The sequence below is a fragment of the Xenorhabdus aichiensis genome (assembly GCF_028598775.1).
In the GTDB taxonomy this organism is placed as follows: Bacteria; Pseudomonadota; Gammaproteobacteria; order Enterobacterales; family Enterobacteriaceae; genus Xenorhabdus; species Xenorhabdus bovienii.
This window is the reverse complement of record NZ_JAQRFO010000020.1, coordinates 1-57,671: the sequence shown is the minus strand read 5'-3', so window position 1 is coordinate 57,671 and position 57,671 is coordinate 1. Positions and strand designations below refer to the sequence as shown.

The following is a 57,671-nucleotide window of genomic DNA, read 5'->3' as shown; positions in this document are numbered from 1 at the left end:
GGTGACTTTTTCCTGATTCCACGGTTTAAAAAACCAATCGCCCTTTTCGTTGAAATCGCGATGCAAGCGAGCCAATGCCTGACGAAAGTCTACCGCTTCCTCAATCACTTCTTGCGTCAAAGAATAACCGCTATTGCCGTCCATCATGGAAACCGCGATATCGTTTGAAGCGCAAATCGCATAGAGCGGTGAAGTCGTCGCATGCATCATATAGGCTTGATTAAATCTTGAAAAATCAATGGGATTGCGACCATTCCGCACATGAATGAAAGAGGCTTGTGATAAGGCATTCAGCAACTTATGGGATGAATGGGTGGCAAAAACAGTCGGCCCCGTATGACTCTTCGGATCACCGCGCATCGCGTAATGATCATGATAAATCGGGTTAAAGCGCGCATAACCGTACCATGCTTCATCAAAATGTATTCTATCAACACTTTTATCCAGTAATTCCTGTACATGCCTGGCGTTATAACAGACCCCATCATAGGTACAGTTTGTCACGACGCTATAGGCGGGTTTACGGCCAGCCATGCCTTGAGTCAGTGGGTTCTGTTTCAGTTTTTTCTGGAGTGTTTTTGTCTGCATTTCCTGCGGATAGATAGGACCAATGATGCCATAACGATTACGGCTCGGTAGCAGATAGACGGGCTTTGCGCCTGTCAGGATAAGCCCCTGTTCGATAGATTTATGGCAGTTACGGTCAATGACGACGACATCGTCTTCGGTCATGCAGGCTTGCATAATCGTACGGTTAGAGCCTGATGTTCCTACCACAACGGAATAAGAGTAATCAGCGCCAAAGACTCTGGCCGCATTTTTTTCACTTTCGCCAAATGCGCCGGAGTGATCTAATAGCGATCCCAACGAAGCGCGCTCAATTCCCATATCGGTACGAAAGAGATTTTCGCCATAATAATCATGATAAAGACGACCGACAGGAGTTTTATTGAACCCAACACCGCCCTGATGCCCCGGCGCTGCCCAAGAATACTCATAGATTTGGCTGTATTTCATGAGCGCGGCCATCAAAGGTGGTAATAATTGTTGACGATAACGCCGCATTGCCGCCATTGCCCTGCCTGCAATGAAATCGGCAGAGTCTTCAAGTATCCATGCAAATTCGGCCAACTGTTCCAACAATTCATGATTTAGCAGAAATACGGTTTTTTCCCGATCACTTAATAAAAATACCGGCACATTTTCTTGGCGTTCAAACAATTTATTTAATAATCGCTGTATTTCTCGATATAAATCATCATCCATCAATGCGCAACTGACCATTAAGCAATCGAACGGCTCATTGGATGCAATTATCGTATAACTATCATCAAATGAGTCGGCAATAACCACCTCAACATCTCGGTCGGTTAATTTATCCGCCAACCGGTGTACGGCATTTTCAATATAATGACTGTGATATCGTGTACCCACTTCGTTCTTTGCTATCAATACCTTCATGACCTTCTCCTTACTCTATCCCTACTCAAACTGACAAAATAAACTCAGTGTGACTTGGCAATTGCCATTAAATGATTGATACAATCAAGAAAATTTAAGTCTCAATCACGTAATGACATAAGTTAACTATTCGTGTACACATAAATTTTTGTGTTTAAAATCACATTAATAAAATATAGTGGCTATTTTTGATTATGCAATTCAGGTGTCTGAAGGAAAATTCTGCTTGTTGTATTTCGCGGGGTCTGATGCCATACATATTTGAATAATAATAATGAATAACACTTACTTTAATCTTTATTTGTGATTGGTTTTTTTGACTATTTTCATATGATTTAATTTATTTCTTACATGATTTTATAATCATATATTATTTTTTCCTTGTTAATTTTTTATTGAGCCAATAAAATTTCCGAAATCATTAGAAAAGAATAACTAAATGAAGACCTATAATATCGAAATATCTCACCGTTCTATCGGTGATAATGACAATCGTAGACACAGGTGTGAATACTTTAGTGGTTATAATTTTGCCGGAGGTGGAGCCTATATCGATTTTAAAAACATGACGTTACTGGTTATCGATATCTGCTTGTTATTATCGATAACCCACTAACTTTCAGCAGGAAACAATCATGCGTATCATTGCCGTAAGACATGCAGAGACACAATGGAATCTTGACAGAATCATTCAAGGTCATCTGGATAGCCCCGTGACTGAAAAAGGATTTCGTCAAATCGCTTCATTACTGAAGGAAATAAAAAACTTTCCCATCACCAGAGTTATTTCGTCTCCTGCTGGCAGAGCTTGTACTACCGCTCAAATTTTGGCAACGCATTTTGGTTGTCAGCTTGAGACAGATGAAAACTTACATGAGCAAAATTTTGGCCTATTGGAAGGACTTTCTTTTGAACAAGCCCAAAATTGTTATCCTGCTATCACCTCCCGTCTTTTTACTGGAGAGCCAACGATAGCTGCGCCTGAAGGAGAATCAGCCATTCAGGTGGTTCAGAGGATAATGGCTTATTTACAACGTTTGGCAGTAAATAATCACGATAAAACCCTCTGTCTGGTTACTCACGGACTTACATTACAGGCGCTGATTTGGATATTGAAAGGAGGTAAATTACAGGAAGAAACGAGGCAATACGCCCATCAAAACTGTAGCTATTCCGTCATTGATATTACAGAAGAATATATCGAAGTTGTTAACTGGGGCATTGCAACTCATTTATTTTTGCGGTAATTGATATATTGACACAATATTATTTCTTTTTAAAACAATCACTCCATTAAAATAAAAACACGTAGTTTCGCATAGTAAATGCAACATCGTTACTCTGGAAATAAACATGTTCGTATCCCTTTAAATAATTCATTAGGTATTTTACCACCCCGAATTTTTCGGGGTGATTATTTAATTGGTTTACCACAAAATTTATTTCCTGATCAGAGACTTTATTAAAATCGGTCACAGTTTCACATAATAAATGCAACACTATTGCTCTCGAAGTAAACAAATACTTAGGTCAGATTGGCTCTGAGCGACTATATTTAAGTCTATGACCTAACAATCAATACCATCTAAATAAGAGAACAAACCAATGTTATTCCTTTTCATTCCGCAGCTTCCCGATCAAGTAATAAGCGTTTACGTTCAATCCCCCAGCGATATCCTGAAATGTCGCCATCCAATTTAACGACTCGGTGACAAGGAATGGCAACAGCAATTGAGTTCTGGCCACACGCATTCGCAACAGCACGCACAGCCCCCGGATTACCGATCATTTCGGCTAATTGGGTATAGCTAATCGTCGTTCCAGTCGGAATAGTAAGAAGCATTTTCCATACACGTTGTTGAAAAACTGTGCCTTGAATATCCAGTGGAAGGTTAAATGGAGTGCCTGGTTTTTCAATAAGCTCAATAACCTTTGCAACTACATTCTCAAAATCTAAGTCGCCGCCAATAAATTCAGCTTTAGAAAATTTATCTTGGAGACTATTAAGAAGTTCTGTTGGATTATCACCAAATGAAATAGCGCAAATCCCTTTCAATGAACGGGCGACTAAAATACTTCCTAGTGAGCACTCGGTAATAGCAAATTGAATTAAAGTATCCTTGCCACCTTTCCGATAGGTGCTGGGTGTCATACCTAATGAATCATCAGTTGCCGCATAAAATCGGCTACAAGAATTAAAACCGGAATTATATATAGCATTTGTTATACTTTCATTTTTGTTAATCAATTCGTTATGCATATTTTTAATACGAATAGCGGTACTATATTGTTTTGGTGTTACACCAATGATCTTCTTAAACAGACGGTGGAAAAAATAGGCACTTATTTCTACCTGCATTGAGAGTTCCTCAAGTTTTATATCTCCCCTTCTGTTCTCTATAATCCTACACGCCTTTGTCACTAAGCGCTCATTTTTTGTTGAAATTGATTCACCGTTGGGATTACATCGTTTACAGGCGCGATAGTTTTTATTTTCAGCAAGTTCACAATTATCAAAAATCTCGATGTGGTGAAGCTTAGGAATTCTCGCCGGACAGGATGGACGACAATAAATTCCTGTCGTTTTAACGGCGTAGACAAAGTGGCCGTCAGCTTTGATGTTTTTAGCCTTTATATCCAACCAACGGGGATCTAATTCAGTTAATAGAGTATTATCTTTGCTCCAAGACATAATTAAGTTCCTTAATTATTTAATAGGATACCTCAGAACTTTCTACTACCCTTTTATTTTACTCCATTGGCCTAATATCGTTAGATTAAATATCTAAATAAAGATCCCTCTCACCAAGATTTGCCTGCTTTTTAACATCCTAAAGATAAACTCGATAGACACACACTCTATTTCTTGCTTTCAAATTCAAAAATTTGAACTTTCTAAAAGCTAGAGAGCAAAAAACAGGGTGTTTTAGGTGTCTTTCGGATTTATAACAATATTGTTACATTTAACCAAAAGGATTAACAAATGAGAGCCAAACTGACACAATCTATGAAAGACTACGAGTACACATGTTCAAACGTAATGGATGCCGATTTTTACTTTAAGGGTCTTGATTATGTTAGATCTTCTTATAAGGCACTATTTTCACGGTTCCCCCCAAAGCCTCGAGATGGAACTGTTTCTGAAGATTTGCAATTCAACAGTTCAGTAACAGACAAAATACTTGATATGCGAATTCATTCGCCTAATGAACAGCTTGAATCAAAGCAAATTTTACCCTGTATTATCTATGCTCACGGTGGTGGTTTTGTAAGTGGTGATCTGAGTGTTGTTGATGCTATGGGTAGAGATTTAGCACTTGATCTTAATGTCAGAGTCGTGGCTTTTAATTACCGGCTCGCCCCTGAGCATCCGTATCCTGCTGCTCTTGAAGATTGTTGTGATGTTTATCTTTTCATACGTCAGATAGCAAAACAAAAAGGCATCAATATTGACCAAATTTATTTTGCTGGTGAGAGCTGCGGTGGAAACTGGGCGATAGCATTACCCCTTTGGCTACGAGATAATAATCTGCCACAACTGGCTGGCTCCATTGCAATCAACCCTGTATTGGATGTTCACCGATGGGCTCAAAAGAAAGTCAGCGATGTATCTAAAGCATTCTGTGATGAAATGCATTTTTTTACCACGTCATATCTTGGCCAGAATGAAAAGAAACTCATCCAATACGCATCTCCGTTACTCGCTGATAATCTTTCCGGATTACCTCCTGCTGTATTTTGGTCTGCTGCCATTGACCCGTTGTCTGATGATGTCAGAGCACTATCAGATCGTATGAAACAAAACGGGATTAATGTTTATGTCAATATTGAAGATGAAGCGATACATGGTTGTTTACGCGCAAGATATCATTATTTATTTGCAAAAAAAGGATATGAAAATTTATTACTACTCATAACAAATTTAATTAATCTTCAAGTGAAAAATAAAAATTAGATATTTATAAAAAAATACATTAGTTAATATATAAGGAGTATTATCATGCTTAATAGTAGCGTGAGGTCATTTGATACTTGGCATTACTCCATGTTAAATGATAATGCGAGGACAATAGCTTTAGAAAGCGCCATTAAGGAATTGAATCTAAATGGTAAAAATGTTTTTGAAATTGGTACTGGCGCAGGGTTAATATCAATGATGTTTGCAAAATATGGTGCTAAAAAAGTATTAACTTGCGAAATAAATGAGCAACTATCGAAAGAAGCAATCTCAATATTTAAATTAAATAACCTCGATAAATGTATTACTTTAATAAACAAACCAAGTTCCAAAGTGATAGATGATGGAGATCTTGATTTTACGCCAGATATTATATTCACTGAAACCATTGATTGTGGTGTCATAGGTGAAGGTTTCTATAGTATTTCAGAAGATATTAAAAAAATAGCACAACCACAAACAATAATCATGCCCTATAAGATAGAACAATATGGCTATCTTGTAGAGAGCAAAGAAATATATAGCCTCAATCATGTTGCCATTGTTAAAGGCCTGGATCTATCGCCACTTAATCGTTATAGCACAAAAAATTTCTTCCCTGTCAGATCCCATCTTTACGAAAATAAATTGCTAACCCCTCTCACAAATATAAAAAACTATGACTATTTAACCGAGATTTCAACAACAGAAACTTCGACATTTTCAATAAATGAAGAAGGTATTTGCTATGGCATGTTGTCCTTCTTTGTCGCCAAATTTGGATCATTCTATGTTTCAAATAAAGCCGGTTTACAAAGCCATTGGCATCAGGCATTTCATCCCTTAAATACGCCCAAGAAAGTTTTAAAATATAAGCAATATCATGGGTCGCTGGAACGTGACGGAAAATTCACACTTGAGGAGTTTTAAAATGAATAAAAAATCTATACGTGATTATAAAAAAAATGAAAATTTCAACGACATTAACATAGGTAGAGATGCTATTCTTGCATTTGCTGATTCAGAACAATGTATTGATAACGGAAATCGCTACGAAGAACAATTTTATGGTCGAAGAATAAGACCACACGTCCTTAAATATATTGATTTTTCGAGTCCTTTAACCAGAGATAATATCTTAACATATAGTGCATTCGCTGCAAATAGAACTCTTTTTACCATGAATGAAATGGATTTTTTAATGCTTCCTGAAATGGATAAATTCATCTGGGATGACTATCAAAAATTTTATTCTGATGAGCGTTTTATTACTTCTAATGCAGGCATTCGGCTTTTGGAAAAATATCTTTTCTCATTCCTTGATGATGAAATAGGTATTACTGAAAACTGGAATAAAGAAAGAGTCAAAGAATATTTTTTCTCATTCGCAGATGAATCATTAAAATGCTCATCTCTCCCATCCGCCAATGCCATTTTAACTTCAATAGATCCTATTACTACATCAAAAGATTGGCTAATTCAATTGGCCACAGATTTCTTAATTGAATCAAGCCCTATGGCTAGATATGCAAGTGGAAGCTATGGGGAAATTGCCAGTTCCTTATTCAAGATAATTATTGATGAACTCGGTTATGGTGATTTTTCTAAACATCACGCAACGTTATACCGAGACACGCTTAATTCTGTTAACTTAAATTCTACACCTCATTACTACTGGCAATATTATCTTAATGGCAGCTTACTATTAGCAAATTATTATAATATGGTAACAAAAGACAAAAGAAAATTTTTCCGTTATATTGGCGCAATTTATCAAGCAGAAACGTCTTTCATTACGAGTTGTAAAATTTGGAGAAACGCATTAAAAGAGGCATTGCCAAATATTAATGTCAAATATTTTAATGAGCATTGTCACATAGACATTGACCATTCAAGAATGGTATTTGAAGGATTAGTCTCACCGGCTATAGATAAATATGGTCAAATTGCAGCAACAGAGATCATTAGAGGGTTCGAAGAAGCATGTTTAATCAGTGATATCAGCGAACAAGATTTTGTACGTCAGATAAAATGGAAGGATAATGCGGAGAAATATAAACATCTCCATGACAGAATCATCATAAAGGTAAAGGAAGCCGCAAATAAAGGTATTATCCCTTGTGTTAAAATTACCGAGCCATACAATGAGTTGTCAATAACTCACTCTCATGATAGTAATGAGTTATGTCATGTTAAGTCAGGAACGATGGAGTTTTTAAATGGTTTTGAAAAATCCACAATTTTAAATGCTGGAGAAGGAATTATTATCGAACATAATCGGTTACATGGTGCTTTAATTAAATCAGAATCTTGTGATTATGAAATATATACCATAGGAGACTTAACTAAATGGGAATAAAACAAATCAATGATAGTGTCCTCATAGAGGTGAACCGATACATCTTTGCCAGAAACATTCTGACGGAAAACTGGAACATCCCTAGCATGGGAATATAATAAAAAAATCTTCAATATCAGAAGATGTATCAGCAAGTTATCATCGAGCTACGGGAAAAATTTGAAAAAAAAGAGGGTTACCAACTTTGATTAAAAGAGGAAAACATCATTCAAAAACAAAGAGGTAACTCTCAGGTTTCATACTCAGCAAACAAACCATAAAGCACAAAGTCAGCTTACTGAGCCTTGCTCAAGTCTTAAGTGACTTATTTTTGCTATAAGCGATATATTGATACAACACCATATCGCTTGAAAAACAACCTCCTCATTAAAATAAAAACATGAATAAATAAAGACATGATTGAATTTATTTTGTTATTTATAATTATTTACTTATAGACACCATTTAAAATAAATTAATCACTTTCGTTATTAATAACATAAATACCCATTTATAGTAATAAACACTCCTAATTTCAATCCATTAAATATAATGCTCATAATAAAAATTAATAATAGGCTATTTTAATATGTATGAGTGAATCAAAAAAGGAAACCATTGATTTTTATTTCAATGTGCTAATATCACACCGCTCTAACTTTTCAGAATTAATTATTATTTTCATTTGTTATCACTCGTTATTTTTAACTGACAGACACATCGTTGTTTAAATGTTGGGGGAATACCCAAGGGCGGTAGCATACCGTAAATAAAAAGCAGAAGTTATCAGAATAGTTAATTTCAATACGTAACTTTATAGCAAACGATAACGGAGCCCGATTGTGATAGAAAAATATTCTTCATGTTTTATTAAACTTAATACTGTTTCTAATCCTGAGATGCGAATATTTTGTTTCCCTTATGCCGGAGGAAGCAGTGCAACTTTTGTTCCCTTTGCCAAAAAAATCAAATCAAACGCTGAGTTTTTAGTCATACAACCCCCCGGTAAAGGCAGCAGGATCAGAGAAAAACCTCATGATGACATGAGTCGCCTTGTTGAAGACATCTATGTCAATATCAAAAGCTTACTTGATAAACCTTATCTATTTTTTGGTCACAGTTTAGGTAGCCGAGTCGCTTTTGAGCTAATCAGAAAAATTAACGCCGCATCATTACCTCTCCCTATAGAATTTATTGCCTCAGGCAGTAAAGGGCCTCAGGTTCCTGCTATCAGAGAACCATTAAGTGGGTTACCGGATAAAGATTTTATCAATGGATTACAGACGTTTGGCCGGGTTGATAAACAAGTCATCGACAATGCCGAATTATTGTCCCTGATTTTACCCGCAGTAAAGGCAGATTTTAAAATTTCGGAAGAATATCATTATGTTGGAACAGAATCTTTCTCCTGTCCTTTAACCGTGTTTGGTGGAAAAAATGATGCCATAGTCACAGAGCAAGAACTCTATTCTTGGTTAGATTTATTTGAACAAGAGAAAAAGGTCATCATTTTTGAAGGTACTCACTTTTTCATCGATGATAATAATGAACCTGTTATTGATGCGGTTCAAAATATTATCAAATCAAAAAGTTCCCAACAATATCACCGATATCCACCAACGATATAACCGTATTGAGCCACCACAGGGTAGCTTGATGCTTATTACGATTCACGGTTTATTCCTATAAACAGTAAATCAGCAGTTTATTGTGAACTTTAAACACTTTACTACCCTGTATTTTTTAATACGGGATAAGGAAACATTTTTTAAAAACTTGGGGTGTTTTAATGAGGTGGTTTTTAAATTCCTATAGTAACGATATCGAAAAAGAAATAATGAGCCATTTTGATGCACGTATCCCGCTGGCTAAACAACCGCGATATATTGTGCATACGAAATGTCGGGATGGAAAGTTATTGAAGCAAATCTATCAAATGCTTTGCAACAATACAGAAAGAGGAAAACATCTCCAGGAATATCCATTAACACTTATCGCTGTTGATACCGATAACTCATCGCTCAGTGAAACTGAAAATAACCTCAAGGGACTACCACATATCACGTTACTCAGTGCTCTCACTGAGCCATTAACGATGGTTGAGGAGATGAAAAAAGCCGGGATCAACGATCTTGAGGCCGCACTGTATATCCAGACGCTTGTTAACCATGCTGACCAACCTGATGAAGAGCCATTATCCATACAAAACTGGCGGCAGGTTCTGAATAACAATCCTCATGGTTTACTTATTTTACAAGAGCATTCTCTTCCCTCAGCGGACGCAGAGGCTTTTTTATTGTCTGCGGCTAAAGCCGGGCTTTTTACGCCCAATGCAGCCATCCGTTTTCCGAAATCAGGCAGGCTCAGTAAAGTCACTTTAAACCATTTTGAAACGCGTGATTATCAAGTCCGGCTTGCTGAAATAACCGATCTGGATGCACTCGATAAACTTGAAAAACTCTGCTGGAAAGCGGGGATTCAAACGCCCAGAGAAGTGTTAGCTAAACGGCTCAACGCTTACCCGCAAGGGCAATTTGTCATGGAATATGCCGGAAAAGTTATCGGGGTGATTTATTCACAACGCATTAACAGTGAGGCGGCGCTGAAGAAACGCACGGCGGAAGATGTTCTGGAGCTCCACCGCGATAATGGCACCATTATCCAATTACTTGCCGTTAATATCGATCCCCAATATCAGGAACGGCAGTGGGGCAACCAATTGTTGGAATTCATGTTGCAACGCTGTGCCCTTCTTCCCAATCTCAAATCCGTGGTGGCCGTTACCCTTTGCAAGGGGTTTCACAAACAAACCGCGTTGCCGATAAAACACTATATCAATAGCCGCAACGAATATGGCCGATTGGTTGACCCTGTACTGGGTTTTCACGAACGCCACGGTGCGCGTATCATGGGCCTGATACCCGACTATCGCGCCAATGATCGGGATAACAAAGGCTATGGTGTGTTGGTGCACTACGATATTTATCACCGCGTCCCTCTCTCAATCGAAACTCAACTGCCATCCGATGGTACCGATGCGGGTGACGATATGTCATTGCATGCCTCAGCGCTGAATTCAGCGCCAATAGATGTGGCGGACTCAATGACAGAGTTGTTCACCCATCTGCTGGGGAAAGATAACGAAAACGCCTTTGCGCCAAACTCTCCGATTATGGAGATGGGGTTGGATTCAGCCGATGTGCTCAGTCTCAGCGACCAAATTTCAGCCAGATTCAATCTCCAACTGCCTTCGGCTTTTTTCTTCGAGTTCAATACGCCGGCGCGGATTATCGATTACATCAAAGCGCATGCCCCGAAAGAACATGACCGTAAAGCACCTTTGATGCAAAGCAGCCCGGTTGCTGAACATTCCCACGAAACGGCTACGGTAGCAACGACGGAACCGCGTAGTGCTGAAACCCGCCACGCAGACACCAGCCTGAATACTAAAGATATTGCCATTATCGGGATGTCCTGCCGCCTTCCCGGTAACATTGAAACCCCCGATGAACTTTGGCAATTACTGCAAGCCGAAAAAAGTGCGATCGGAGAATTACCGGAAAATCGCTGGCATTGGCCATCTTCAATCAATCCCAAAGCTCAACATAAGGGTATTGATCGTGGCGGATTTCTGCCGGATATCGCCCGCTTTGACGCCCCGTTTTTCCGGCTGTCACGTAAAGAAGCGGAATTAATCGATCCCCAGCAACGGCTATTACTGGAATTGACCTGGGCTGCATTGGAAGATTGTGGTTACACCGCAAATTCATCGACATGGCGTGAAACTGGGGTGTTTATCGGTGCCAGTGGTTCTGATTATCGTCTGATGTTGGAACAGCAAGATGTACAGGTTCAGGCACAGATGGCGACGGGAAATTCAATGGCGATCCTCGCTAACCGAATTTCCTATTTTTACGATTGGCAAGGCCCCAGCCTGGTTATCGATACCGCCTGCTCCAGTTCTCTGGTGGCTGTACATGAAGCCCTGCGCGCTTTGCATGCTGGCGAATGCAGTCAGGCGCTGGTAGGTGGCATCAATATTATCTGCCACCCCGGAAATACCCTCGCCTATTACAAATCAGGGATGCTTTCAACAGAAGGTCGTTGCCATGCGTTTGATGCAGGGGCGAACGGTTATGTTCGTTCGGAAGGCGCGGTTGTTCTGATGTTTAAGCCCTTGGCGCAGGCACTGGCGGATCATGACCAGATTCATGCGGTTATCAAAGGCTCCGCCGTCAATCATGGCGGGAAAGCCAGTGGCTTGACAGCACCGAACCCCGCTCGACAAACTCAGTTAATCCAAAAGGCCTGGCGCAATGCAGGAATCGACCCAGGCAATATCAGTTATATAGAAGCCCACGGCACCGGCACGGCTCTTGGCGATCCCATCGAAATACGGGGATTGACTGAAGCGTTCTCAACTTATGCCAAAAATAATTCTGCTGCCAAGTGTGGCGTAGGTTCGTTAAAAACGAATCTGGGGCATCTGGAAGCCGCCGCAGGTATTGCGGGCCTGCTGAAAGTCATACTCAGTTTCAAGCACCAGTCACTTGCCGCGTCGATCAACTTCAAGAAACTGAATCCTGAAATTAACCTCAAAAACACGCCGCTTTATGTTGTCGATAAATATCAACCGTGGGCATCACCAGAAGAAGCGCCCAGAATGGCCGGCGTCAGTAGTTTCGGCTCAGGGGGAACCAATGCCCATGTGGTTTTGGCAGAATTTATCTCTGCTGATCCTGCTGAGCTATCCACCGCCGCACCGGTACTGATTACGCTTTCAGCCAAGAATAGAGAGCGTCTGACAGCCTATGCCACAAGGTTAGTCAATTATCTTGAGACGCAAAGCCAAACCGGACAATCGCTGTCACTGGCTTCATTTGCCTATAGCCTGCAAAGACGGTATCCCATGGAGGAACGTATCGCGTTTGCCGTCAGTTCCATGACACAGTTACGTGAATCTCTTCATCGTCTTTCCATCGGACAACCTGTCGCGGGAAGTTATCAGGGAACCGTTAAATCGGTGCCTATCACGCCAGAACGCCCAGAAACAAAATCTGATTTGTCCTGTCCATCCGGGGAACACGAGTTAAACGCCATCGGTGAAGGTTGGGTGAAAGGCGACCCTATTGATCATTGGTCAGCACTTTATTCATCATTGCCGGCATTAATCAGCTTACCCACCTATCCTTTTGCGACAGAACAATATTGGTTCCATGCCAGCGCATCTGATGATAATTGTGTGACCTCACATCATTCTCTGGTTATCGAAAACGACTCCAATGTCTTCTCGACAACATTTAGATGTCGGCTGAGTGGCAATGAATTTTTCCTGACAGACCATCAGATCGAAGGCAGGAAGATTTTACCCGCCGCAGCCTATCTGGAAATTGCCAGAGAATGTATCAGCCGCGCATATGAACATCAAAAATCATCCTCATCAGAAACAGTACATCAGTCAGAAATAGCCCTTGAGGATATTGTCTGGTTGAGTCCGGTTATTGTTGATGATCAACCCGTCAGCCTGAAAATCGACGTACTACCACAAAATGAGAACACGGCTGATTTCCAAATCTACAGCCTCGGCAATGACGGTGAACAGTTCACTTATTGCAAAGGCAGAGGCCGGTTAACAGATACGCAGTCCCGGAAAAACATCAGCGATGAAAATGGGATAAATACCCTACTTTCCGGTGTGTCAGCGATGAAATCGGCAGAAGTGTATGAAAAACTGCTGTCAATGGGGCTTCAGTATGGTTCAGCCCATCAACCCATCGATACGTTGAAGCTGGACGAAAAACAACTGCTGGCTTATCTCGATTTGCCGGAAGTGATCAGAGACACCCAAGCCGATTTTGTTCTGCATCCGAGTATTGTTGATGGCGCGTTTCAGGCGGCAACACTGTTAATGGTCGGACAGGACGATTCCAATCCGCTGATGGTGCCATTTGCCATTGGATCTGTTCATATTTTCCGGCCAACGCCGGTTACGCCACAGATTACGGCCAGATACAGTACAGGCAGCAGTGCACTGGACTCGCTGCCCAAAATAGATATCGATATCAGTGATGAACAAGGCAATGTTTCTGTCAGATTTAGCCGGTTTTGCAGCCGGAAACTGGGAAATGCTCTGTCCGCCCCCCAACCTAAACAGAAAGCACCACAGCCCTTGGTGGTAGACACTCATGTTGACCCCGGTTTACCACTAAAAACCAAACAAAAAAGTTTTGAAGATCGGGTATTGAATTTCCTGAAGCGCCAGCTCGCTGAGGTATTGAAAGCACAACCTGAGTCTCTCGATGCGGATGCGCGATTTGAAAATTTCGGCATAGATTCCGTTATGTCCATCGATTTGATTCTGGCACTGGATGACTCATTTGATGAATTGCCCGCGACCCTGTTCTTCGAAGTACAGACCATCCGCCAGCTTGGTGAGTACCTTGTCGAACATCAATTGGAACGGTTGCAAGCCATCATCGGTTTAGAACAAGCGGAAGCTGTCACCGAACCGCTTACGGCTCCTCAAGCGGCCACCGTAGATGAACTGCCGCGTAAACTGAAAATGCCGTTGCTTTCCTCTCAGGCTCCCACCACCAGCCATGTCAGCCATGACCATAACGATAATGATGACGATGAAATCGCGATTATCGGCCTGAGTGGACGATATCCCAAAGCTCAAGATCTCAATCAGTTTTGGCAGAACTTACAAGCTGGCATGGATTGTGTTACAGAAATACCTCTCAGCCGCTGGGATCACAGCCGGTACTTCGACCCGGATCGCAATCAGGCAGGCAAGAGTAACTCAAAGTGGGGAGGGTTTATTGATGGTGTCACTGAATTCGACCCTTTGTTTTTCAATATCTCACCACGTGAAGCCGAGTTCATGGATCCGCAGGAACGTCTGTTCCTACAGTGTGTCTATGAGACGATTGAAGATGCCGGCTATACCCGCGAAAATCTCATCCACACCGCCGGCAAAGGGGCCACACGCGATGTCGGCGTATTTGTCGGTGTGATGTATGAGGAGTACCAGCTTTACGGTGCTCAGGCACAAATGCAGGGTAATAATATCGGCCTTGGCGGTTTTGCTTCGTCGATTGCCAATCGTGTCTCTTATGTCTGCAACTTCCACGGCCCCAGCATTGCTCTGGATACGATGTGTTCATCATCATTGACGGCCCTACATCTGGCTATGCAGCATCTGCGCAATGAACCCGATGCGCTGGCGATTGTGGGCGGTGTCAACGTCTCAATCCATCCCAATAAATATCTGGTTCTGGCGCAGGGGCGTTTTACCTCAAGCAAAGGCCGATGTGAAAGTTTCGGTGAGGGGGGTGATGGCTATGTCCCAGCAGAAGGCGTCGGGGCTATTTTGCTTAAACGCAAAAAAGCGGCCATTGCCGATGGCGATCATATTTATGGTCTGGTCAGCGCAACGTCAATTAACCACGGCGGCAGAACCAACGGCTACACCGTACCCAGCCCGCTGGTGCAAAGAGATGTGATTGCCCGCTGTCTGAAAGATGCACAGCTCAACCCACAAGCTATCAGCTATATCGAAGCACATGGTACTGGCACGGCACTGGGTGATCCCATCGAAATTGATGGATTGACCAAAGCCTTCAATCAACTGAGTGAAACGCCGCTGATACAGACCTGTGCGATAGGCTCTGTCAAATCGAATATCGGACATTGTGAAAGTGCCGCCGGCATCGCAGGAATCACCAAAATTCTGTTGCAGATGAAGCACCGGAAGCTCGTTCCAAGCCTGCATTCCACCCGCCTGAATAGCAATATTGTCTTCGGTAAGACACCGTTCAAGGTTCAGCAGACGCTGGAAGAGTGGCGACGGCCTGTGCTGTCGATCAACGGCGAACTGAAAGAGTATTCGCGCATTGCGGGTCTTTCCTCTTTTGGAGCGGGAGGAGCCAACGCCCATGCGATTATCAAAGAGTATGTTATGGCGGATGAATACCAGAATACGTCAATCAGCAATACGTTAACCAATAATACAGCCGCACCTGCCATCATTTTGCTTTCTGCCCACAGCGAAGCTCAGTTGATTCAGCAAGCAGAACGGCTCCTCGCTCATCTGGAAAACCAGCCATTGACAGATGCGCAGTTACCCGATCTGGCTTATACCTTGCAGGTCGGCCGGGAAGCGATGAGTGAACGCATTGCCACGACGGTCAGCACAATATCAGGCTTAGTTGAGCAATTAACTCAGTTAATTGCTGACTTCGATTCCCCGTCTAACGGCTGGCTACGAGGTTCAATTCATGCAGATCATGGCAGCCTGACCATGCTCGGCCCTGATTATGATATGAAAGAGGTGGCAATCACCTGGCTGGAACAAGAGAAATATCAGCCGGTACTCAGCCTTTGGGTCAATGGCCTAAATATCGACTGGCAGCGGATTTACCCACAGGATCGCAAACCACGCCGCCTCAGTTTACCGACTTATCCTTTTGCCAAAGAAAGCTATTGGGCTGACGTGCCTTCACCCGCGCTGATGCAAGAATCTCCCGCCAACTCAGGTCTGGAAGCTTATGTGCCGGTTTGGAAACCCGTGAAATCATTTCCATCATCGCTTGCCCCCCAATTTGACAAAGGGACTTTTGTGATTGACTGTAGTGGTGCCGCCTCCGCCATGAGCACTCTGCCCAACGTCAACTATTTTGCGGTATCCGCGATTTCCTCTATCCCTAACCTCCTGCGTGCTATTGAGCAGTCAGGAAAATTGGCGCATTTGGTCTGGTGCCTGCCCAAAGGGGCTTTATCGGATTCATTGGATAATTTCATCCATGATCAAGAAAACGGCCTGCTGTTTGGTTTGAGGTTATTCAAGGGACTGGCTGAACTGGGTTATAACATCAAGCCACTTCAGTTGACGGTAATCACTTGGCAGACACAAGCGATCAATAACGAAATTCTGTGTCCTGCCCATGCGAGTGTGCATGGCTTGCTGGGTTCAGTGGCAAAAGAGTACGGCCACTGGGCGATTCGGATGGTGGATTTATCCCTCGAAGATGGCAGACAACCCCTCGAACAGAGTTTCGGGCTGCCTGACGATCCGGCGGGTAATGCTTTCGCTCACCGTCAGGGACAGTGGTATTACCAACGGCTCACGCCTGTTCCGTTACCTGCGCAATCCCCGGTGAGCAGCGCCTATAAACACAACGGCGTTTACGTTGTGGTGGGCGGTGCCGGTGGCTTAGGGGAAACATGGAGTGAGTGGATTATCCGCAACTATCAGGCACAAGTTGTCTGGTTTGGCCGCAGAGCCAGCGATGCCGACATTCAGGCAAAAATCCGTCGATTGGCGTCACTGGGGCCGGCACCACTTTATCTACAGGCTGATGTTTCTGATCGTGAATCGCTCGATAACGCGGTCAAACAGGTACATGCGGCCTACGGTAAGGTGAACGGTATTGTCCATAGCTCTCTGGTGTTGAATGACCGCAGCTTAAGCAATATGGATGAAGCCAGTTTCAGGGTCAGTATCGCGGCAAAAATCGATACCAGCGTCAGGATCATACAGGCCTTTGATCATGATCCTTTGGATTTCGCCCTGTTCTTCTCTTCCCTTGCCAGTTTCAGTAAACCCGCTGGTCAGTGTAATTACGCGGCCGGGTGTTTGTTCACCGATGCTTTTGCCCACTACCTCTCTCAAGTGAAAAATTACCCCGGTAAAGTGATCAACTGGGGCTACTGGGGCAGTGTCGGCGTTGCTGTGGACGAAAAACTACGGACGCGTATGCGGGCTTCCGGATTGGAATCGATTGAACCCGCCGAGGGAATGGCCGCCCTTAATCACTTACTGGCAGCCCCGTTTAATCAAATGGTGTTGGTCAAGGTGAATGATACCAATGCGATAGCGCGATTATGCGGTATGGACAGCGGCTCTCAAACAACGGCAGTCAACGCTTTCCCGTCACAGGATGAGACGCCGGTCATTCCTGATACAACCCTATCTCAACATCAAGTGAATCTCATGAGAGAGCAGATATCTCCCGCATTTTCGGGCGCAAGCCTACAGCAAGAAACGGATAAAGCACGATTATCTGACCGCGTACGTAGTGCCGTTCGCGAATGTATTGCCGCGGTACTGAGAATCGATCTGAGCAAGATCCGTGATAATCAGGCATTCGCTGAATACGGTGTAGACTCCATTATCGCGGTGAATTTGATCAATCAAATCAATAAACAATGCGGTTTGTCCCTGAATACGACGGTTATTTTCGACCACAGCACCGCAGAAAAGTTGGTTTCGCATATTATCACCCAGCATGCCGATAAGCTGTCTGCGTCGTTCCACCAGCCAGTTAGCCAACAACCTGAAAAAATATCGCCCGCTCCCCAGCAATCTCTTCCTCAAGCCAAACAGGAACCCCATTCGGCACCGCTGGCTGATCACGATGCAGTGGGAAGCTATGCAATTGGAAACTATGAAGCAGGAAGCCCTGAAATCGGAACCTATCACCGTGTAGAAATCCGTGGCCCCGGAACCCTCGATGATGTGCATTTGGTTAAGGCCGGTTTAGCGCCGTTAGCCAGTGATCAGGTCAGGGTGGCGGTTAAAGCCTATTCACTGAACTTCGGTGACTTACTCTGCATTAGTGGCCTGTACCCCACGATGCCACCTTATCCTTTCACGCCGGGATTTGAATCAGCCGGGATTGTGGTGGAAGTCGGGCAGGATGTTGAGGACGTTACGATGGGTGATGAAGTGATTGTCATTGCCGGCGATCAGCTCGGTGGTCATGCCACTGTTGCCACCTGCCATCCAAAACAATTACTGACGAAACCAGAGGGAATATCGTTTCAGGAAGCCTGTAGCTTACCCATTGTCGGTATTACCATGCTGGCCGCCTTTGACAAATTACAGCCTCAAGCCGGTGAGACCATTGTGATTCAGACAGCCACCAGCGGAGTGGGCTTGATCGCGGTCGCGCTGGCAAAACACTGGTCTCTGGAGATTATTGCCACTGCGGGATCAGAGGATAAACTCCACTATCTACGTGAACTTGGCGTTCAGCATTGCATTAATTACGAGTCGCAGGACTTTGAAAAAGAAGTCATGGCGATCACCCACGGCGCAGGTGTGGATATTGTCATCAATACCTTGCCGGGTGAGGCTATCAATAAAGGCTTACGTAGTCTGGCTGCGAGCGGGCGTTATGTTGAACTGGCGATGACCGCGCTTAAAGCCATGAACGCCGTCGATCTCTCCGTTCTCAAAGATAACCAGAGTTTCCACAGTATCGACCTGCGGCGTCTTGGCAAAGCCAGACCAGAAAAAATCAGGGCATACTGGCAACAACTGATTGGATTGCTGGAGGCAGGTGTGATCCGGCCAACCCTCAGCCAAATCTTGCCGATTGAGCATTTTAAAGCCGCTTATGCTCGTTTACAGGATCGACGCAATATCGGCAAAGTCGTCGTTGAGATCAGCAAGCCCTATCAATATCAGGGTAAATCGACTCCCACTGTGCAGGATCCGCTCTCAGAGAAGATAGCCATTATCGGCATGAGTGGCCGTTTCCCTCAATCTGACAATCTAACCCAACTTTGGCAGCATCTGGCGAATGGGGATGATCTCATCACGGCTACAGATCGCTGGCCGTTACCTGCCCAAGATGAAAACGGACGCCCACTGTGTCGGGAAGGTGGATTCCTCACCGATATCGACAAATTTGATGCCCGTTTCTTCAATGTGTCAGATAGTGAAGCCACTTATATGGACCCACAACAGCGCCTGTTTTTGGAAGAAGCCTGGAATGCGCTGGAAGACGCCGGCTATGCGGGTGTCCAGAATGGCAAGAATCATTGTGGCGTTTATGTGGGATGTACCGCCGGTGATTACTCGCGCTTGTTCCAGAGCGAACCACCTGCGCAGTCCTTCTGGGGCAATGCCTCATCGGTGATCGCCGCCCGTATCTCCTATTACCTTGATCTGAAAGGGCCAGCCATCACCGTAGACACGGCTTGCTCAAGTTCACTGGTTGCTATGCATCTGGCCTGTCAGGCATTGCGCAATAAGGAATCGGATCTTGCTCTGGCGGGTGGTGTCTATGTGCAGTCCACAGCCGAATTTTACCGAGCCTCAAACCGCGCCGGTATGCTTTCCCCCACCAGCCGTTGTCATACGTTTGATGAAACCGCCGATGGTTTTGTTCCCAGTGAAGGAGTCGGTGTTGTTGTACTGAAACGGTTGAACGATGCCTTAAAAGATGGCGATCATATTTATGGCGTTATTCGCGGGATGGCCATCAATCAGGATGGTGCCACCAATGGCATTACCGCGCCAAGTGCCGCCTCACAGATGGAGCTGGAACGGCAGGTTTATGACCGCTTCAATATTGATCCTGCGGATATTCAATATGTTGAAGCACATGGCACCGGCACTCGGCTGGGTGATCCGATTGAATTGGAAGCCCTCACAAAAGCCTTCAGGCAGGATACAGACAAAACCGGATATTGTGCCATCGGCTCGATTAAGAGCAATTTGGGACATACCATTACCACGGCCGGTGTGGCTGGCGTACTCAAGGTCTTATTGTCGATGCAGCATCGACAAATCCCGCCATCCATTCACTATCAGCGTGGCAATCCAGATATTGATTTCCACAATAGCCCCTTCTATGTCAATGACACGCTGAAACACTGGAATACGGCGGAAGGCAAAAAACGTCTCGCGACGGTCAGTTCATTTGGTTTCAGCGGCACCAATGCACATATGGCGATAGAAGATTTTGCCGGAACACCCAGCATCATTGCCAATCCAAAATCCGATCATTTGATCGTGTTATCCGCACGTAATCAACGTCAGTTAACTCAGGTAGCCAGACGCTTGCTCAATCACCTGCGCCAGCGACCTGAAACGGATATCAGCCATGTTGCGTTTACGCTGCTGCTTGGCCGCCGTCATCATGAATATCGCCTGGCAACCGTTGTGCGAGATCTCAATCAATTAACCGAGCATCTGGTGCAATGGTGTACCGATCCGCAGACACCGGCCTTTTGGCTTGGGGATAATTCGCAGGGGCACCATGCTCAACCGGAGATCAGACAGAAAGGGCTGCAAGCACTTGCACTGTGTCAGGCGTCTTCTCTGCCTGAACAATACCGTGCGCATCTGGCGACGATTGCCGAGCTTTATGTTCAGGGCTACGACCTGCCTTATGAAAAACTGTTCAAAGGCAGTAAGCCTGCTCGCATTTCCCTGCCGACGTATCCCTTTGAACGGCGCAGATACTGGGTCGAGACTACGGTTCACCCTATTAGTCAGGCCGCTCATATCCCGCAAGCGCCGGTCATTCAGCCGCCGTTGTCTGCAACCGGAAGTCAGGATACGGCTCATGTTGAACCGACTTATCACCGTCACGGTGGTGGGAATAATGATCCGCATAGTCATCATGGTGATGCCCAAGTGAATAACAAACCCGCTATTTTGAATGCCGTAAAAACCATCATTAAAGATGTCTCTGGTATCCACGAGAATGAGATCAACGAGCACGTCAATATTTTCCAAATCGGTCTCGACTCCATGATGTTGATGAAAATCAAACAAATCGTAGAGAGTGAGTTTGGCGTCGATGTTCAGATGAGTGAGTTTTACTCAAAAACCGATAGCGTAGATAAGCTCGCCACCTATATCAGTCATCATGCCGTTCAACCATCAATATCTGATAACGCCTTACCGGATCATACATTGCCCCGCTTTCCTGACGAAGCGCCTGCAACGATCACTCATACACAAGCGTATCGGGGCGACAACGCGACAGGGAAAAAAGAGATGACGACCATGAGCAATAATGCTGAGAAGCCACACGCTTCCCATACACTCACATCACAACAGCAGCAGTTTATTCAGGACTTTATCTTGCGCTTCAATGCGCGGACACGTTCATCCAAAGAGTTTATTGAGCAGAACCGTTCATTTCTCTCTGACTGGATCAATGTGCTGGGATTCCGTCATGACCTGAAAGAGCTGGTCTACCCTGTCGTTGCCCAACGTGCCGAGGGTTCGAAGTTCTGGGATGCCGACGGCAACGCTTATGTCGATATCGCTATGGGGTATGGCGTCAGTTACTTCGGCCATAATCCGGCGATGGTGAAACAGGCTTTGGAGCAGCAGATCCAGATCGGATTCCCTCTGGGGCCGCAATGTGCCACCGCAGGCAAAGTTGCTGAACTCATCTGCCAGTTGACAGGGGCTGAACGCGTTGCTTTTTCCAATACCGGCACAGAAGCTATCATGACAGCCTTACGGCTGGCTCGCTGCGTATCACGCCGATCTAAAGTGGTCATTTTTGAGAACTCCTATCACGGCTTCTATGATGGCGTTCTTGCCACGGCAGCCGGTCAGCGAGTGCTCCCCGTCGCGCCGGGTATCTTGCAAAATCAAGTCAATGACACCGTGGTGCTGAAATATAACGATCCGCACAGTCTGGACGTGATACGTTCCATGAGGCACGAACTGGCCGCTGTAGTGGTCGAACCGGTACAGACTCGTGCCTTGATCCTACCGACAACGGCCTATCTGAATGAATTACGTGCCATTACCCAAGAATCAGGTATTGCGCTGATTTTTGATGAAGTAGTTACCGGATTCCGGGTTTGTCCGGGCGGCGCTCAGCAATATTTCAATATAAAAGCCGATATGGCGATATATGGGAAACTGGTGGGAGGCGGCCTGCCGATTGGTGTCGTCACGGGTATTCCTCGTTATCTGGATGGTATTGATGGCGGTGAATGGCGATTTGGTGATCATTCTGCCCCGCAAAAAGAGATGACTTTCTTTGCCGGTACGTTCTGTAAGCATCCGCTGACGATGGTAACAGCCTACACGGTGCTCAATCACTTAAAACAGCAAGGGCCGGGATTACAGCAAACCGTCAACGCGCGCATGAACTATCTCGCGGCTACCTTGAATGACTTTTTTGTCCAAGAGAATGTGCCCTTCCATATCCGTCACTTTGGCCCGACTTTCAGATTCGTTCCTGAAGGAAAGGATCGTTCGACGTTGCAACACCCCATCGCGGCTGAACTTTTTTATCACCTGTTGATGGAGAAAGGTATTTATACGTGGGAACGGCGGATATGCAACCTCTCCACCGCTCATAGTGATGCAGATATCAATGCCGTAATTCAGGCCGCCAAAAGTGCCATTGTTGAGTTGCGTTCAGGAGGGTTCCTGTAATGACATCAACAGAGTTGAAAATGGCATTGAGAAATCTGGTGGCGGATATTTCCGGCATTGAGAAAAATGATATTGCCGACGATATTCCTCTCTTTCAGTTGGGGCTTGATCCTATGACGCTTCAGCAGGTGCAAGAGGCTATTGAAAGGCAATTTAATCTCAATTTAGGCCATGATTATCTTGCTCAGGTTCGTCCAACTCTGGAAGAAGTTGCCCACATAGTGGGCAGCCTCATCAATACAGAACAGGCGAAACCATCACAACCAGAGCCAGTGGCAAACCCTATCGTCAAATCCCATGCTGCCAATGACAGCCTGCCACTTTCATCGGTGCAAAGAAGGCTTTATACCTTGTGCCAGCGGGATGGCGGCGATCTGGTTTACCACATTACCCAAACTTACCTGATTGAAGGCGCACTGGATATCGACAGGCTGGAGCGCGGTTTTCAGCAGCTTATTGCCCGACATGACAGCCTGCGCACCGGGTTCACCGTAGACGGAGAACAGATTTCTCAAACGGTGAAAGCCCGCGTTGACGCGCATATTGTACGCCGGAAATTACCGGAAAATGGCGATATTCAAGCGCTATTCCACACCTTGATTCAGCCTTTTGACCTCGCCGAACCGCCATTAATCAAGCTCTATTTGGTTGAACTGGGACATAATCGGCACGTCATGGTCTGGGATATCCACCATATCGTACTGGACGGCTTATCCGGCAATATTATCTTTCAGGAATTAATGCAACTTTATCGGGGAGAATCACTGGCACCAGTACGAGCGCAATATCGTGATTACCTCTCCTATGAACAGGAATACCTACAATCCAAACTGTTTACCGCCGATGAAACCTTCTGGCAGCAGCAATTTCTCGCGCCTCCCCCATCGCTTGATCTGCCCGTAGACAAACCGCGCGGCAAGATGCAGGTTCTGCCCGGTTCACATATCTATTTCGATTTGAGCCCATCTGAAACTACCGCATTACATGAACTGGCGCGGACAAACGGAACATCGCTGTTCATGGTGCTGCTGGCCGCCTACTACACCCTGCTGCACAGACTGACCCATCAGGAAGATATGGTGATTGGCATACCCAGCAGCGGCAGGACAAAGGAGAATATTTCGGATGTCGTGGGCATGTGCGTCAATACTCTTGCCATCAGAATGGCACCGCAGCGTTCACAAACATTCAGTGATTTTCTGGCAGAACTGAAAAAACACCTGTTTCTCTGTTTTGATCACCAGAATTACCCTTTTGAACGGCTGGTTGAGCAAAACAACGTTGCACGGAATCTCTATCGTTCCCCTATTTTTGACACGATATTTGCCTTCGAAAACGCGACAGACAGGGAGTTTCACCTTGCCGATTTGAAATTCACTGAGCTGTATCTCAAAACTAATGTCACCATGTGCGATCTCACATTGGAAACAATCGCCTTTGAGCGCGAAATAAAATGTGTGCTCCACTACTGCACGGCGTTATTCAATCAAGAAACCGCCGAGCGCTACGCTGAGTATTATCGAAATATCCTGAAAGCGGTCGTCGCCAATCCAGCGGTTCCTCTCGCTGAGATCGATTATCTACCAGCTGCAGAACAGAAAACCCTGCTGCAAAATTGGGGACGTGGCCCTGCTCTGCCGGCAAGCCAGCAATGTTTTCATGAACTTTTTGAAGAACAGGCTGCGCGAGCACCGGATAACATTGCGCTGGTCTTGGGTGAAAATCAACTCACCTATGGGCAGTTAAATGCCAAAGCCAATCGCGTCGCCCACTATCTGCGGCAACGAGGCATCAAACCCGATACGCTGGTAGGGCTATGTCTCGAACGCTCCTTTGACATGATCATTGGCCTGCTGGGGATCATTAAAGCTGGCGGGGCGTATGTGCCTATCGACCCTGCTTATCCACGGGAACGCATCACTACGCTACTGGCAGAATCCGGTATGACCCTGCTGCTCAGTCAACAGCACTTGTATAGCAAGTTACCCGTCACCCACCAAGAGATTATTTTTCTGGATTCAGACAGTAATTCGCTGGGTCAGCAAGGCTTATTGTCCGGTCAACCCACTGATAATATCGCTAAACAGGCAATCTCGCTGCATGCGAACCATCTGGCTTACGTAATTTACACCTCTGGCTCCACTGGCAAGCCGAAAGGCGTCATGATCGAACACAAAGGCTGGGTCAATCTGGCAAAATCGCAGGCCATGCTGTTCTCCGTCACACCCTATAGCCGTGGATTGCAATTTGCCTCCTTGAGTTTCGATGCCACCGCCTTCGAACTGTCCATGATATTGGCACAGGGTGCGACTTTATATTTGATTACGGAATCACAACAGCGCTCACCGGAACAACTGGACAATCTCGTTGAAAAACATCAGTTGACCCATGTCACCCTGCCGCCTGTGCTGCTGCCTCACTTAACGATCGAAAAATGGCGTTCTGTCACCACCCTGCTGGTCGCGGGCGAGTCCATTTCACCCAACACTGCGATGGCGTGGGCGCAGGGACGGCAACTGATTAATGCTTATGGCCCGACAGAAACCACCGTCTGCGCAACGGCGGGACAATTGTCACATGGGAAAATCACCATTGGTAAACCGCTGGGCAATACCCTGATCCGCATTCTTGATAACGAAGGCCGATTGGTACCGATTGGCGTAGTGGGCGAACTTTGCGTGGGAGGCACCCAGCTTGCACGTGGCTATCTTAACGACAGTGTAATCACCGCAAGGCAGTTTGTTGATCATGCTTTAGCGGCAGATGCTTTAGTGACAGAGGCTGTGAATGATGTCGCGGCACGACGCCTGTATCGTACAGGTGACTTGGTGCGCTGGCTGCCGGACGGCAATATCGAGTTTATCGGGCGGATTGATTCGCAAGTCAAAGTTCGTGGACATCGTATCGAATTGGGCGAAATTGAAGCGCAGCTTACCCGTCATCCCGATATCAAAGATGCCATCGTCATCGCACACCCAGAGACCTCCGGCGACAAACGGCTGATTGCGTATTTCGTTGCCAGAGAGGGCAGTCATCCCTCCCTTGATGTACTGCGCGCTCATTTGGAAGCCGCATTACCTCACTACATGCTGCCAAGTGCGTTAGTGATGATGGAACGTTTCCCGCTGACCCCGAATGGCAAAGTGGATTACCACGCACTACCGGAAGCGGATAGCCAGTCGCGGGTATATCAACCCTATGAGCCACCACAGGGGGAGATGGAGACATTTCTGGCGGAACTATGGCAAGAACTTCTGGAGGTCAAACAGGTCGGCCGGAACGATAACTTCTTTCAGCTCGGCGGGCATTCCATTCTGGCCACACAAGTCATCGTACGTATCCGAGCCACATTATCCATTGATGTTCTTACCAGTGTTTTCTTCAATTCCCGGACATTAGCCGAGTTGGCGGCTCACGTTACGGAAATTCGCAAGGAACAACTGGTCAACAAACTCGGTGACAACAGCAACCGGGTTGCTGAATTACTCAATGTATTGGCCTCAATGCCTGAAGGTAAAGTCCAAGATCTTTTACAGCAGTTGAAAACGGAAGGAAAATCATGACGAACAAATCTGTATCAGGGGAAACCTTATTTGACGCGCATTCACTGGGAAATCTATCAAAGGAAAAAGCAGAACTTCTTCGGCTGCTGCTGGAAAAAGAATCCGCAAACCGTGAACAGATAACGTCATATCCGCGTGAAAAAAACGGGGATTCAGAAGCGATTCGCCTGCCCACCTCTTGGGCACAGCAACGTTTGTGGTTTATTGATGAATTAGAAGGCGGAACAACGACTTATAACATCGGTATGGCGTTGCGATTACAGGGAGAACTGGATAAGGAAGCGCTGCAAATGGCGCTGGATACACTGATTCAACGCCATGAATCACTCAGAACGACTTTTGTGAATATCGCCGGTGAACCGCAGCAAGTTATCGCAGCGGAAGGACGTTTCCACTTGCAATTCATTGACTTGAGCGCTTATCCCCCATCGGAGCAGGCAGCACAGGTACGGCAGCATCGATTGAACGAAGAAGTGGAACAGAAGTTTGATCTGCAACATGACGCGCTGATCCGTGGCAAACTGCTGGTGTTAAATGCAACAGAGCATATGCTGCTCATTACCATGCATCACATTATTTCCGATGGCTGGTCAAGTTCCCTCTTCTTCCGCGAGTTCGGCGAGTTATACCGTGCCTATCACGAACACCGTGACAATCCACTGCAACCCCTTGCTATTCAGTATGCTGATTATGCCCAGTGGCAACGCAACTGGATGCAGGGAGCAAAACTGGAAAAACAACTGGATTATTGGCGTTCCCGCCTTGCGGATGCCACTCCTCAATTAGAATTACCCACAGACCGTCCTCGTCCGGCCGTTAGAAGTTATAGCGGCGAGAATGTCAGCGTTATTCTGGATCAAGCCCTGAGCAGCAAACTCAAACAGTTTGCGCAACAACGCGGTATGTCCCTGTTCATGGTGCTTTATGCGGGATGGGCAACGCTGCTGGCCCGACTCAGCGGACAATCAGATATTGTCGTGGGAATGCCGGTCGCCAACCGCCAGCGCCCAGAGCTGGAAGCGCTGATTGGCTTCTTCGTCAATACCCTGGTACTACGTGTGGCAGTCCCCGCAGACCTGCGCGTCGATGCCCTGCTTGAGCAGGTCAAGGATGTGGCCTTGGGAGCCTATGACCATCAGGATATTCCCTTTGATCAGGTGGTCGAAACATTGCATCCACAGCGCAGCCTGAGCCGTAACCCGATTTTCCAGACTATGTTCGTTTTGCAGAACGCGCCGGAAATTGAGATCTGCTTACCAAATCTGACCGCAACGCTGCAAGATAGGGTCGATGAACCTGCGGTTTTCGATCTCTGGCTTTCGCTGGAAGAAAAAGATAACCAGATCATCGGCAGCCTGAATTACGCCACCGACCTGTTTGACCGACAGACCATTCAGCGCTGGGTGACCTATTTTGCCACTCTGCTCAATGAAATAGTCGATGGAACCCAGACGCGGATTGGCGATCTCCGCTTCCTGCCTGAAAGTGAGCGTCATCAGGTGGTTGAGCAGTTCAATGCGACACAGCGCCCTTATCCCAAAGATAAACTCATCCATGAGCTGTTTGAAGAACAAGCCAAGCGCACACCCGATGCCATTGCGGCGACAACACATGAACACCATCACCTCACCTACGCTGAACTCAATAATCAGGCTAATCAGCTCGCCCATTATCTGATTCAACAGGGTGCGCAGCCCGGGGAATTCATCCCGCTGCTGATGCCCCGTAGCCTCTCCATGCTGATTGCCCAACTGGCTGTTCTCAAGTGCGGGGCGGTTTATGTGCCACTCGAACCTACGCTTCCCACCGAGCGTCGTTCTCTACTGCTCAAAGACTGTCAGGCTCGCCGAATCATTGTGATGGATAATGCCGCCACCGAAGGGATAGATCACAACGAACAGCAATGCATCAACATAGAAGCTGCCGCCAGTGCTATCGCACTTTGCGACGGTGACAATCCCGACTTATCAATAGCGTCACCCCCACCAGCTTATGTTATGTATACCTCAGGCTCCACCGGCATTCCCAAAGGGGTTATTATTCCCCACCATGCCGTCAGCCGTCTGGTCATCAATAATGGATTTACCCAAATAACGCCCGCTGACGGCATCGCCCATTGCAGTAACCCGGCTTTCGATGCCTCAACCTTCGAGATCTGGGGTGCCTTGTTGAATGGTGCGCGCATAGTGATTGTGCCGCATGCCATCGTGCTTGATCCTGAACACTTTGCCAAACTGCTGAAAGCGCACCACGTCAGTATTCTTTGGTTAACAGTCGGACTCTTTACCCAATACCTGAGCGCGTTGGAAGATGTGTTTGGCGACCTGCGCTATCTTTTGGTGGGTGGTGATATTGTCGATCCGGTTTCTGTCCGACGCTTACTGGCAGGCCGTGCGCCACAACACATTATCAACGGTTACGGGCCAACAGAAGGTACAACCTTTTCAGCCACCTACCTGATTGAAACGGTTGATGAGCAGACCACCAGCATTCCTATCGGCCAGCCTATTTCGAATACCCGCATTTATATTTTGGATGAACAACACCGCCCTGTCCCGATTGGGGTAACGGGTGAAATTTACATTGGTGGCGCAGGCGTCGCATCAGGTTATTTGAATCGCCCTGAGTTAACGGCCGAACGTTTCATTGACGATCCTTTCTGTGCTGATCCACAGTCTCGCCTGTATAAGAGCGGAGATTTGGGGCGCTGGCGGGTAGACGGCAACATCGATTTTATGGGGCGTAATGACCAGCAGGTGAAAATCCGTGGATACCGGATCGAAACAGGAGAGATCGAAGCCGCTCTTATCGCCCATGATGCTCTGAGTAATGCTGTCGTTATCGCTAATAGTGATGACCAAGGAGATAAAAAATTAATTGCCTACGTCTGCCCGACGTCAGACTGGCTGGCAGAAAAAGCCGACGCCTTCAACGCGGAGAGTCTTGAAAACTGGACGGCCATATTTGAGGATCAATACACGCAAGACGCCGTTCAGGAGACTGACGAAAACAAGATAAATAACGATTTTCGTGGCTGGAATAACAGTTACACCGAACAACCGATCGCCATTGATCAAATGGAAGAGTGGCGTACCGGTACGGTTCAGCGAATTGAAGCACTGCATCCTCGCCGATTGTTAGAAATTGGTTGCGGTACGGGGCTATTGCTATACCGTTACGCTGTCACTTGCGATACGGTTCTGGCGACGGATATCTCAACGGCCGTCTTGGCTATGCACCAACAGGAACTGAATCGACGCGGCTGGCACCATGTGGAACTGAGACAGGGTGATGCCCTCAATCTGGGTATACTGGCAGAATCCGCCTTTGACTGCGTGGTCATTAACTCAGTTGTCCAATATTTTCCCAACGCCCAATATCTGGAAAAAGTGCTCAAACAGCTACTTCCCAGCATCGAAGCCGGAGGCAAAATCCTGCTCGGCGACATTCGGAACTTAGACCTGCTGTCTGCACATATCACCGCGATAGAACAAGGCCGACTGAACGGACAAACTATACTGGCCGGTACTCTGGCAAACCGTATTCAGCGACGCTTGCAGCAAGAACAGGAACTCCTGATCAGCCCAACCTATTTTGCTCACCTGCCAGAACGCTATCCTGATATCAGCCGTGTCGATCTGCTGGTAAAACGCGGCGTGGGCGACAATGAAATGCTGCGATATCGCTACGATGTGATCCTGCATAAAAAAGGCCATGCCACAGAAAACAGGCAAGTTGATGATTTCAACTGGTTTGACTTCGACACACTGGATAGCCTGCGCAATCAGTTACAAACAGGAATCGCGGAAAAATTCGGTATTTCAGGGATACCTAATGCACGGATCAGTGATGATCTCGCCCTGACCGAAAAGCTTCGGCACTGGCCTGCCGGTCAACACATCAGCCCACACAGCACCTCCGGCAGCCTGTCTCATGAGGCGACAGAACAGGTTCAGGCATTCGAATCACTGCTTCAATACGCCGAACAGTGTGGTTATCACTGTGGCGTCACTTGGTCGCAGCATAAACCCGATCAACTGGATGTGATTTTCAGCCGCAGCGAACTGCCACCTGTGCAGGCGCGTACCGCCTATACCCAAACACATCGGATCAACTATCCGCAGATGGCAGCCATTAGCGGTGAACTCTCTGTGGCGCTTGAGTCTTCCCTGAAAGAACAGCTTCCCAGTTACATGGTGCCCAGTGTCTATATCCCACTGGAACGGCTGCCACTCACGCCCAACAACAAGGTGGATAAAAAAATCCTGCCGGCACCCAATGAAAGCGATCTGCGCCGACAGACTTACATTGCACCCCGCAATGCCATAGAGCAACAACTCAGTCAGTTATGGCAGCAATTGCTGAAACTCAGTCAAGTCGGCATACACGACAATTTCTTCGCACTCGGCGGCCATTCACTGCTGGCAACGCGACTGATCAGCGCAGTACGTAATGATTTACAGGTAGAAATCCCGCTGAGAAGTGTGTTTGAGCATCCCACTGTTGAAGCATTCTCCCAGGTCATCACGACTCAACTGGTCAAGATAAAAAGAGAGCACTACCAAGCAGAGCATCAGAATTTACAAGGATTATTGGAAGGAGATATATGAAACACGCAGCCCAAATAGTGAATGACGCTCTGGAACAAGGAATTATCCTTTTTGTTTCAGATAGCCGATTAAAATACAAAACCGACCGTGACAGCATCCCGCCTGAACTGTTAAATGAATGGAAAACTCATAAGCAAGCCCTGATCGATTTTCTAAATCAGCTTGATGCAGACAGCACCATGAATGTCCCACCGCTACACGCCATTGACCGAAACGGACATTCAGAACCTGCCCCGCTGTCATTTGCCCAGCAACGCTTATGGTTTATTGATCAATTCACTGAAGGCAGTCCTCAGTACAACTGCACAGGTGACTTCAGGCTGCGTGAAACACTCAACTTCAATGCATTCAGCGCTGCCGTGCATAGCCTGCTTGAACGCCATGAGGTGCTGCGTACTCATTTCAAGGTGATAGACAAAGAGCCTAGACAAATCACGTCTACCTCCTACGAACTGCCCATTGCAGAACATGATCTGTCTGGTCTCAATACAAGGGAACAAAAATGGCTGACCCAACAACTCTACAAAGAAGAATCCAATAAAGTTTTTGATCTCAGCGCTGATCTTATGCTGCGTATTCGGCTAATAAAATTGGCCGACAACGATCACATCATTCTTTATACCTTGCACCATATCGCCTGTGACGGTTGGTCAATGGCCATATTTTTCAACGAACTGGTTACCCTGTATCGGGCTTATTGCACAGGCAACGCCAACCCATTGCCTCCGTTGCCAATCCAGTATGCTGACTATGCTCAATGGCAACGCAATTGGTTACAGGGTAACGTTCTGCAACAACAGCTCAGTTACTGGCAGGAGCAACTGTCAGGCATTGCTCCCTTACACCCATTGCCACTGGATAATCCGCGCTCTGCGAAACAGACCTTTGAAGGGCGGCTCCACACGCAGACGATTGAGAAGACACTGACACAAGCGATAAATTCGTTATGCAAAAAACATGAAGTGACTTTATTCATGTTTATGGAAACCGCATTTAGTGTGCTGCTAAGTCGTTACAGCAATGAGAAAGATATTGTTGTCGGTACGGCTATTGCAGGCCGTACCCATCGTAACGTTGAAGCCCTGATCGGCTTTTTCGTTAATTCGCTAATCATCAGAACCGATTTATCAGGGCAGCCAACATTCAGCGAATTATTGAAAAGAAACAGTCGCACGATCCTTGATGCCTACGCCCATCAAGATCTACCATTCGAAATGCTGGTAGAAAAAATCCGCCCTGAGCGCAATTTAAATTACAACCCGATCTTCCAAATTGCCTTTATCGTCCAAAATAACCAACGGGATACAAGTATTGAAGAAGATAGCAGTATCGCCTTCGATGAGCGTCCTATCCTGAATGCCCGGTTAGATTTGGAAGTCCACATTTATGAAGAAAATGGCGAATTATCACTCCATTGGGTTTACAACACTGACTTGTTTGAAAGTGCCACCATTGATCGGTTAATAGCTAACTACAGCTCATTGCTATCGAGCATTGTCACGGCCATGCAGCGCAGTGCTGAGGCAGAACCTTCCATTGATGAAATTCTTTTTTTAGATAAAGCCGAACAACGGATCCTGCTGGATGAGTGGAATGCCCCACACGACCATTCCCAGCGTGGACGTTGTTTCCATGAAATGTTTGAGATGCAGGTCAAGCAGAACCCAAATAACACCGCGATTGTATTTGGTGACAGTGCAATGAGCTATCAGGAGCTGAATGCGCGATCCAATCAATTGGCCCACTATCTGATCGAACAGGGCGTCAAACCCGAAACGCTGGTCGGTCTCTGTATGCCGCGTTCTCTGCAAGCCGTTGTAGCCTTATTGGGTATCCTGAAAGCCGGTGGCGCTTATATGCCACTCGATCCCAATTATCCCAAGGCGCGCCTCCAATACATGCTTGAGCACAGCGGTACAGAGTTGATCCTGACTGAGCATCACCTGCGAGATGAATTACCTCTCTCGCAGCAACAAGTCATCCTGATGGATGACGACCAAATTCAGTCACATCTGCACGGTTTATCGAGCGAAAATATCCGGGTTCGTCCTGAACTATTGACGGAAAATAGTCTGGCTTATGTCATCTTTACTTCCGGTTCCACCGGTAAACCCAAAGGGGTGATGCTAGAGCATAAGGGCTGGGTCAGTTTTGCTGTCTCGCTAGCCGCCTTATTCGGCGTCGATGTCAATAGCAGAGCATTACAGTTCGCGACATGGAGTTTTGATGCCGCCATATTGGAGCTGTCAATGATCTTGACGCAAGGCGCATCGCTCCATCTGATTTCAGAAGCGCAATACCATACGCCGGCATTGCTTGATCACGTCATCGAAAAACACCAAATTACCCACGCTGTCCTCCCGCCCGTTCTGCTGCCTCACTTAGCACCCGAAAAATGGCGTTCAGTATCAACCCTGATCGTTGTCGGTGAAGCCGTCACACCAAAGATAGCCGCACAATGGATGCAGGGAAGAAAACTTTTCAATGGCTACGGCCCCACAGAAACCACGGTTTGTGTCACCATTGGGCAATTAACGGGTGAGAAAATCACCATTGGCAAACCGTTATACAATACCGTGATACGTATCCTTGATGCGAAAGGCAACCTCGCCCCGATTGGCGCCGCGGGAGAATTGTGTGTAGGAGGTATCCAGCTTGCACGGGGTTATCTCAATGCCCCTGAAATCACCGCCAGACAATTTATTCAAGATCCTTTCAGCGATAACCCGACCGATCGCCTATACCGAACCGGTGATTTAGTCCGCTGGTCTTCAAACGGCAATTTAGAATTCATTGGTCGTATTGATTCCCAAGTTAAAATTCGCGGATACCGGATTGAACTGGGTGAAATTGAGTCGGTTCTTACTGCTCATGATGCCTTAAGCAACGCCGTGATTATCGCTAATAGTCATGACGACGAGGATAAAAAGCTAATCGCCTACGTCTGCCCGACTTCAGACTGGCTGGCAGAAAACGCCGCCGTATTCAATGCTGGAAGCCTTGAACGTCTGACGGCGGCATCAGAAGATCAGGACACGCAGAATGCACACCAGGCGCATTGTGCCGACTATCCACAAATGGCGGCTATTAGTGGGGAACTGTCAGAAACACTTGAATCTTACCTGAAAGAACACCTTCCCGACTACATGGTGCCCAGTGTCTATATCCCACTGGAACAGCTACCTCTCACGCCCAACAACAAAGTGGATAAAAAAGCCCTGCCGGCGCCCAATGAGAGTGATCTGCGCCGACAGGTTTACGTCGCTCCCCGTTATCCCACCGAACAACAACTTTGCCAGATATGGCAGGAGTTGCTGAAACTGAGTCAAGTGGGTATTCATGACAACTTTTTCGCCCTTGGCGGGCATTCCTTACTGGCGGTTCAGATTACCACCGCCATAAAAGAGACGCTGACCGACGACTTTACGGTTCGCCAGCTCTTTGAAAACCCGACAATTGCCCAAATTGCGGCGATAGTCGGTGAATCAGAAAACCGTGGAGCGGCTATCGATATCCCCGTTCAGAAATCAGATAACACGCCAACCCTCATTTCCCATTGTCAGCAACTTTTCTGGTCTCTTATCCAAGAAAAGGAGCGGGAAAGTGGTTTTCACATGCCTGTTTTCCTGCTGCTGCGCGGAAAACTCAATCGCATAGCGCTGCAGAAAAGCCTGAACACCCTGTTTAATCGGCACGAAAGCTTAAGGCTCAAGTTCCACGAAGAAAACGGTCAGGTTTTCATGCAGCCAATCCATGATATGACCCTCGATTTACCCATCATCGAGACATTTCTAACTGATACAGAACGGGAAAAACTGCCGGTTGCTCTGAAAAAAATCTGGGTAGAAAAACTCAGGATACCTTTTGACTTGTATAACGGCCCTCTGATAAGAGCATCTCTGGTACCTGTTGATGACACAGGCTCCGTTCTTATACTCGATATGCATCATATTATTTCCGATGGCTGGTCGGTGAATACCATTATCAATGAACTTCGAAATCTGTATGCGGCTTATTCACAGGACCAAGAACCTAATCTTCCTCTACCCGGCCTGCAATATTCAGATTACGCTGACCTTCTCAGAAAATACCATGTGACAGAAGCCTATCAGGAACAACTCCGCTTTTGGCAGCAACAGTTATCTGATTTTACGCCGGAATACGATTTCCCGACTGACGTCAATAGAGATATGGCGGCAAACGGTCTTCTCAAGATGCACGATATCAATATTTCCACCTCATCGATGGAAGCCGCTTTACAATATTGCAAAACCCATCAGATCACGCCTTATATGTTATTTATGGCGCTGTGGCACACCTGCCTTTTTATGTATTCAGGTGTACCACAGATCATCGTCACCTCCCCTAACGCAGATCGTACTCACCGAAACAGCCATAATACCGTAGGCCTGTTTTTGAATTTCCTGATGGTCAAATCCACGATCAATCAGGAGATGACACTGAGTGACATTGTTAAACAGGTCAGTCGGACTGTTCATACCGCTCAGGCTAATTCTGATGTCCATGCTGCCGCCATTGTTGAAGCAGTAGGAGAACGGGCGAGAAACGCCATCTTCCATCTCGCATTTAATTATCTGGATTTCCCTAATGATGAAGAATGCTCGCTTACCGAACTAACAATGGAACCCATCACTATCGATTACTCGGATATGGCTTCAACGCAGCCTCTGGGAATGCTCATCACAAAACACCAGCAAGGTATCAATTACCAGATAGGTTATAACTCCGCCCTGTATACCACGGAAACCATCGATTATCTGGCAGGATTCTATGCCACTTTGCTGAATGCCATTGTTTCCGGCAGAGAAAATGAAAGCATCAGCCGATTTAACAATTCATTTCAATCTATCGTTACAGCATCTAACGATATAGGAGAATAAAATGATTGGTTTTCTATTTCCCGGCCAAGGTTCGCAGAGGCGAGGAATGGGGGAAGAATTGTTCGATGAAGTGCCAGAGTATTCGATCCTTGAGCCGCAGATAGACGCGATTGTCGGCTACTCAATGCGCCGACTCTGTCAAGAAGACACCGACAATAGATTGAGAGAAACACAATTTACCCAGCCCTGTCTCTATGTGACCAATGCGCTGCATTACTACAAAACAATTCGTGAGGGACGATCCCCCAGATATCTGGCGGGTCACAGTTTAGGTGAATATAACGCATTGCTGGCGGCAGGTGCCTTTGATTTTATGACTGGACTGAGACTGGTCAAAAAACGCGGCGAACTGATGTCACAAGCAAAAAATGGCGGTATGGCGGCTATTCTTGGCTTACCCGCCAGCCTTATCAAACAGGTATTAAAAGACAGTGAATTAAATAGTATTGATATTGCTAATTTTAATTCACCCTCGCAGACCGTCATTTCTGGCTCATTGGGCGATATCCAGCAATCCATCCCGCTGCTTGAACGTGCAGGAGCCAAAACCTGTCTGCCCTTACCCGTGAGCAAAGCATTTCACTCACACTACGTGGCCGATACTGCAACTGAATTCGCTGACTTTCTGGCACCACTGAACTTCATGGCACCTAAAATTCCCGTGATTTCAAATGTTACCGCCTCCCCTTATCCAATAGATAATGCCTCTGAATCCATCAAATCATTATTAGTCAGACAAATCACCCATTCTGTGAACTGGATGCAAAGTATCCAATTCCTAATCAATAAAGGAGTCACCCAATTTCATGAAATTGGCCCTGGCCATGTATTGACAAAACTGATGCAACAGATCCAACAGCAGCAAACTACTGAAGAACTATTAAACATAGCATAGCAAGACAGCCTCAAGGATGAGGCTAATTGCCGCAGCCAGCAAAGCGGCAACTTGAAAAATGAAGAAAATAGCTTTTATCATCCTCACAAACAGTATATTGACAGTTAATTTTTACTAACCTATTATGTTTGTGCGAATTTTGAACGCAGATAAAAATTTCAGCATTATCTGGCACATGTAAGAGACAAGTTTTTAACCAAGAAGAATATGAAGATAAAATTGCCGATAAAGATAGCGTTAATATCATAGGTAAAATATTTTGGTATTCAGTGATTGATTATTAAGGTCTTGAAATGGAAAATTTTAAACTAAAACTTAAGCACCACGTTGAACATGTCAAAAATGCAGGTGAACATTGCGCTACTGAAGAAACAACCAAACAAGCTTTAATACTGCCATTCTTAGATATACTTGGTTTTAGTCCATATGACCCACAAAAAGTAAAAGCCGAATATGGCGCTGACTTCCCTGGAGCAAAGGCTAATGAACGCGTTGATTATGCCTTATTCTGCCAAAGTGTTCCGGTCATGTTTATCGAAGCTAAAGGCTATAAGGAAAAAATAGAAAATCACTGCCCGCAACTGTCTCGTTATTTCAATTCCACCCCAGAAGTCACAATATCAGCTATCACCAATGGTCAAGAATGGCGTTTTTTTACCGACCTAAAACAAAAAAACGTCATGGACCCCACTCCCTTTTTACGCATTAGAATGGATGAAATCAGCGATGCTGATGCCAGCCAGTTATACAGATTCCGACATGATAAATTTAAACCAGAAGCGCTGCGTACTCTCGCCGAAGAGAGTGTTTATCTTTCTGCATTTACAAAAACGATAAGCTCAAGTTTACGAGATGTAGATAGTGAATTCGTCAAGTATGTGGCAAGCAAATCTAATGTGGAAAGACAGTTAAATCAAAGGTTCATTGAATCAATAACGCCACTCGTGAAACAAGCTGTTGAGAAATCAGTGAGTGCAATGGTTGTTTCAGGATTATCAAATAGACATACTCCGATTGATGAAATCCCCATTGATAAAGAACCTTCTGTCGAACATTCTGAACCGGATGAAATCGTAGATCCAAATAACCCAAATATCATAACAACAAAAAATGAATTAGCCCTGTTCGAGAAAATTAAGTCCATAATCGGCGAAGATATTGATATCCAATATAAAGATACTGAGTCTTATTTTGGAATACTTTATCAAGGTAAGTCACATAGATGGATTGTTAGATATTTTGATAAGAAAAACAAATCATATATTCAAATACCCATCGAATTAACTGAAATATTAATCAACGAAATATGCAGAGCTGGCTTAAACGTTAATAACTCAAGAATTTTTATAGAAACCCCAGAGGACATTTTACGAGTCACCGGGATCATTTTAGATTCTTTTGAGTATGCCAAAAATGATGAAAACTTCAGAAAAAAAACTTAGTCGCAAGTACCTTAGCCACCAAAATGGTGGCTCCCTCCTCTCCTGTCTGAGTACTTCCCGTCTTATATGCTTATATTAGAAATAATGATATAGCTCACATCATAGAAAAATTAATGAAAAAATAACATAGTTAAAATCAGAAACGGCGGTGCAGGAGCTCAACGAGACGCAGTGGACGAGACTGCTCACCTATCTTGACATCCGCAGAAAGGGCATTTGCGAGTGAAAACCTGTACAGTCTGGTGATAACCTGCCGAGACAATGATATCAATCCCTATAACTACTTCCGGTGCCTGTTTACTGCATTACCGAAACGCCATTCAAGCGAGTCTCTACTTGACCTGATGCCATGATATGTAGAAATCAATGAGGCTGAATAAGGTATTATTGGTTAATTAGGTGGTTACAAAGAAACAGCTATTACTTTCATAGTGAAAATATGTTGCCCCTCAGATAGAAACAAAAAGTAATTTAAACGAGTATATTTACTATAAGGACGCTGAAGCTGCTAAATTTAATTAATTTTATGGGAAAATCGTGATTAACATCACAATAATAAAACCAATAATTAGGTGCGAAATAACGGATGTATAACTATTATGAAAAAATGTATAACATCATTGAATTAATAAAAATCAAAATTTATTTTAAAATAAATTAAATATTAATGAATTTAAATTAAATTATTGGAAAAAGTCGATGACAAATATTTTACCAAATTTGGCTCATGAATTACCAGATATCATTTCCTTGGATCTATTGGATAAACAGCAAGATTTTTCACATAAAGCCCGCATTTTACTTTTATATGGTTCTAACAGAACACCTTCTTTTAGTCGTTTACTTGTCCAAGAAGCGGCTCTTTTACTGAATTCTCTAGGAGCAGAAACCAGAATCTTTGATCCCTTTTACCTCCCCTTACCAGATACTGCTGCTGACTCCCATAATAAAGTCGTTGAATTGCAACAATTGATGCAATGGTCAGAGGGTCAAGTCTGGTGCTCTCCAGAACATCACGGTTCCATTAGCGCAGTATTCAAATCACAATTAGATTGGGTCACATTGGAGACAAATCTTTCATGTCCTACGCAAGGTAAGACATTAGCAGTACTGCAAGTCAATGGAGGTGGGCAATCTTTTAACGTTGTTAATCAATTACGAACAATAGGCAGATATATGCGCATGTTCACTATCCCTAACCATTTATCTGTACCTCAAACTTTTCTTGAATTTGAAGAGACAGGTCGTATGAGAGCATCATCTTATTACAATAGACTTGTAGATGTTATGGAAGAATTACTCAAATTTACTCTAACATTACGCGACAAACGTCAATATTTTTTAGATAGATATTCAGAACGCCATAAATAATAAGGGTCTATCCTAAATAACTAAGATCATCTAGGATAGACCAATAATAAAATATTATAAGTTAAACATAGTTTCTTGTAATGAAAGTTAACATTTTTACATAAGGAAAAATAATGACATATAGCCTCAGTGTATTCAATTTACATCTAAAAAACACCTGGTATAAAAATAAGCAATCACTAAGAAGTATCAAAAAGAAATGGTCTACCATTCGATATAATTATACAAAACCGCCTAAATTATGTGGTGAGATAAATTTCAATGAACGTATATGGAGTATTCCTGGAGACATTGGAAATAATAACTGCATCGTAAGTTGTTATGATGGATATATTTATTGTTATCATCTAAAAACATTTCAGCAAATTTGGCGATTAAAAACAAATGGCCCTATTTATAGTTCCCCTGCAGTAACAAAAAATGGAGATTTTATTATCGGAGGAGAAGACTCTACTCTGAGAATGATCTCTGCTTATGGACATTGCCTATGGGAATTCAATGCTTATGACGCTTTCCATTCCACACCTACAATAGATGAAAAAAATGGAATTGTTTATGCTGGTAGTTACGATCACTCTATGTATGCCATCAATATAAATAATGGAGAATTAATATGGAAACAAGATTTTGAAAAAGACATTATAGATGACATTTATAGCTCACCAGCTTTAACACCCGAAGGAAATATTATTTTTGGAACTAACAAAACATTAATTTGCATTGACAAATTTGGTACTACAATTTGGGAAGTTACCAATGAAGGAAGATTTGAAGGTAGCGCTGCCTTAGATTATAGCATTAATACAGGTATCATAGGTACCGAAGAAAATGGTCAAATTGTTATTTTTGACATAATTACAGGTGAAATACGTGCAATCCATCAAACAGGAGGACTTATTGTTTCTTGTCCATCCATTGGATACCAACATATAGCAGCAATAGGTAGCGATGATAAAAATATTTATGGGATTGATCTTATAACTACTGATATATTATGGAAATATTACGTAGGAACCCGTTTTGTGTATACTCCATTTTCTTCCCTCCCCAATGGCGATCCAATATTTGTGGGTACAACTGATGACCCTAACCATTTTGCTGAATCAGTACATTGTCATAATCATAAAAATGGAGAGTTTCGCTGGAAAATTACCGCTCCCACAGGAACACATTCAGCACCTCTTATCACTGAAGAAGGCTATTTAATTATTGGTTCACATTGGAATAAAGTATATATTTATCAATGGGATGAGGTATAAAATGAAATTTTATAAAAAGTTAGAGAAATTAATGGAGAAATGGAGTTCACTATATGGTGCCAGCATGATCCTCCATTGGGATAAAAGAACAATGATGCCCATACGTAGCCATCTATTGAGATCAGAACAAATATCACTACTCAGTACTATGCAACATGAAATACTAGCAAGCCAGGAAATTACTGAACTTCTAAATTGCACTGATATTACCCAGTTAAATGATTGGCAAAAAGCTAATATGAGAGAAATATACCGATTACACACTATGGCAACCCAAATACCTGAAAATTTAGTAAATCGACTTACACAAGCAACCATGAAATGCGAAAAAGTCTGGCACCTTCAAGCCAATCAAACTAATCCGCAAGCTTTTGAAAAATCTTTTGAAGAATTAATTGCACTAACACGAGAAATGGCGTATTCATTTGGAGATAGTCTAAATATAAGCGCTTATGATGCACTATTAGAACAACACCAGCCTGGGCTAAGAGATCATTTCATTCTCCCTATATTCAATCAAATAGAATCATTCACAACCAACTTTACATCTATAAGAAACAGCTTACCAGAAGAAAAAAATAACTGGCCAAAAATTCCTAAAAATCAACAAAAAAAATTTATAAAAAAACTAATGTCAGAAATGAAATTTGACTTTAGGACAGGACGACTCGATGAAAGCGTCCATCCTTTTACTGGTGGAATATCCGGTGATATCAGAGTTTGTAGCTATTTCAAACCAGATAATATTATATTAAGTATTTCAGCCATTATGCATGAAATGGGACACGCCTCTTATGAAAATAGATTACCAAGACAATTTCGTGGGCAACCTGTCGGTGATTCAAGAGGAATGTGTATTCATGAAGGAATCGCCCTGTTTTTTGAAAAACAAATTGGCCACTCAAGTGAATACTTAGAATATCTATCTAAAAAACTCAATAAACAATTTGGATTCCTAAATTATTTCAGCAAAGAAAATTTACTTCATCATTTCAATATAGTAAGAAGAAGTGGAATACGTGTTAGTGCTGATGATTTTACCTACCCAGCACACATTTTTATTCGCTATAAGATAGAAAAAGAATTAATTTCAGGTGAGCTATCGGTAAAAAATTTAAATAACAGATGGCGTGATTTATATAATTTACACCTTGGGATAACGCCTTCCCTTCATGAAGGCCCTTGGCAAGATATTCACTGGGCAGCGGGTTATTTCGGGTATTTTCCTTGCTACCTGATTGGAAATGTTATTTCTTCTCAATTATTTAATAAAGCAGAAAAAGAATTTTCAATTAAAAATGAAATTAGTCAAGGAAAATTCGATAAAATACAAAAATGGCTTAGTGAAAAAATATATAATAAAAGTTCTTATTATGAATTTGAAGATCTTATCACATCAAGTTGTGGAAAAGCACTCAGTGCTGACGATTTCATTAACAATTTAAAAGAAAGATTATATTAATAACCCAAAACAGATTCGGACAGTAATTAAATATACCCGTCATCTTTCAAGTTGCAACTTTGTTGGTTGCGCTCACTCACCCCAGTCACATAGTAGCCTATGCTCCTGGATATTCGTTCACTTGCCGTCGTGCTGCACCTTGAAAATTATTGGCTATATACATGAATAACATTAAAAAAGTATGAAAATATATAAATATCACCCTGATACAAAAAATTAGGGTGATATTAAAGCAATATCGTTATATATCAATCTATATATAATAATAGACTAACTACTTGCACTACTATATTTTGAAATTGCTTTTAACCAGAAAAAACGAGTTAAAATAAGAGCACCTATGGCATACACAAAAGCCAGTAATAATGTTTCCATACTCATTATCCCCAATGCAGCCTGAGCTGGAACATTACTAACAAAGAAAACAGGTAATAAAAAACTCAACAAAAACCGTAAAGCACCCGGATACGCGCTGACCGGAAAACGCCCAACATCCATTAACGAATAACAAATAACCCAAACGTCTGACACTTTAGTAAACCAAAAGGCAATCAGATTTGAACACATAAACAGGGAATAGAAAATACAAGCACCTAATAACAAAGCAAAATTAAATTGTAAAAAGTTCCAAACCGTTAACGCATCCTGCTGAGACATTGCTAATAAGACAACCACATAACCAACAATAAAATTAGCACCATCCCATATATTAAAACGATGAAAACTAATAAAAAACTGAGTATCGACAGGACGAATAATAATTTGATCCAAATCTCCACGCCTAATATATTCAGAGAGCGAATGAACGCTTGGAAATAACCAACTATCAATCAAAGACTCAATAATGAGTGTTACCCCCAATAAAGCTACCATCTGATAGTAAGTCCAGCCACCAACCTGAGATACTTGACCGAAAAATCCTGTCAGTACTAATAACGCCAACAAACAAGAAAGACTCGAGTTGATTAAATTTACTAGAGCATTAAAACGAAATTCAAATTCTAGCAAAAAAGAATGTCTTAGTAAGACTAAAAATAATGAAATATATCTCATTGCATTAAGCTCCAGATGCTGAATATTTTTTTAGTCCTGCATTCCATAACAATACCCTGATACATGTCAGTAAAATGACCCAAAATAGTTGCACTCCAAATCCAATCAACAAGAGGAAGCCATCCAATTTTCCTAATATTATTTGAACCGGAAAATCTAATGCTGACGCAAAAGGTAATAATTTCAACCATGAAGCAACATTCTCCGGATATAAATCAAGTGGAATGAGTACCCCACCTAAAATGGTATAAAGCGCCCAAAGCAATGGATCGAATGCCATCGAGTTACTGATCCAGAATGCTAACAATCCAAGGCAATAATAGAGATGAAATATAATAATCCATGCCAAGGAAAGAGCTGGAATAAAAATCAATAAATTTCCAATATCCAAACGATATAAGTTACCTGTCAGTAAAATACCTGATATAAAAACCAGTGAAATAATAGGTCCTCTGACCATCATTTCCCCTACATGATCAGATACATAATTATAGAGAGGAGAAACTGGCCGCAGAAGTAGCATCGATAATTCACCACGTCTAATATCACGATCTAAACGCCGCATAACCCAAATTGCCGTTAACTGACGAACGAGATAAATTGAAAGAAAATACACTGCAAAATCACTTGCAGTATAACCGCCAATTTCACCTTCTTTTGCTAACCCTAACCAAACAAACATCACTGCTATAGGCATAATACCGCCTAACAGCCAAATAATGGACTGAGCACGATACGCAATGACTCTTGAAAAAGATTGACCAATAAGCACCCACCATAACAGCAGGCTTCTCCTAACTTGCTTCAACATCAGTTTCACCATATGAAGATAAATATCTTTCCAAAACCTTTTCAATAGGCTCATCATGAATAGAAATATCAAGTATGATTTTTTCTTCCATCAACTTTGCAACCACAGAAGGAAGCAAATCTCGCTCTACAGTCAACTCAATACTTTGACCATCATCGGAAGATGAGTTAATTAGAGATCTCAATTCTGGTTTTATCGGACCTGAGATGGTAGCCTTTAGGATTTTCTTTGGTGAGCGCTTTTTAATTAAGTGTGATAATTTTCCATCATATACAATCCTACCTGAATTGATAATAATGACTCGCTTAGCAAGCGCTTCAACATCGGCCATATAATGAGATGTCAAAAGAATAGTTGCATTGTTTATTTGATTATAATGAGCAATAAATTCACGAACTGAACGTTGCATATTGACATCAAGCCCAATAGTTGGTTCATCTAAAAACAATACAGATGGTTTATGCAATAATGACAAGGCAAGTTCACATTTCATCCGCTCGCCTAATGATAAATGGCGGACTGGTCTATCAATCACTGAATTCAGGGAAAGCATTTCCACAAGTTCATCGCGATAATTTAAGAATTCTTTTTCATTAATGGAATAAATAACTTTATGTAGTATAAAAGAATCATTTGGTGTTAGATCCCAAGCTAATTGCTGTTTTTGCCCTGCTACAAATGTTATAGATTTTAAATATTCGTTCTTGCGTTCATAAGGAGTATAACCTAATACTTGGATATGTCCTGAAGACGGTTTAATAATACCAGTTAACATTTTCATTGTGGTCGTTTTTCCTGCTCCATTAGCGCCAAGAAATCCTACAATTTCACCTTTGTCAATGGAAAAATTGATTGATTTTACTGCTTCTACTACCGCATATTCTCTTTTAATAAATGATTTTAGGCTACCTAATAACCCTGGACTTTTAGTATAAACCTCATAGGATTTACATAAATTATTTACTTGAATAATGGACATTATTTGAATCTTTCCGTTTGTATTTTGGTACACATATTAATTGCCCATCAGATCTTTTAGCTATTACAAATCCATATAATTTGAGGGCATTATCACAAAAAACATCTTTCCAAGCTTCTTCGGGTACCCCCTGACGAAAAAGATCGAGATAGGATTTTAAATATACCATCGGCCAGCCAGAACCAAAAATTAATTTTTCCGAAGAACCAAGATAATCAATTATCCAAGATAATGGTTTTGAGATCAGCCTCTTTGCTCGTTCGTCAGAACATGCTTTTGTGTCTCCATCAATCAGTGATGAACCTTCTAGAAACACATTGGCATTTTTAGCGGCAACAACTGCTGCACTTTGAAACCAAGGATTTCCCGCATGTACCAGAACAAAATTGACACCTGGATAATCAACCGCAATTTCGTCAAAAGAAATAGGATCTGCATACTTAACCTTAGCATGCGGCCAACCTGGATCACCGCTATGAAACATTATCGGCACTTTTAGCTTTTCAGCGAGAATATAAAGTGGCTGGAAAAATTCATCAGATGCATACCGATGTATAAAACCAACATTGATTTTTATTGCGTAAATCTTGCCAGAAAGAATATTTCTCTCAATTATATCAATTTTATAATTTAAATCCCTTATAACAGCACAATGGTAAATCCCATATTCACTCAAATCACCATGGTTTTGTGAAGGTACTGCAGAGTCTGACAAAGCTCCAACAAAATTGATCCCATTTATTGATTCTTTAAAGGAGTCTAAACTTGATATTATCCCACTAAAATGGTCTGGCGTACCTTCAAATTCGGTATGAACATGAGCATCAAATACATTAATATCAAAGTCTTTCATTTTATCCTCAATAAAAAATGTGTGTCAGTTTTATTCCAGTAACCGTCGATTAATATCCTCGGCATAATCAAGCGCACCCTTTCCTTTCACTATATGTAAGGCATATCCTAAGCTTGGATCAACTTTTGTATAAAAACCTTGTTCGGTATAACCTTCTATAAGAAATCCACCCTCTTTCAAGTAGTTCAATGAAATTTCTATATCAGAGGATAAAAGCTTTACAGCACCTAATCTAGCACCCTGGCTTTCATCTAAATTAGGTTCAACACCAAAATAGGCATAAAACTCATCAGGATGTAACCAATATAGCTGCTGTATGCCTATAGATAATGTTTTTCCTTCAGATTTATAGCAATCTCCTATCAAAGAAAGAAAGTTGTACCAATATTCCCTATCTTCGATAGGCGTATTTGTACAAAAATAAAAACCACAAACTCCATAAATATTATTTTGTCCATAGTTTATTTCTGCCCATGAAGGCTTTCGTAAAAGATATTGTATAAATTGAAAATAACATCCTGGTGTATAATGCTCAGGAATATTCAAAATAGCCCATGCCGCTTTTTCCCACCCTTGCATATTAGGAATAACGTACCTAATATCAGCAACATCTTGATAAAATTTTTTCAGTTTATTTGCACAATTTTTAATCTTTCCTGTCGCAGCAACTAACGCATAGGGATAACCAAACTTTGATGCTCGCAATTCAGTAACAGTACAAGAAGATTCAAATTGATACAGGTCAATAATCTCAATCAATTCCAGATAAGAACCAGTAAAATGGATGAAAATACTCTCTTTTCCACCATCATGCTGCATGCGCTCAGAACTAACCAAAAAACCAGATCGATTTAGCAAAGAAATGGCTTGTTGTCTATTTCCAGTCGGAAGAATACTATAACAGTGATCTATCAAAGCAATTGCCACACATCCCCCTTTTTCCTGAATATTCCTAGAGTCGGTCAAGTTCCTCTATATCCGTACTACATAAAGAAACATCGACTGATGCTAATACTATCTTCAATTGCTCGATACTATTAACCCCTACTACAGGAGCAACCACACTAGGCCTTTGCAACAACCATGCCAAAGCAACTTGCGTACAAGTTATTTCATTTTTTTCAGCAATTGCCTGAATAAGATATAAGACTTCCCAATTTCTTTCATTATCATAAAGTGTTCTCACATCCTTTTCTCTGAAAAATCCATTATTAATACTTCCTCGATTATATTTACCCGTCAAGAAACCTTTCGCGAGTGGAACATAGGGTAACATGCCAATTCCTTCTTCCTGACATAATCCCATAAGCTCAGATTCATATTCATCTTTTTCTAGAAGATTATATTTTCCCTGTACTGTCACATAGGGGACATAACCACGTTTCTCGCATAAACTTAAAGATTTCATTATCCTCCAAGCTGAAAAGTTCGAACAACCGATATAGCGTACCAAACCTCTTCTTACTAAATCATCCAAAGCACTCAGCGTTTCCTCCATAGGAACATCGAAATAGTCATCATGTACCTGATAAAGATCGATATAATCAGTTTTCAGACGCTTAAGTGATTGTTCAACAGCCCTGATAATATATTTTCTTGAAATACCCTCATTATTTGGATTGTCACCCATTGGCGCTGAAAATTTTGTTGCTATGATCAGGTCATCTCGTCTTGAATAAGATTTTAACCACCTACCAATAAAAGATTCTGATAATTCACCACCATCACTTCCATCTGATAGATAAATAGGGTAGCAATCGGCAGTATCAATAAAATTACCACCATACTCAGTAAATATATTTAATATTTCACGGGCACTTATTTCATCAACCCATCGACCAAATTGCTGCGTACCAAGGCATATGGTTGAAACATAAGCACCACTATTTCCAAGTGTTTTATATTTCATATAAGTAATCATCACTATAAGTCATAATCAAAACGTGGTCTTTTACCATGTTGAGGAGTGATCCCCCCTCGGCCACCAGCGCCTTCAGGATGAACAGCAAGTTCAGATCGTATGGAACGGAAATTATCACACGCCAGCCATACCCTATACATTAATCTTTTTTTCACTGGATCTTCATTGTCTTCAAATGCAGTGCGTGAATGTAGGAAAAGGTAGTTATTGAAAAAAAGCATATCTCCTTTTTCAAGTGATGTAATCCAACAAAAATAATGAGATGTAGCCAATTCGTCGAGATAATTGACAGCTTCTTGCAGAAGAGGCGGCACTTTTTCATTTCGAGCAAATGCAGCTGCAAACATATTAAACCTTAAGTACCTAATGCTGAGTTCACCATTGTATTCAGAGAATACAGGAACATTATGTTCAGTGATTTCACTGGCTCCTGGAGGATGTTCATTCAAGCGATGATAAGGATAACCCGTGTATAAAGCCGATAATAAATCTAGTCTCGTTTGCTTAATAGCTTCATGAAGCGCCAACGCACTAGCAAATTTGCTATCACCGCCATGTTTAGCTTGCCTGACGCAAAGCATACACACCATATCTGGTTGATCTGTATGCATAAATAACTCTTCTCTGTTTCTATAACCTCTGGCATCAGGATCAATATGCGTCATATCTTCTACCCGCCCAAGTGTATCTCCCATCACGCTCTGAGAAACTGGTTTTCCCATCAAACTACAAAGCCGCAAAAAACGTTCACCTAATTCAATTTCATTTATTTCAGTAATAGACATTCCTTTTAATAAAACAATTCCATTGCCACTTTTAACACGCTCATAAATCTCTGTTATTAGTTTTTTTAACTCACTCTCGATAGGTTTATGACCCATTTCTCTATCAAAAGACTGTGTGAATCCATTAGATAATTCAGACATAACCTTTCTTGCACGATATTCATCTAATTGAATAATAAATTGTGAATATATTTCTTTATTTGACCTTTCACTAATTGATTTAAATATCTCGTTTTCTTCACTTAGCATAATCATGACCTCTAATAAAAAATATCCATTAATTGATCTTACTTATTCTATAGAATGGTTAAAGATATTTATTTAAATTTAATTAAATTTAATTGTAAAGCCTAATTCTTGTTTATACACACTATTACTGCTCAAGGATCAATTCCACCACCATTGAACTCAGAGATTTCTATTTTATAACCATTAGGATCAAGAAAGTAGATAGAACGAGAAGAATGATATTGAATTATATCCCCATCAGGTAACTTCACATTATGTGATTTTAATTTCTGCAAAACAGAATCAAAATCATCAACAATAAAACCGACGTGGGTAATTTCCAACCCAGCATTTTCAATTCCAGTTCGTTCAGCATACTCATGCAAACACAAATATAATTTACTTTCATTCCCTAAAATAACCCAGCGAACCATTCTTCTTAATCCAGCTTCCTTCTTTTTAAATCCAAATACTTCTTCATAAAAACGAATACTTTCATCAAGATTAGCCACTTCCATTTGGATATGGTCGAAACGCGTTACATTAATAGATGTTATTTTATTCATACTATCATCTCCTTATGCATAGGTGTGAGAAAACCTTGCTCATCCCAACGATTGATGAACTCTCGGAAATATTCTTTAGATTCTAAATCATACTTTGATGATATGTTATAACCAGATAATCCTGCTGAGATATTTGTTTCATCCATTGTCAGGACATTTTTGAAACTATTAATGGCCTCCTGATGATCGCCAAGGTGCTCATGGCATACACCAATCATATACTCAGTAAAAGTCACTCTAGGCAAACCTGCCTGCTTCGCATTTTGATATTGTTCCAATGCCTTAATATACTTATTTTGTTTAAGATAGACTTCAGCAAGCTCTTGATAGTTAACCGACCAGTATGGGTCAAGTGTAACAAGAGCCATAGCATATTCTTCAGCAACATCCCATTTCTGGCTGACATACATCATTTCTTTAATGGATGATTCCAACACGGTTTTTTTTGCTGTTTCTGCTAATGCGGCTTCCAATTCATTCTCTGGCTCGAGAATATCAGCAAAATTCTGAGATTTTAGCATTAAAAGACGAGTTTCAGATGCATCGTTTATTGCAGCAGGCACCATGGCATATGCACGATAGAATGATGAAAGTGCCAATTTAGCTTTAAATGTTTTACACTCAATGATTTTTTCTGCAATAGACTTACCACATGATTTAAACCATTCGTAAGTCAATAAATCTATTGTGCCTGTTTTTAAATGCCAGACTATGGCCTGGGATGCAGCCTCAAGGATGTTTTCTTCAGAAATTTTTTTCTCTTCAATAATTTGTTTTATTCTCTCAAATAAATCAGTGCAATTAATTTGTGGTTCTAAACGATTACGAACAATAAATAATGTAATTAAATAGGTAACTTTCTGTTCTGGTTGAAGCTTATTACTATTTACTGTAGATAAGATATCCTGAGCTAAATGATATCGTGCAGTTGTAATCAGTGCTCTTGCTAAATTTACTTTCTGTATATCAGGTAAATTAATTCTCATGGAAAGTAACCATTGTAGAGCACTACCAGGGCCTGTACATACATAGTTAAAATTGACAACATCCACATAAGGTATATTAGCTACCCCAGCAACTTCTTTCAGAAGTGAAAATTCCATTGCTTGAGTAATAACATATCCATTCATATCGAAATTATGATTTGTTAAAGCTGAACACGTTGCTCTAGACCAAATACTTTCTTTAACTCCCGCCCTATTGTAATACAGTGTTGCTTCTACTAAAGACTGAGATTCAGAATACATATTATTCTCCAAATTTTGGATTTTTGGCAATCTCATATAATCGGACGAATGCCAAGACATTCGTCCGATTCAAACATTTATTTACAATATTTAACCGTACTCATTAGAAACAAAACATTGCAGGATTTATAGTTAAATCAATACTTGTGTAATTAATCATATCTTATCTCCTTTGGATTTTATGTATATTTAAGAATAACTATCATGATAATGATAGAATATATCTTAAATCATTATTGGTGATGATTTTGACACTATAACTCTTAACATTGATACATAAGAGTCTAATTAATCAAAACATATAATTAAAATAATGTCAACATTAACCGAAAGGATAAATATATAACAAAAATAAACCTTACAACCTATTTTACTTACCTAATAATTTAGGTTCATAGGTCACATATTTAAAGTGTTATTCTGCATGTATAATGACTAATTTTTACAGGAGAACATAAATTGTTATAGTTTACTCTCTGCTTCGAATTTCATCAGACATCAAATCAAAGATTCAAGTTAATGATAATAAACCTACAACAACATTCCTGATGATCAGTCAAGGGATTATCGCTCTGTAAAAGTGATAATCAAGATATAAGGTTACATAGTGATGTAATCGAATTTGATAAAATCAATAATATTAAGAATAACTCCATGCTTTATGAGAACCTATCATATTTTACCTATCCCGCCATAAAAAAAGCTATAGAATTTTAACCACATCTTCTATATATCTAACTACTACAATGCGTGTTGCTATCCACGTTGAAGAATCAGTATTGCCGTTTAGACACGATCATATGACATATCATCCATCAATCTCGACACAACTTAACTGGACAGGCACCTTTGATACAGAAAAACAGACAGAAAGGTGCGGCATCAGACAGGAATCGAATATGAGTGAATTGCATTATCAGGATCTGCTGACGATAGGTCGACGTATTCAATCACGAGAAATTTCTTCGAAAGAGGTCACCCTAGTACTACTCGACCGCATCGAGCTCCTTGACCCTACCCTTCATAGTTATTTCATTGTGATGAAGGAATCAGCGCTGTCTGAGGCTCGAACTGCTGATGAAGAGATTGCGCGCGGCGAGTTCCGCGGGCCGCTGCACGGGGTTCCAGTGGCGGTGAAGGATCTGCTGTGGATTAAAGACGTGGTAGCGACGAACGGCATGCCTCTGAACAATCGCTTCATACCACAGGAAAACGCAACTGTAGTTGAGCGGCTACACACAGCAGGTGCCGTGCTACTCGGCAAGTTGATCCAAACTGAAGGCGCACTTTTCAAACATCATTCGCAGGTCACACCGCCCACTAATCCCTGGCAGGAACAACTTTGGTCCGGAGCTTCCTCTAGTGGCTCAGGTGTTGCTACTGCAGCAGGGTTCTGCTATGGCTCTATCGGGACTGATACTGGTGGCTCCATTCGCTTCCCTTCCGCCATCAACGGCATTACAGGCATTAAACCCACTTGGGGGCGCGTCAGTCGCTATGGAGCATTTGAATTAGCAGCCTCAATGGATCATATTGGCCCGATGGCCAGAAACGTGGCCGACGCTGCCGCTATGTTACAATCCATCGCCGGACGTGATCCGAAAGACCTAACCTCCAGTACCCGTCATGTACCAGATTATCTGGCGTTAATGACCCGTGGCGTGCGTAACATGCGTATCGGCGTCGATGTCACTTGGGCCCTCGATCGTGTTGATGAACCCACCCGAACAGCGCTGATCAAGACGCTCAACCATTTCATCGAACTAGGGGCAGAGGTGGTAAACATCAGCATGCCAGACACTGATCAAGTTGCGCGTGACTGGAACCCGATGTGCGCGATTGAAACTGCTGTAGCACATGAAAAAACCTTTCCGTCCATGAAGGAGCAATATGGCTCCGGTCTGGCGGAACTATTGGATCTGGGGCATAGTGTTGATGCACTCGACTATCAAAAATTGAGATTGCGTAGAGCAAACCTTAGAGGAAACATCAACGGTATTTTCGAATCCGTGGACGTTATCTTCTCGCCAGTGACGGCACTTGCGGATCTGACCTGTGAGGCAATGGACACTTTGGGACAGGGTGATGATATGTCGCGTTACACCAGTGTGTTCAATTTGACCGGTAATCCCGCCATCACGTTACCCTGTGGTAGAACGAGGCTCGGCGCACCAATTGCGTTCCAGATCGTTGCGTCGCATTTCAATGAAGTCGCGATGATACAGGCTGGCTGGGCTTATCAGCAAGTTACTCATTGGCACAAGCTCCACCCACAAATCTGATTCTGACAAATTATCTTTTGCACCGAAAGACATTCAAGCTGTTTAGTTCTTTCGGTGCCTTCCCTGCTCTCCTATTATTAAAAAACAAATCCTCTTTCTAATTTGTCTCTTACATCCCTTTCTACAAAGTATTTGATTACTCAGGTCGATATTTGCGTACGGTATCCTTTCTTCATTAAGAAGTTAAAGTTGGAATAGTGAGTAATGTTTTCCATACACGCTGTTGAAAGACGGTAATTTTAATATCCAATGGTAAATTAAACCGAAAATTTGTTTTTTCAACAATATTAATAACCTCTGTAACTATCTTCTCAAAATTTAAATCGTTTCCAATAAATTTAGCTTTAGAAAATTTATCTTGGAAATTCTTAAGAAGTTTTGTTGGATTATCACCAAATGATATAGCGCAAATTCCTCTTAATGAACAGGCGACTAAAATATTACCAAACGAACATTTGACAATAGTAAACCGAATTAAAACATCCTTACCACCTTTCCGATAGATACTTGGTGTCATACCTAATGAATCATCAGCTAGAGCATAAAATCTGCTGCAAGAATTAAATCCAGAATCATATATGGCATTTATTATATTTTTATTTATCTTAGCTAATTCATGATGCATATTATTAATGCGAATAGCTGTACTGTATTGTTTAGGTGTTATACCAATGATTTCTTTAAAAATACGGTGGAAAAAATACGCACTTATTTTTACCTGAATTGATATTTCGTCAAGTTTTATATCTCCTTTTCTGTCTTCTATCATCCTGCATGCTTCGGCCACTAAACGTGAATTTTTTTCTGAAATTGATTCACCATTAGGATTACATCGTTTACATGCGCGATAATTTTTATTTTCAGAAAGTTCACCGTTATCAAAAATCTCAATATGATGAAGTTTAGGAATTCTCGACGGACATGATGGGCGACAATAAACCTTTGTCATTGTATTGGCGTAAACAAAACAGTTATCAGCTTTAATATTTTTAGTTTTTATATCCAACCAACGAGGATCCGACTCAGTTAACAGAGTGTCGTTTTTGATCAAAGACATAATTTATTTCCTTAATTATAGTATGAAATACTTTATAGTTTTTATTATATAAAAATAATCTGGTATAATGACAATTAATATATAAATATAATTTGTTGTTTTAAATTGCTGGTACAGATATTGGAAATAATATTATGTGTCATAATTTCAGATAGATATTTTTACAGGAATTATATTTCATTTAACTATGACAAATAAGCAGATTAATTAGCAGGAAATATTTTTTAATTTATTGTTTATCAATGTTACTATTATTATCTTTAATCAAAATACTCCTACCTTTTAACATCTTAAAGATAAAGGCCATAGGCATTCTGACTATATTTTACTGTCAAATTCGAAAAGTTGATTTTTTTGAGAATTGAAAAGCAAAAAACGGGATGTTTTAGATGTTCCTTGGATGTATAAAAAATTAGTTAAATTTATCTGAGGGAAGTAACAAATGAGGAGAAAATTGACTCACCATATGAAAGGCAATGAGTATGTGTGCTCAAGTGCAATGTCATCAAATTTTCACTGCAATGACAATGATAAATTCACATTTTAGGAGCGTTAAAATGAATAATAAGTTCATACGTGATTATCGAAAAATTAAAAATTTTAACGATATTGATATTGGTAGGGATTCGATTCTTGCCTTTGCGGACTCAGAACAATGTATTGATAACAAAAACATCTACGAAGAAGAATTTTATGGTCGAAGGGTAAGACCTCATACACTTAAGCATATTGATTTTTCAAATCCTTTAACCAGAGATACTATTTCAACATATAATGCACTTGCCGCAAATAGAATACTTTTCACCATGAACGAAATGGATCTTTTAATGCTCCCTGAACCAGATAAATTTATTTGGAATGACTATCAAAATTTCTATTCAGATGAAAGATTTATCACCTCTAATATAGGGATTAGATTTCTGGAAAAATACCTTTTTTCATTTCTCGATGATGAAATCAGTATTACTGAGAATTGGAATAAAGAAAGAGTTAAAGAGTATTTCTTTTCTTTTGCGGATGAATCAATGAAATGCTCATCTCTTCCATCAACTGATGCAATTTTAAAATCATTAGATCCTGTTACAACATCAAAGGATTGGCTAGTTCAGTTGTCTTCAGATTTATTAGTTGAATCAAGCTCGATGACCAGATATGCAAGTGGAAGCTATGGGAAAATGGGCAGCTCTTTATTTAAAATAATTATTGATGAACTTGGATATGGTGATTTTTCTAAAAAACATTCTAAATTACACCAAGATACGCTTAGCTCTGTCAATTTAAATAACACACCTCACTATTATTGGCAATATTACCTTAATGGTAGTTTACTATTGGCAAATTATTATAATATGATTACTAAAGATAAACGAAAGTTCTTTCGTTATATCGGTGCTATTTATCAAGCAGAGACATTCTTTATTATAAGTTGTAAAATCTGGAGAGATGTACTCAAAGAAATATTACCAAATATTAATGTAAAATATTTCAATGAGCATTATCTTATAGATATAGATCATTCGAGAATGGTATTTGAAGAGTTAGTTTCACCGGCTATAGATAAATATGGTCAAATTGCAGCGACAGAGATAATTAGAGGTTTTGAAGAAATACGTTTAGTTGACGAAATCAGCGATCAAGACTTTATAAGTCAGACAAAATGGAAAGATAATTGTGAAAAAAATAAAAATACACATAATAAAATTATAACAAAAGTAAAAGAGGCTGCAAGTAAAAAAATTATCCATTGTGTTAAAATTACCGAACCATACAATGAATTATCAATAACTCACTCTTATGATCAAAATACGTTATGCCATGTTATATCAGGTAGTATGGAATTTTTGATCGGTTATGGGAAATCCACCATTTTAAGCGCTGGAGACGGAATTGTTATAGAACGTAATCGGTTACATGGTACTTTAATAAAATCAGAGTATTGTGACTATGAAATATATACAATAGGAGATTTAGGACAATGGGAATAAAAAAAATCAACTATAGCGGGGCGTTACTTATTAATTTCCCGGCGGAAAATGAGAGATCTGTAGTCTATGTTGAGAATAATAAAATTATTGCTCTTAATGATAAATGCCCTCATAGAGGTGGCCCTATACACCTTTGCAAAAAACACGCTGATGGTATATTAGAATGTCTCTGGCATGGAAATAAAATTAAAAAACCTTCAATATCAAAAGATGTATCAGCAATTTATTACCGGGCTACTGGAAAAGTGATTCTTGTTTCTGTGACTAAAATGGATAGAGAATGGCCGGTGAAAATTCTATCTGAGCCGTAAAATAAAATGATGGAAATATGAAAAAGCAGACCATCTACTGGAAGGATCTTTGATTGTCTATTTATAAAAAGTGGGTGTTATACCTATTTTTCAGGCCGGAAACAATTACCCCGGCCTGTTTAGCCATGACCTGATGACGAACAGAAACCAGATATAAAAACCAAACCGCCGTACACGGCTCAGTATGTACGGTAAGGTAATGTGGGAGGAAGCTAACTGTAATGTCAGCCCCTATCCAAATGTGTGTGGAAAAATACTTTTTGATTATTTTGAATTTTCAATAATGGCTTGCCGAATAATCAGTTTTGCGGCCCAGGTTGTTAAATTGACAATTTCATCACTTTCCAGATGAAAAGTATCTTTTAGTACAACCATAGCCTCTGTACCGTATAAAACTGAAAGTAGCATAACAATTTTATGTATTGTATCATTATTAAGCTGGCTTTTGAGAGGTTCCAGAGCGAGAGAAAGTGATTCTCGACGGTTACTTTTCTTTAGAAAAGAAGATTGATCACCATTTTTTTCATCAGATACCGTTTCTTGCCAACGTAACTGAGAAATGCGTAAAGCATCCCTCATCAGCGCTTCGTGTGCTTCTATTTGTCCATATCCCCATCTGAGTAGTTTTTCAACATTCTCTTCCACATCAGATCCCATTTTGGGAGCGACAAAAGACCCAATTATTTGTTTTACAACATATTCTACAAATTCATTATTGGTTTGAAAGTAGCTACGTAAAGTGATCTTTGCATATTCTGCTTCATCGGCAATCTCTTTAGGGGATGGAAATACCTTTTTACTGTATAACTTCAGAGCGGCTTTAATCATCCTCTCAAGAGTACGGCGTCGGATTGGTGATAGATTCTTTTCGTCAAATAGTATCATTCGAATACCTTAAAAGGGTTAGTTTAATCTCGCTCGATATAAAATTTAGTGATAAAAATATCATTAATGATAAAAAATATCATCGATGATAAAAAACATCTTGCATGGCAAAAAATATTAGCATAACTTCACATTTGGTTTTTCAAAATCTTTTTTCATGTCCACGGAGTTAGTGATATGAGTCGATTTGTAGGGATCATTGGAACAATAGATACAAAACTAGAAGAACTTGTTTGGTTGAAGTCTTGTTTACGCCGTGCAGGA

General features: G+C 42.2%; 31 protein-coding genes and 1 pseudogene (1 of these 32 running past the window's edge). 18 read left to right on the top strand and 14 right to left on the bottom strand.

Translation table 11 applies throughout. The features are described from left to right. A protein-coding gene (gene adiA / locus PSI22_RS10665; protein ID WP_273579730.1) for an arginine decarboxylase crosses the window boundary here: on the bottom strand, nt 1-1,461 show its 5' portion. The gene continues 813 nt to the left of window position 1, outside the view; the window shows 1,461 of its 2,274 coding nt (coding positions 1-1,461); the start codon lies at nt 1,459-1,461; its stop codon lies off the left edge, out of view. A gap of 635 nt (nt 1,462-2,096) precedes the next feature. On the opposite strand from adiA, the gene PSI22_RS10660 reads away from it, so the two are divergent. Beyond that, complete coding sequence (locus PSI22_RS10660; protein WP_273579729.1) at nt 2,097-2,708, top strand: histidine phosphatase family protein; 612 nt, start codon at nt 2,097-2,099, stop codon at nt 2,706-2,708. Nucleotides 2,709-2,797: 89 nt separating this feature from the next. Here the strand turns inward: PSI22_RS10660 and PSI22_RS10655 are convergent. Then, nucleotides 2,798-2,934 (bottom strand): annotated as a pseudogene (locus tag PSI22_RS10655) (IS30 family transposase); the annotation flags it as partial. A 145-nt stretch (nt 2,935-3,079) separates the two neighbouring features. Beyond that, entirely contained in the window at nt 3,080-4,153 is a 1,074-nt protein-coding gene (ada, locus tag PSI22_RS10650; RefSeq protein WP_273579728.1) for a bifunctional DNA-binding transcriptional regulator/O6-methylguanine-DNA methyltransferase Ada, read from the bottom strand. A gap of 291 nt (nt 4,154-4,444) precedes the next feature. Between ada and PSI22_RS10645 the strand changes: the two genes are divergently transcribed. From PSI22_RS10645 to PSI22_RS10580, 14 genes are all read left to right on the top strand, one after another. After that, a complete protein-coding gene (locus tag PSI22_RS10645; RefSeq protein ID WP_273579727.1) occupies nt 4,445-5,416 on the top strand; it encodes an alpha/beta hydrolase in 972 nt (323 codons plus the stop codon). A gap of 45 nt (nt 5,417-5,461) precedes the next feature. Beyond that, entirely contained in the window at nt 5,462-6,328 is an 867-nt protein-coding gene (locus PSI22_RS10640; RefSeq protein WP_273579726.1) for a 50S ribosomal protein L11 methyltransferase, read from the top strand. A gap of 1 nt (nt 6,329) precedes the next feature. Next, a complete protein-coding gene (locus PSI22_RS10635; protein ID WP_273579725.1) occupies nt 6,330-7,757 on the top strand; it encodes an iron-containing redox enzyme family protein in 1,428 nt (475 codons plus the stop codon). Nucleotides 7,758-8,578: 821 nt separating this feature from the next. Then, nucleotides 8,579-9,364 (top strand): thioesterase II family protein, encoded by a 786-nt coding sequence (locus PSI22_RS10630; protein ID WP_273579724.1) that lies wholly within the window; start codon nt 8,579-8,581, stop codon nt 9,362-9,364. A 161-nt stretch (nt 9,365-9,525) separates the two neighbouring features. Further along, nucleotides 9,526-22,941, top strand: coding sequence for an aminotransferase class III-fold pyridoxal phosphate-dependent enzyme (locus tag PSI22_RS10625; protein WP_273579723.1), 13,416 nt, complete (start codon nt 9,526-9,528; stop codon nt 22,939-22,941). Beyond that, nucleotides 22,941-26,504, top strand: a complete 3,564-nt coding sequence (locus tag PSI22_RS10620; RefSeq protein ID WP_273579722.1) for a non-ribosomal peptide synthetase — start codon at nt 22,941-22,943, stop codon at nt 26,502-26,504. The genes PSI22_RS10625 and PSI22_RS10620 overlap by 1 nt, the downstream gene beginning before the upstream one ends. Beyond that, a complete protein-coding gene (locus PSI22_RS10615; protein ID WP_273579721.1) occupies nt 26,501-31,114 on the top strand; it encodes a non-ribosomal peptide synthetase in 4,614 nt (1,537 codons plus the stop codon). The genes PSI22_RS10620 and PSI22_RS10615 overlap by 4 nt, the downstream gene beginning before the upstream one ends. Beyond that, nucleotides 31,111-36,015 (top strand): non-ribosomal peptide synthetase, encoded by a 4,905-nt coding sequence (locus tag PSI22_RS10610; protein WP_273579720.1) that lies wholly within the window; start codon nt 31,111-31,113, stop codon nt 36,013-36,015. The genes PSI22_RS10615 and PSI22_RS10610 overlap by 4 nt, the downstream gene beginning before the upstream one ends. Before the next feature lies 1 nt (nt 36,016). After that, a complete protein-coding gene (fabD, locus tag PSI22_RS10605) occupies nt 36,017-36,910 on the top strand; it encodes an ACP S-malonyltransferase (RefSeq protein ID WP_273579719.1) in 894 nt (297 codons plus the stop codon). 293 nt (nt 36,911-37,203) lie between these two features. Beyond that, on the top strand, nt 37,204-38,352 hold the full coding sequence (locus PSI22_RS10600; RefSeq protein ID WP_273579718.1) for a type I restriction endonuclease: 1,149 nt from the start codon (nt 37,204-37,206) through the stop codon (nt 38,350-38,352). Between the two features lie 242 nt (nt 38,353-38,594). Next, on the top strand, nt 38,595-38,705 hold the full coding sequence (locus PSI22_RS10595) for a transposase domain-containing protein (RefSeq protein WP_370689022.1): 111 nt from the start codon (nt 38,595-38,597) through the stop codon (nt 38,703-38,705). Nucleotides 38,706-39,051: 346 nt separating this feature from the next. Beyond that, nucleotides 39,052-39,723 (top strand): arsenical resistance protein ArsH, encoded by a 672-nt coding sequence (arsH, locus tag PSI22_RS10590; RefSeq protein ID WP_273579717.1) that lies wholly within the window; start codon nt 39,052-39,054, stop codon nt 39,721-39,723. A gap of 113 nt (nt 39,724-39,836) precedes the next feature. Continuing rightward, entirely contained in the window at nt 39,837-40,982 is a 1,146-nt protein-coding gene (locus tag PSI22_RS10585; RefSeq protein WP_273579716.1) for an outer membrane protein assembly factor BamB family protein, read from the top strand. A gap of 1 nt (nt 40,983) precedes the next feature. Continuing rightward, nucleotides 40,984-42,444: a carboxypeptidase M32 gene (locus tag PSI22_RS10580; RefSeq protein WP_273579715.1), complete on the top strand. Its 1,461-nt coding sequence runs from the start codon at nt 40,984-40,986 to the stop codon at nt 42,442-42,444. Between the two features lie 270 nt (nt 42,445-42,714). Here the strand turns inward: PSI22_RS10580 and PSI22_RS10575 are convergent, their stop codons facing one another. The 9 genes from PSI22_RS10575 to PSI22_RS10535 form a co-directional block, all read right to left on the bottom strand. Beyond that, the gene (locus PSI22_RS10575) at nt 42,715-43,497 is read right to left on the bottom strand and encodes an ABC transporter permease (protein WP_273579714.1); all 783 of its coding nucleotides are present in this window, start codon (nt 43,495-43,497) and stop codon (nt 42,715-42,717) included. A 4-nt stretch (nt 43,498-43,501) separates the two neighbouring features. Further along, complete coding sequence (locus PSI22_RS10570; protein WP_273579713.1) at nt 43,502-44,308, bottom strand: ABC transporter permease; 807 nt, start codon at nt 44,306-44,308, stop codon at nt 43,502-43,504. Next, nucleotides 44,292-45,287 (bottom strand): ABC transporter ATP-binding protein, encoded by a 996-nt coding sequence (locus PSI22_RS10565; protein ID WP_273579711.1) that lies wholly within the window; start codon nt 45,285-45,287, stop codon nt 44,292-44,294. The genes PSI22_RS10570 and PSI22_RS10565 overlap by 17 nt, the downstream gene beginning before the upstream one ends. After that, a complete protein-coding gene (locus PSI22_RS10560) occupies nt 45,265-46,140 on the bottom strand; it encodes an amidohydrolase family protein (RefSeq protein ID WP_238098425.1) in 876 nt (291 codons plus the stop codon). Before PSI22_RS10560 ends, PSI22_RS10565 begins: the two co-directional genes overlap by 23 nt. A 30-nt stretch (nt 46,141-46,170) precedes the next feature. After that, nucleotides 46,171-47,067 carry a hypothetical protein gene (locus PSI22_RS10555; protein ID WP_273579710.1) on the bottom strand — a complete coding sequence of 299 codons (897 nt, stop codon included), beginning with the start codon at nt 47,065-47,067 and terminating at the stop codon, nt 46,171-46,173. Nucleotides 47,068-47,092: 25 nt separating this feature from the next. Next, entirely contained in the window at nt 47,093-48,049 is a 957-nt protein-coding gene (locus tag PSI22_RS10550) for an aldo/keto reductase (RefSeq protein ID WP_273579709.1), read from the bottom strand. Nucleotides 48,050-48,063: 14 nt separating this feature from the next. After that, entirely contained in the window at nt 48,064-49,095 is a 1,032-nt protein-coding gene (locus PSI22_RS10545) for a TauD/TfdA family dioxygenase (protein WP_273579708.1), read from the bottom strand. 131 nt (nt 49,096-49,226) lie between these two features. Continuing rightward, nucleotides 49,227-49,640 carry a VOC family protein gene (locus PSI22_RS10540; protein WP_038250833.1) on the bottom strand — a complete coding sequence of 138 codons (414 nt, stop codon included), beginning with the start codon at nt 49,638-49,640 and terminating at the stop codon, nt 49,227-49,229. Further along, entirely contained in the window at nt 49,637-50,887 is a 1,251-nt protein-coding gene (locus PSI22_RS10535) for a tetratricopeptide repeat protein (protein WP_273579707.1), read from the bottom strand. The genes PSI22_RS10540 and PSI22_RS10535 overlap by 4 nt, the downstream gene beginning before the upstream one ends. 899 nt (nt 50,888-51,786) lie before the next feature. Here PSI22_RS10535 and PSI22_RS10530 point away from each other — a divergent pair. Beyond that, nucleotides 51,787-53,169, top strand: coding sequence for an amidase (locus PSI22_RS10530; RefSeq protein WP_273579706.1), 1,383 nt, complete (start codon nt 51,787-51,789; stop codon nt 53,167-53,169). Nucleotides 53,170-53,344: 175 nt separating this feature from the next. Here the strand turns inward: PSI22_RS10530 and PSI22_RS10525 are convergent, their stop codons facing one another. Further along, nucleotides 53,345-54,226 (bottom strand): bifunctional transcriptional activator/DNA repair enzyme AdaA, encoded by an 882-nt coding sequence (locus PSI22_RS10525; RefSeq protein ID WP_273579705.1) that lies wholly within the window; start codon nt 54,224-54,226, stop codon nt 53,345-53,347. Between the two features lie 557 nt (nt 54,227-54,783). Here PSI22_RS10525 and PSI22_RS10520 point away from each other — a divergent pair. After that, nucleotides 54,784-56,211: an iron-containing redox enzyme family protein gene (locus tag PSI22_RS10520; RefSeq protein ID WP_273579704.1), complete on the top strand. Its 1,428-nt coding sequence runs from the start codon at nt 54,784-54,786 to the stop codon at nt 56,209-56,211. Next, the gene (locus tag PSI22_RS10515) at nt 56,202-56,522 is read left to right on the top strand and encodes a Rieske 2Fe-2S domain-containing protein (protein WP_273579703.1); all 321 of its coding nucleotides are present in this window, start codon (nt 56,202-56,204) and stop codon (nt 56,520-56,522) included. The genes PSI22_RS10520 and PSI22_RS10515 overlap by 10 nt, the downstream gene beginning before the upstream one ends. Nucleotides 56,523-56,786: 264 nt before the next feature. Here the strand turns inward: PSI22_RS10515 and PSI22_RS10510 are convergent, their stop codons facing one another. Beyond that, complete coding sequence (locus PSI22_RS10510) at nt 56,787-57,407, bottom strand: TetR/AcrR family transcriptional regulator (RefSeq protein ID WP_273579702.1); 621 nt, start codon at nt 57,405-57,407, stop codon at nt 56,787-56,789. Between the last annotated feature and the right edge of the window lie 264 nt (nt 57,408-57,671).

Coding starts and splice junctions, on each gene's coding strand:
- PSI22_RS10580 (WP_273579715.1), top strand. CDS start 40,984: ATGAAATTTTATAAAAAGTTAGAGAAATTAATGGAGAAATGGAGTTCA.
- fabD (WP_273579719.1), top strand. CDS start 36,017: ATGATTGGTTTTCTATTTCCCGGCCAAGGTTCGCAGAGGCGAGGAATG.
- PSI22_RS10600 (WP_273579718.1), top strand. CDS start 37,204: ATGGAAAATTTTAAACTAAAACTTAAGCACCACGTTGAACATGTCAAA.
- PSI22_RS10565 (WP_273579711.1), bottom strand. CDS start 45,287: ATGTCCATTATTCAAGTAAATAATTTATGTAAATCCTATGAGGTTTAT.
- arsH (WP_273579717.1), top strand. CDS start 39,052: ATGACAAATATTTTACCAAATTTGGCTCATGAATTACCAGATATCATT.
- PSI22_RS10525 (WP_273579705.1), bottom strand. CDS start 54,226: ATGTCTTTGATCAAAAACGACACTCTGTTAACTGAGTCGGATCCTCGT.
- PSI22_RS10575 (WP_273579714.1), bottom strand. CDS start 43,497: ATGAGATATATTTCATTATTTTTAGTCTTACTAAGACATTCTTTTTTG.
- PSI22_RS10550 (WP_273579709.1), bottom strand. CDS start 48,049: ATGAAATATAAAACACTTGGAAATAGTGGTGCTTATGTTTCAACCATA.
- PSI22_RS10560 (WP_238098425.1), bottom strand. CDS start 46,140: ATGAAAGACTTTGATATTAATGTATTTGATGCTCATGTTCATACCGAA.
- PSI22_RS10615 (WP_273579721.1), top strand. CDS start 26,501: ATGACGAACAAATCTGTATCAGGGGAAACCTTATTTGACGCGCATTCA.
- PSI22_RS10610 (WP_273579720.1), top strand. CDS start 31,111: ATGAAACACGCAGCCCAAATAGTGAATGACGCTCTGGAACAAGGAATT.
- PSI22_RS10625 (WP_273579723.1), top strand. CDS start 9,526: ATGAGGTGGTTTTTAAATTCCTATAGTAACGATATCGAAAAAGAAATA.
- PSI22_RS10620 (WP_273579722.1), top strand. CDS start 22,941: ATGACATCAACAGAGTTGAAAATGGCATTGAGAAATCTGGTGGCGGAT.
- PSI22_RS10530 (WP_273579706.1), top strand. CDS start 51,787: ATGAGTGAATTGCATTATCAGGATCTGCTGACGATAGGTCGACGTATT.
- PSI22_RS10660 (WP_273579729.1), top strand. CDS start 2,097: ATGCGTATCATTGCCGTAAGACATGCAGAGACACAATGGAATCTTGAC.
- PSI22_RS10635 (WP_273579725.1), top strand. CDS start 6,330: ATGAATAAAAAATCTATACGTGATTATAAAAAAAATGAAAATTTCAAC.
- PSI22_RS10520 (WP_273579704.1), top strand. CDS start 54,784: ATGAATAATAAGTTCATACGTGATTATCGAAAAATTAAAAATTTTAAC.
- PSI22_RS10510 (WP_273579702.1), bottom strand. CDS start 57,407: ATGATACTATTTGACGAAAAGAATCTATCACCAATCCGACGCCGTACT.
- ada (WP_273579728.1), bottom strand. CDS start 4,153: ATGTCTTGGAGCAAAGATAATACTCTATTAACTGAATTAGATCCCCGT.
- PSI22_RS10545 (WP_273579708.1), bottom strand. CDS start 49,095: ATGCTAAGTGAAGAAAACGAGATATTTAAATCAATTAGTGAAAGGTCA.
- PSI22_RS10645 (WP_273579727.1), top strand. CDS start 4,445: ATGAGAGCCAAACTGACACAATCTATGAAAGACTACGAGTACACATGT.
- PSI22_RS10570 (WP_273579713.1), bottom strand. CDS start 44,308: ATGTTGAAGCAAGTTAGGAGAAGCCTGCTGTTATGGTGGGTGCTTATT.
- PSI22_RS10535 (WP_273579707.1), bottom strand. CDS start 50,887: ATGTATTCTGAATCTCAGTCTTTAGTAGAAGCAACACTGTATTACAAT.
- PSI22_RS10515 (WP_273579703.1), top strand. CDS start 56,202: ATGGGAATAAAAAAAATCAACTATAGCGGGGCGTTACTTATTAATTTC.
- PSI22_RS10640 (WP_273579726.1), top strand. CDS start 5,462: ATGCTTAATAGTAGCGTGAGGTCATTTGATACTTGGCATTACTCCATG.
- PSI22_RS10540 (WP_038250833.1), bottom strand. CDS start 49,640: ATGAATAAAATAACATCTATTAATGTAACGCGTTTCGACCATATCCAA.
- PSI22_RS10585 (WP_273579716.1), top strand. CDS start 39,837: ATGACATATAGCCTCAGTGTATTCAATTTACATCTAAAAAACACCTGG.